The organism is Avibacterium gallinarum (genome assembly GCF_002921135.1).
GTDB classification, from domain to species: Bacteria; Pseudomonadota; Gammaproteobacteria; order Enterobacterales; family Pasteurellaceae; genus Avibacterium; species Avibacterium gallinarum.
In genome coordinates, this window is the sequence record NZ_PQVJ01000006.1 from 1 (window position 1) to 57,671 (window position 57,671).

Below are 57,671 nucleotides of genomic sequence, written 5' to 3' on the forward strand. Positions count from 1 at the left end.
CTCTTCATAGCCGCTTGGATTTTCCCTGGAACGACTGACTTGACTAGCTTATCTCTTAAATTTAGATGGATATTATTAATGCATTAAAATCCATAGATATATAAGAGAATGTAGGCGAATTTGGCTATTTATGTATTAGCTGAAGTAAATTAAACAAGCTAGAAAATATATAGGAAAAATCTGGCGAAATTACCCCGCACTTTGGTTTTATTTTTTCAGTACAAGCTGATAACTGGCTTGAAATTAATTTTTGAAAAGTTAAAGTAAAAAGGCTAAAGTAAAATTTTTACTCTTTTTAGAATAACTGAAAAGACTTCATCAGAGCGATTTCGTTATCTTTGAGCAGTCGTGTCTTCATTTAGAGATTGATATAACGGTTAAATTTACTCCTTATACCCATTCAAAACCTCATTCCAATCCTGTTCTGTAAATTTTATTGTCAGCTTATTTATTTCTTTAATAAAAGAGCGGTGTAATCTGGCGAGATTTTGGGTTTTCCAGTGATCTCCTGATTTTTCGGCGCATTTGTCAAAATCAATCAGCCAGTATTTTTGTTCTGGCGTGGCGAAATGTTGGACTAAAATATTATGGGCGTTCAGGTCGGTGTGGCAGATTTGTCGGCTGTATAAGTGGGGAATTAATTTGCTATGCTAGGCATATATAATGCTTAAGCAGATTGTAAATGAATTTTTTAAAAATGCTCTGCTCCTGAAGTATCAAGAGCAGAGCAAAGTGCTGTGCTTTTTCTACAAATTTTTATTTTTGATAGAAATACAACCCTTGGAATGGCTCAAGGGTGAGTTGATTTGCCACTTGTGGCTGGCTGGCTTGAATATGACTGTTTTTGAGCAATGTCCATTGCTGATTTGCCAAATTCGCAGGCAGTTCAATTTGTTGTGGTTTATCCGTTAAATTGGCTAAAACTAACAATTTTTCCTCCGCACTTTCACGCAGATAAGTCCATACATCTGGTGAGGTTGGATTGAGATCTTGATAGCTTCCCTCAATGAAAATCGGATATTGCTTACGCAAGGCGATGAGGCGTTGATAAGTATAAAATACCGATTGTTCATCTGCCAGCGCGTGTTCCACGTTAATCTCTGCACGTCCAACGCCAATCCAAGGTTCAACTTGGCTAAAACCGCAATAGCTGCCATTGTTCCATTGCATTGGCGTGCGGCTGTTATCGCGCGATTTTTGTGCCAAAATTTTCATTAATAGATCTTCGTCCATTCCCTGTTCACGCAGTTCGGCGAACATATTTAGGCTTTCTACATCACGATATTGGCTGATTTCGGTGAAATTTGGATTGGTCATTCCGATTTCTTCGCCTTGATAAATATAAGGCGTGCCTTCCATTCCGTGCAGCACCATTGCGAGCATTTTAGCAGACTGCTGATGCCATTTGCCCTCATCACCAAAACGGGAAACAATACGTGGCTGATCGTGGTTGCACCAAAAGAGCGCATTCCACGCTTTGCCGTGCATTCCTTGCTGCCAATAATTAAAAATTTGCTTTAACTCCACAAAATCTGGCTTGGCGTGCGTCCATTTTTCGCCATTTGGATAATCCACTTTTAGATGATGGAAATTAAAGGTCATTGATAATTCCGAACCTTGATTGTTGGCATATTGCTGACAATGTTCAAGGCTCGTGGAGGACATTTCGCCCACTGTCATCAGGTTGCGCGGTTGGAACACTTCACGGCTTAATTCTTGCATAAATTCGTGAATGTGCGGGCCATCAGTATAGAAACGGCGGCCATCACCTTGATTATCATTAGGAAAATCTTGGTTTTTGGAAACCAGATTGATTACGTCTAAACGCAAGCCGTCCACGCCTTTGTCCGCCCAGAAATGACAAATTTTTTGTAATTCTGACCGCACTTGTGGATTTTCCCAATTCAGATCCGCCTGTTCCGTGGCGAAAAGGTGCAAATAATGTTTGCCAACACGCTCATTCCATTTCCACGCATTGCCGCCAAATTTAGAACGCCAATTATTCGGTGGCGTAGCGGCATCATCACCACGCCAAATATAAAATTGATGATAAGGGCTTTGTGGATCTTGCGCCGCTTTGAACCATTGATGCTCCGTTGAAGTGTGGTTAAACACCATATCCATAATGATACGGATATTGCGCTGATGCGCTTGCTCAACCAGCTGTTCAAAATCTTGCATTGTGCCGTAAGTGGGATCAATAGCGCAATAATCGGCCACATCATAACCATTATCCACCTGTGGCGACACATAAATTGGTGTGATCCAAATGGCATCTACGCCCAATTTTTGCAGATAATCTAAATGCTGAATAATGCCTTGCAAATCGCCAATGCCGTTGCCTGTGGTGTCTTGGAAACTTTTCGGATAAATCTGATAAATTACCCCATTTTTCCACCATTGTGGACGAGATTGACCAGACGAAAGTGCGGTGTTTTTTTCTGTCATTTTTTCACCCTTATTCTGGAAGCGTACCATTTGCCACACGGCGTTTATACACGATCATTGTTAAAATCAATGGCACAACTACGGCTACCACCATCGCTAAAGCAAACACGCCCCAGAATGGTAATTGAATGGAAAGAATACCCGGTAAACCACCCACACCGATACTGTTCGCTAACACGCCATTTAAGCCACAGATTAATCCAGCGAAGGCAGAACCAATCATTGCACAAAGCATTGGGAAGCGGTATTTCAAGTTGATCCCATACATCGCAGGCTCGGTTACACCAAGATAAGCGGAAATGGTTGCAGGCACGGAAATTTCACGTTCATTGGCTTTTTTGCTCACAATCACAATGGCTAACACAGCAGAAGCTTGCGCGATGTTAGAAAGCGCGATCATCGGCCAAACAGGCGTACCGCCAATGTTTTGGATCATTTGCATATCAATCGCAAGGGTGGTTTGATGCACACCGGTGATCACCAATGGGGCATAAAGGAAGCCAAATAATGTCGCGCCAATCGGGGCGAAGCTGCCGGTTAATCCTGCACGCACCACATAAGCCACGCCATTACCAATTTCACGACCAATCGGCCCGATAATAGAATGAGCAAGGAACACCGCGATGATTAATGAGGTGACAGGCACGATCACTAAATTTAATGACGCAGGCACAATTCGACGTAAGCGGGTTTCGATCCAACCTAAAGCAAGACCAGCCAAAATAGATGGAATCACCTGTGCTTGATAACCCACTTTATCAATGCTAAACCAACCGAAATCCCACATTTCAGGAATTTTAGAACCGAGATCATAAGAATTCATTAATTGTGGTGAAACGAGCGTTACCCCAAGGACAATCCCCAAAATTGGCGAACCGCCCATTTTTTTCACTGTGGACCAACAAATTCCCACTGGCAAATAGAAGAAAATCGCCTCACCAATTAACCATAGGAAAGAATGGATTGTCGCCCACATCGGGTGGGTTTGCACCAAGGTTTTGCCATCGATCATCGGAATATCGCCAATCACATTGCGGAAACCTAAAATTAAACCGCCACTAATTAGAGCGGGCAACAGGGGAATAAAAATTTCCGCGAAATGAGAAATGAGTTGCTCATACCATTTCATATTTTGGCGTGCTGCCACTTTCGCTTGTTCTTTATTCGCTTCAGAAATTTGCGTTTGTTTCACTAATTCTTGGTAATAAAGATCCACTTCAGGCCCAATTACCACCTGAAACTGCCCCGCATTGGTAAAACAACCTTTCACCATTGGCAAGGCTTCAATGCCTTTCACATCGGCAATTTCAGGCTGATTTAACACAAAACGCAAACGCGTAATACAATGCGTTGCTGTCGCAATATTCTCTTTCCCACCAATTAACTGGATTAATTGCGTGATATATTGAGGATTAATTTTCTTTGCCATAATTTTTCCTTTCGTCTAAAAAATGTTCGTGCGTATCTTACGCCTTTTTATTTTTCTCTCAATGGGAACGTTCCCAATCTGTGATCCAAATCACATATTTAGATGAAAAATAGGGCAGTGATAAGATAAAAGGAAAATCAAGCAAAAGTGCGGTGGGAAATTTGGGGATTTTTGGAGGAATGTGGAGAAAAAGAAGCTGATAAGGTAATAAAGCAACCTTTTTCTTTAAGCGAAAAGCCACAGACAGAAACAACTACAAGTGAGATTAAGCAACCTTTTTCTTTAAGTAGTGAGCCTCAGACACAATCTAAATAAATCATGATTATAAGGGCGATAATATGAATAATGGCATTTTTACTTTGGTAAATACGTTTGTTAATAGTTAAGTCGAAAGACATTGCCTTGTTCCAAAGGGATTAAAACTAAGCGGGCAGACACATAGGTCTGCCCCTACCAAATAGATAGATGAGTTTGCTTGAGTAATTTTTTAAGGTGAAAGATAGGTTTTATACGAAAAAGATTAATTAAGTCCATTTTCTAACATATATTCCAATTTTTCGATCACGTCATCGTGGGGAATAAGTTTGATTTTTCCTGTTAGCACGTCTTGCAAAAAACGTTGTTCTTCAGTCAGAGAATGTTCAAATGTAGATAGTATTTGCTTTTGGAAAGCAGTTTGCGATTGTTTTTCAACTTCCTGCATAATGTTTCCTTTTGAATAAATTTTTCTTTAGCCAATCTTAATCGTCTTTTTGCACGGTTGCAGTAAAAAGCTTATAGGAATAGTTTTCTTGTGAAACCCTAAACCAACCCACAATCAATACAACTTGCCTTAATTTCTCTGTTTTCTAACAAATCAAATAATTGTTTGACGGCTTGTTTGCCGGCGGTGGTGAAGCCGAGATCGACGCTTAGGGTTTGTGGGAAAAGGAATCGCAATAGTGGGTTGTTGCCGATGCCGGCAACGCTGATATGAGTGATTTGATGTTCTTGCAGCCATTTTACCACGCCGATTGCCAAGGTGTCGGTGGCGCAGACAATGGCGGAAATTTGCGAAAAATCCACCGCACTTGCTAATTGATAAGCGCTGTCGTAGCTCAGCTTACCCAGCACAGCATTGGGCGTAAGCTGATGATCTTGGCAAAAGCGAAGATAGGCTTGATGACGCAAATAACCTGTGGTCATATCGCTTTCTTGCACACCCAAATAAGCGATTTTTTGATGACCTTGTTGCAGCAGTTTTTCTAGCAGCAGGGTTACGGTGCGTTGTTCATCATAATAGACGCAAGAAAATTGCGGATAATGGCGTGCGATGACCACTAATTTTTTTTCCCAACCTTGCAAATCTTGTTCTTCTAAGCCTGAAAAGGCGAATAAAATCACACCATCAACACGGCGCTGTTGGAAGAACTTGAGATGTTCCTGCAAGCGGTGCATTTCCATTTGGCTTTCCACAATAATCGGCTCGCAATTTGCTGTGTAGAGTAGGGGGAGCATTGCAGAAAGGGCTTGGTTTTCCGCATTGGAACTTAAGCGCGTAACGATAATGCCAATCATTGGGTTGCCTTGCCCACGCATTGCTCGTGCAGATTGAGAAGGGGTGAAGTTATGGGCTTGAATAATGGCTTGAATTTTCTCGCGCGTTTCGGCACTCACCTTGCTATCTTGATTTAACACGCGGGAAACCGTGGATTTCCCCACGCCAGCCAAGGCAGCAATATCTTTAATCGTGAGTTTTTTTGCCATTATTCAATCCTGTGAATGGGTTAATATCCTAACTATTCAAGTGCGGTGCTTTTTTGCAAAATTTTCATTTCGTGATGGTGAAACTGCTGCACTAAATCCGCCACGTTTTTGCCATTTGGCAAGGTTAAATTGGGGGCTATGTCGTACAACGGCACGATCACAAATTCGCGATGTTGCATATCATAATGGGGAACGGTTAAGCGTTCAGACTGAATAATTTCATCGCCGTAAAGCAGAATATCCAAATCCAACGTGCGTTCGCCCCAACGGCGCAGCCGCACGCGCCCTTGTTCTTGCTCAATGCGTTGTAATTGATCGAGCAAATCCAATGGCGCTAATGCCGTGGTTAAGCAAGCGACCGCATTTACATAATCAGGTTGATCCTGCGGCCCGAGTGGCTTGCTTTGATAAAAATGGCTAACTGCCACCAGTTGCGAATGGGGCAGTTGTTGTAACGCTTGCAGCGCGTTTTCTAGCTGTTGCACTGGGGTGGCTAAATTGCTGCCTAAAGCGATATAAACCTGTTTCATTGTGCGGTTGGCTCTTTTTGCGTTTTACGTTTTCTTGGACGATAACGTTTTTTCTTTGGCGTAGGGTGAAGTTTTTGATGGGCTTCCACCAAGGCGTTACGCTGTTCTTCATTACTAAATTGGTATTCGTGCCACCAAGTTGCTAACTCAATGGATTCGCCGCCTTCCACTTGTGCGCGCATTGCTAGCAAATCAAAGGCAGCGCGGAATTTCGGGTGTGCCATTACACGCATTGGTGCGTTGCCATTGCGTTTTAGCAGCTGTAATTGCAAGAACCAAATATCACGAATTACCCCCGTATGGCGGCGTGGTGCGGCAAGGCTCGTGGCAAGCTGATCGAGAATTTCATTGCTAGCTAAGGCATAAGCATCGTGATTATTTAAGCCACCTTCATTTTTCAGCACTTCCACTTTTTCTCTTAATGGATACCAAAAGAAACAGGCAAACAAAAAGGCAGGATTAATGCGCAGTTTGTCCGCGATGCGTTCATCTGTTGAAGTGAGCGCAGTTAAAATCATTCGCTCGGCAAAGCTATCTTGTTTTTCTGTGAAATAAGGCATTAGCGTCGGGAAAAGCTGATCAAACAAGCCATATTGACGCAATAAATGGTAGGTTTTCACACCATTGCCTGTTTGCAATAATTTTTGTGCTTCATCATATAAGCGAGCAGGCGGAATATTGCGTAATAGATGCGCCATTTGCTTGATTGGCGCTTCCGTTGGCTTTTCCAAAAACATATCCAATTTTGCCATAAAACGAATGGCGCGCAGCATACGCACGGGATCTTCTTGATAACGAATAACAGGATCGCCAATTAAACGCAATTTACCGGCTTTGATGTCTTCAATGCCGTGGTAGAAATCACGCAAAGTGTTATCTTGTGGATTGTAATAAAGGGCATTAACGCTGAAATCACGGCGTTCTGCATCTTGTTCTAGCGTGCCGTACACATTATCGCGCAGCAACATTCCTTCATCACTTTGCTTGGATTGGCGTTCATTATTGTGTTCAGAATGGTTGGCACGGAAGGTGGCCACTTCAATAATATCACGTCCAAACATCACGTGTGCCAAGCGGAAACGGCGGCCGATCAAACGGCACTGACGTTGAAAAATAGCTTGAATTTGTTCAGGACGCGCATTGGTGGCAACATCAAAATCTTTCGGTTTTTTATCGAGTAACAAATCACGCAAACAGCCGCCCACTACATAGGCTTCGTAACCGTTACGTTGTAATTTTTGCACCACAGTTAAGGCATTTTTGCTGATCATTCTTGGTTGAATGCCATATTGTGAAGCTTGAATAAGGTGTTTTTGATAGCGATGAGAAGATTTGCCTTGCGCTTTATTTTCTTTCGGCTCGACATATTCTACGAAAGGCGCAGCGGGTCTAGCCTTGCTACGGCTGGATTTGGTATTTTTTTTATTTGCTCGTTTAGGCGAAACCTTTTGGGTGTTGGTTTCTTGTGTTGCATTATCTGCTTTTTTCTTAAACAGATTTTTTATTAAGGTTAAAATAGCGAACCCCTTGCTTGAAAAGCGTAAATAAAATTAATGAAAAGTGCGGTCAAAAATCACCGCACTTTTTAATTTAAGCCTGTATTTTAACAGCAAGCTAATTAGCCTACCATTTGTTTTTCACGAATTTCAGATAAGGTTTTGCAATCAATGCAAAGATCAGCTGTTGGACGTGCTTCTAAGCGGCGAATACCAATTTCAATACCGCAAGAATCGCAATAGCCGAAATCACCTGTATCGATTTTTTTCAGTGTATGCTCGATTTTTTTCATTAACTTACGTTCACGATCACGGTTGCGTAACTCTAAGCTAAATTCTTCTTCCTGTGTCGCACGATCGGCAGGATCAGGGAAGTTTGACGCTTCATCTTGCATATATGCCACGGTGCGAGAGGTTTCTTCTTGAATTTGCGCACGCCACGCTTCAAGAATTTTTCTAAAGTGAAGAATTTGCTCATCATTCATATATTCTTCACCTTCTTTTGGTTGATAAGGCTCAACGCCAGCTAAGGCTAATAAACTTAAAGATGATGTTGTCATTGTCGGTATCTCCTAATAGTAATTCATCCATTTTAACTTAGTATAACTGACCTTATTATCACCATAGGAATAGCAAAATTCAGCTATATTTTTGACCGCACTTTTGCGTTAAGTTAAGACTTTTCGAGGCAAGCCTAATTCCATTTCAAAATTAGGCTCTTTTTAAAGAGCGGTATAAATATCAGAAGTTTGAGAAATTAGCAAATAAATTTACGCAAGATAAAAAATTTTTACACAATAAATCTCAATTTTGCGATCCAGCTAACAAAATCTGCCTCTGTAAAATGGCGTATTATGAGCAAAAATATAAAAAAGACTAGACAACCTTTGAGTTAGGCGAGTATCTTTTAAACATCATTTTTTTAATAAAAAGAGGGGGCAAAAATGCAAAATTTTTCATTAATAAAAACAAAAGGTTATATTAATGGTGAATATGTAGAAAATGCAGATGGGAAAACTTTTGCGGTGTTGAATCCAGCAACGCAACAAGAAATTTGCCAAGTGGCAGATTTAGGCGTGGCAGAAACGGAACAAGCCATTTTAGCGGCGGAACAAGCGCAGAAAAAATGGAAACAGGTGTTACCGAAAGAGCGAGCCAATATTTTAACCCGTTGGTATGAACTGGTGTTACAACATCAAGAAGAGCTTGCGCAAATTATTAGCTTAGAACAAGGCAAACCCATTGCTGAAAGCCGTGGCGAAGTGCTTTATGGCGCGAGTTTTATTCAATGGTTTGCGGAGGAAGCGAAGCGAATTCAAGGGGATATGCTACCTTCTGATAAAAGCAATCACCGCTTAATGGCAATGAAACAGCCTGTTGGTGTTGTGGCCGCTATTACGCCTTGGAATTTCCCGAATGCGATGATTACGCGAAAATCTGCACCAGCCTTAGCAGCAGGCTGTGCGGTGGTGTTAAAACCTGCGCCAGAAACGCCATTATCCGCCTTAGCCTTGGCAGAATTGGCAAGTCAAGCAGGATTACCAAAAGGCTTGTTGAATGTGATTCCTACCACACAAGCGGTGGAAGTGGGCAAAGTGCTGACAGAAAGCCCAATTATTCGCAAATTGACCTTTACTGGCTCAACCAAGGTGGGCAAATTATTAATGGCACAATCGGCGAGTACGGTGAAAAAATTATCCTTAGAACTAGGGGGAAATGCGCCTGCTTTGGTGTTTGATGATGCAGATTTAGACAGTGCTGTGGAAGGGGTATTTGCCTCTAAATTCCGTAACGCAGGGCAGACCTGCATTTGCACCAATCGTATTTATGTGCAGGCAGGAATTTATGAAGCCTTTGTGCAAAAATTCTGTGAAAAAGTACAACAAATTAAACTGGGCGAACCCAATCAGCCAGATGTAACAATGGGGCCTTTAATCCGCCAAAGTGCTGTAGAGAAAGTACAACGTCACATTGATGACGCCCTACAAAAAGGTGCTAAACTGGTGCTTGGTGGTAAACCTGCTGATCTTGGCGGAACATTTTTCCAACCTACCGTTTTAACAGATGTTAATCAGACAATGCTAGTCGCCAAAGAAGAAACCTTTGCGCCTTTAGCACCGATTTTCAAATTTGAAACGGAAGAACAAGCGATTGCAATGGCAAATGACACGGAATTCGGCTTGGCGGCTTATTTCTTCACGCAAAATATTAACCGCATTTGGCGCGTGTCAGAAGCCTTAGAATATGGCATTGTAGGCATTAACGAAGGCTTGGTGACCAATGAATTTGCCCCATTTGGCGGTGTGAAAGAATCAGGCATTGGGCGCGAAGGCTCACATTACGGCATTGATGAATTTTTAGAGCTGAAATACCTTTGTTTAGGCATAAAATAAAAAATAAGGGGCAGTGTTGCCCCTTTGTTATTTTAATTATGCCGTTAGATCTTTAATCAAAATCTTAGATCGGCGCTGGTAATTATATTTTTCTCTTTTTTCTACGGGCAGATCTTCCACCTGAGCTAAATAAAATCCACGCTCTTGGAACCAATGTACCGTGCGTGTGGTGAGTACGAATAACCGTTCAATGTGCTGTTCTTTGGCGCGTTTTTGAATAGCTTCCAATAAAATATCGCCACGGGAAGAGTTGCGATAATCTGGGTGAACGGCAACGCACGCCATTTCTGCCATTTTTTCTTGTGGATAAATATTGAGCGCGGCACAAGCAATGACCACGCCATCACGATCAATAATGGTGTAGTTGGAAATTTCCATTTCTAACTGCTCGCGAGAACGTTTGACCAAAATCCCTTGCTGTTCCAATGGGTGAATGAGTTCCAACAAGGCAGGAATGTCAGCTACATTTGCAAGACGAATGCTTTCTGAGCTTTCCATTGAGAGCTGCGTTCCCACGCCATCTCGGGTAAAGAGTTCTTGCAACAGCGATCCGTCTTCTTCATAACTTAATAAGTGCGAACGCTTCACGCCTGCGCGGCATACTTCAATTGCTGCCTGCAAGAAACGCGCTTGCGAGCTGTGATATTGATCTTGCGAAATCAAACGGCTTAAATATTGCTCGGCATCTTGCGGCAGTAAATCGGCAATGGTTTCTTGCTGATCGTTTAAAATCCCTTGCGTATCAGAAAAGGCGATGAGTTTTTCTGCCTTAAGTTTGATCGCCACTTGCGTTGCCACTTCTTCAAAAGGTAAATTAAAGGTTTCCCCCGTTACAGAAGGGGCGATGGGGCCGAGTAGCACTATCGATCCCTGATCTAATTGTTGCTGAATTTTCTCGCTATCAATACGGCGAATTTTGCCACTGAGTTGATAATCTACGCCGTCATCGACACCAATGGGTTGCGCCAAAATAAAATTGCTACTCACCACATTGATTACCGCAGAATGGGGCAGACGCAAAGAAAGGCGCGCAGCAATATCATAATTTAATTTGCCCACCGCTTGTTTCACCACATCAAGGCTGTGAGGATCGGTAATGCGAATATTTTTATGATAAGTTGGCACGATGCCTTGCTGTTCAAGGAGCTGATTAATTTGCAATCTTGCGCCAAACACAATGGCTAATTTAATGCCAAGGCTGTGGAGCAGGCTAATGTCATTGATAATATTGATAAAATTTGGGCTGGCAATGGTGTCGCCATCAAGCATAATCACAAAGGTTTTGCCTCTGTGCATATTCACATAGGGGGTGGATTGTCTAAACCACTGTACAAGTTCGGTGCTGCGCATAACTTCCTTTTCTTATAATTATTCACTTAAAGTGAATTTATATTCATTTTAAAAAATATGCAAGGAAAATTTTGCAGAGATAAAAAATGCGGTGAAATTTCACCGCACTTTATGTTTATGGAGATTAGTTTACTACGTTGAACTGTTCTTTCATTAACGCAGCGAAGTCGGTGTAACCGCCTACTGGTTTTTCATCAATGAAAATTTGTGGCACAGTTTCAACCGGTTTACCCACTGAAGCAGATAAATCTGCTTTGCTGATGCCTTCTGCGATAATATCTACATAGCGGTAGTCAAAATCGCTTAAGGTTTCTTTTAATTTGTCAGCAAGCTCTTTTGCGCGCACGCAATAAGGGCAACCAGGGCGACCAAAAATAACAACGAACATAATCATTTCCTTCTGTTAGGGCCAAGCACATTGGCTAGATAAAAATGCAAATAGACAAAATACTTAGCAAGATAAAAAATTGTGCAAATTGTACTGATTATGACAAAAAGAATAAAGGAGTTTTTTAGCATTGTTGTAATTGGTGTAATATATCAAAATAACAGTTTGAGAGCCTTGTAGCCGAAGTAGGAAAAAATGAAATTATTAATGTTATGCCGTGAGCCGCGTCTTTATAGCTGCCAGCGATTGAAAGAAGCTGCGGAAAGTTGCGGACATCAAATGGATATTCTCGATCCCAATCGTTTTGTGCTAAAACTCAGCGAAAAAGCACCGCACTTTGATTTATATTATCAGCCAAATCGCGAAGCTGAGCCTTATTTATTACCTGATTATGATGCCGTATTGCCGCGCTTTGGTTCGGCGAGTACACAAATGGGCTGTGCTGTATTGCAACATTTTCAGGCAAAAGGTGTGGCTTGTTTAAATGACGTTGAGCCTTTTCTTAAAGCGCGTGATAAATGGTGGAGCTTGCAGATTTTAGTTCAGCACGGCATTGCCGTTCCCCCTTCTTTACTGGCTGGCAGTGAAACGCGGGCGAAAGAAAGTCTTGAATTGATTGGCTCGCCAACCATTTTGAAAACTTTAAGTGGATCGCAAGGCATTGGCGTGATCTTAGCGGAAAGCCAAAGTAGCGCCAGTAGCATTGTGGAAACCTTAAATCATTCTGGCGTGCCTGTGCTAATGCAGCAGTTTATTAGCGAAGCGCAAGGGGGCGATGTGCGCTGTTTTGTGGTGGGCGGAAAAGTGATCGCCACAATGGAACGCAAAGGGCAAGCGGGCGAGTTTCGCGCTAATATTCACCGTGGAGGAACAGGCGAGCAAGTGTGGCTCAGTGAGCAGGAAAAACAAATTGCCCTTACCGCCACGCAAGCCTTAGGCTTAGATGTGGCTGGGGTAGATCTAATTCGTTCGCATCAAGGCTTGTTGGTGTTAGAAGTCAATGCCAGCCCCGGTTTAGAGATGATCGAAAAAACCAGCGGTTTGGATATTGCGTTGCAAATGATCTTGTATTTGGAACGAAAAAGCCAAGCCAGATCAAAAAATAACGAATAAATAGCAAGTGCGGTAGAAAATTTGTGTATTTTTTGTTTTAATAAAGCCGTTTTCTCGCAAATCTTGCGGTTTCTAACGGCATTGCCCAATTCAAATAGGTGAGGTTTCCTATGATTATTTATTTGCACGGTTTCGATTCCAACAGCCCCGGTAATCACGAAAAAATAATGCAGTTAAAATTTATTGATGACGATGTGCGATTCATCAATTACAGCACCTTGCACCCACGTTATGATATGCAATTTTTGCTCAATGAAGTGCATAAATTAGTGTCAGAAAGCAATGATAAAACGCCTCTTATTTGTGGTGTTGGACTTGGTGGCTATTGGGCGGAGCGCATTGGCTTTTTGTGCGGTATCAAGCAGGCAATTTTTAACCCGAATTTGTTCCCTTATGAAAATATGCAAGGCAGAATAGATCGCCCTGAAGAATATCAAGATATTGCCACCAAATGTGTTGAAAATTTCCGTTTAAAAAATAAGGGAAATTGCTTAGTTTTTCTTTCTACTCAAGATGAAGTGCTAGATGCTCAGCGTAGCGTAGAAACCCTTTCCCCTTTTTATGAGGTGATTTGGGACGAAAACGAAGGTCATAAATTCAAAAAAATTTCACAACATTTACAACAAATTAAAGCCTTTAAAACGGCATAAAAATAGGGCGGATTGAAATTATCCGCCCTTTTATTTGTTGTCTAAACCTCTTCCTGTGTTTGGCGATCAAGCTCAAATTGTGGTGGAAGTTGTGGTTTTAGTTCATCTTCATCAATTTTTTCGACATCTGGCGTATCCAGTAAGCGTTCTGCTTTACTGTGGGCACTTTTTTCTTTGCCTAAGAGCTGTGGCAAAATTTTACCGTAACTGCCTTTTGGCGATAAGGTACTGTTGATAAACGCACGGTTAAAATCATCGCCAAATTCCTTGTCTAGTACCGTGTCATTTAAAATAAAATAGCCTTTGTTTGGCAAGGCAATGTAGCTCAACACATCTTTAGGCGAGAAATCGGGAAAGATTTTTTGTAGTTCATCTAACCAATTATCCGTATCGCCTTCCACCTTAAGAGATTTCATTTCTTTGATTAAACTAATGGCGAAACTTTTGCCTTCCACGGGTTTGTCAAAGTTGAATGAAAGCATTAAAGGGCGTTGATTTTCTTGATAATTTCCCGTTTCTGAATAGAGACTTAGGGTGTAAATTTGAAATGGCCCCCAGTTGTAATCCGCATTGCCCACCATTTCCCAATCCGCCCAAAGTGCGGTGGAAAATAAGGCTGAAATTAAAAATGCGACAAGTTTTTTTTTCATTATTCTTCCTGATAAATTGCTTGTGGCGATTATAGCAAGTTTTTTATTTTCGACAGATTTAATTTGTACAAGTTGCTAAATTTCGCACAATTTGCTCAATTTGTTTTAAGCCATTTAAGCGCGTGCTGCTTAATCGTTGAGCAATGCCAAGTTCATCAAAATAAGCGGTTAAGTCAAAGGTTTGTAATTGTTCTGCAGTTTTGCCGTTAATTTCTTGCAAAATCAGCCAAAGCAAGCCGTTAATAATGCGCGCTTCGCTAAAGGCATTAAACATAAAAGTGCGGTCGTTTTTTTCTTCAAATTTAAACCAAACCTTGGCTTCACAACCTGAAATAGGCTGCATCTGAGCGAGCGTTTGTTCATCAGGGCGAGAGAGATTTTTTCCGCTTTGAATGATGAAACGGTAGCGATCTTCCCAATTTTTGGCGTTTTTAATTTCTGTTCTCATTGCGTTAATCTAGCAAGGCTAAGGCGTTATCCAACGCGTTAAAAAAGTGTTCAATATCTTGCTCATTATTGTAAGGGGCAAGGGAAAGGCGTAATGTACCACGTTGTCCGAGCCTTGCCAAATAAGGTTGAGCGCAATGTTCACCAGCGCGCAGGGCAATATTTTGTTCGCTCAGCAGGGTTGCGAGATCAGAAAGATCAATATGCTTAAATAAAAAGCTAATAATTGGGCTGTGATTGCCATAAACGAAAAGCTGGCAAGCAGGATATTGTTGCAGGCGAGAGGTGATTTTTTTGCTTAATTGCGCGACATACTGATGTGCGGCATTGTTATCCCATTTTTCCAGCCATTCTAGCACCGCATTAAAACCGATTACGCCAGCAATATTCGGCGTGCCGGCTTCAAGTTTATAAGGTAATTCGGCAAATTCTGTTTGCTGTGCGCTGACTTTCTGCACCATTTTGCCACCAAATAATAAGGGCTGAAGTTGATTAAGTGCGGTTAATTTTCCTGCCAAAATGCCAAGCCCTGTTGGACCATAGATTTTGTGGGCGGAAAAGGTGAGAAAATCCACATCAAGTTGTTGTAAATCAAGGGAAAAATGATTAATGGCTTGTGCTGCATCGGCTAAGATGAATGCATTACTTTGGCGGCGAATAATCGGGATTAAATCAGCCAACGGCTGCACCACACCCGTTACATTGGACATCATCGTCAAGGCAACAATTTTGCAATTTTTTTGCACCGCACTTTTTAATGCACGATCATCAATAACGCCGTTAGTCTGCAATGGCAGGACGATCAATTTTGCCCCTGTTTTTTGGCTTAGCTGCTGCCAGCTGACAAAATTGGCGTGGTGTTCCGCTTCACTGATGATGATTTCATCTTGTGGGCTAAGCTGTGGTAGCAGGCCGTTCGCCACTAAATTAATGGCGTGCGTGGTGCCTGATGTCCAAATAATACTTTGTTCGCTTTCTGCGTTGATCAGCTTTTTTACTCTTGTGCGCGCTTGTTCATAGCTTGTGGTTTGTTGTTCGTCATATTGACTGCGATGTACCGATCCTGCGGATTGATAGAACGCAACGGTGGCATCAATTAAGGCTTGCGGTTTTAAGCTGGTGGCTGCGCTGTCTAAATAAACGGCAGCGTTAGGTTGTTGAAAATAAGGGAAATTTTTCCGAAATTCTGTGGGGTTAAAAGCCATAGAATAATCCTTTTTCTTTTTGTTGGCGTTTTTGTTTACGTTGTTCGCTTTGCATTTTTCGCCATTGTTCGGGGTAAATGGGGTACGGATCTTGCCATAAACCGACACGTTGTGCGCGTGCCTGTTGTTGTGCGTGAAAATAGCTTTGATCGCGCGCATAACGCTCATACACCCACGCCATTCCTAGTTTTACCATTGCAAGATTGATATTCTGCCCTTGTTGGTTATACACCGTGGCAAGCGTGCGTTGATAGCGATCATAGCCCACAATTTGTAGCTGAACCGCTTGCTTATGAATCAGGTTGGCTAAGGTTTGACGCGATTTATTACCAAAAGGCTGTTTCTTTTCTGGCGCATCAATGCTGTCTAAACGAACTTTGATTTGCTTGTTATTCTCAAGTAAACAGCGGAAGGTATCGCCATCAGAAATTGCCACAACACGGCAAGGAATGATACGCACTGCTTCTGCAGTTTGAGGAAGCCAAAATATTGTTGTAATAAAGAACAAGAAACGCTTTCGTAACATTCTGATCACATTGATTCTAAAAAAGTTTGAAATTTTCCTTATTGTAACGAAAAGCCATAACAAAACGAATAAAATAAGAGTAGAATTGTTGCGGTTTTAGTAAATTAACAAATTTATAGCGGTATGACACAGAAGATTTTTCAGTTATTACGTTCTTTTGCCATTCTTTTTTTAATGCTTTTTCTCGGTGAGCAAATCGCTCGTTTTATTCCTATTGGCATACCTGGTAGCATTTGGGGATTGCTTTTATTATTCACCTGCCTAATGTTACAAGTGATTAAAGTGCATTGGATTTTTGCAGGTGCAAGCCTATTAATGCGTTATATGGCAGTGCTGTTTGTGCCAGTAAGTGTGGGGATTATTCAATATTCTGACCTTTTGCTCAACCAAGCCAAAGTGCTATTAATCCCTAATGTGGTGGCGACAATTTTGACATTGGTACTCAGTGGCATTTTGGCGGATTATCTTTTTTCCCAACAGTCTTTTGCTGGATTACGCAAAAAAGTCTTGAAAAAACGGGCTAAGGAGAGCAAATGATTTACGCTTATACTTTGCTTACCCTCGCGGTTTTTATGGTTGCCTTGCAGATTAGTAAGCGGTTGAAATCAATCATTTTTAATAGCTTTATCCTTACCGTAGCAATGTTGATTGCCATTGTCGTGATGTTTAATGTGCCTTATCCTGATTATATGGCAGGGAATGCACCGTTAAATCATTTATTGGGGGTGAGTGTGGTTGCCCTCGCATTGCCGTTATACGAACAGTTTCGCCAAATTAAAGAATATTGGAAAACGATTTTATTTATCACCGCACTTTCTTCTTTATTCTCAATGGTAGTGGGGGCAGTGCTCGCCTTGTTGCTTGGGGCAGAGCCTGAACTGGTTGCAACGATTTTACCAAAATCCGTTACCACGCCAATTGCGATGGAAATTGCTCAAAACATTGGCGGCATTCCCTCCGTTGCGGCAGCGGCGGTGTTGATTGCAGGGTTGCAAGGCTCAATGTTTGGCTATTTGATTCTGAAAGCCATAAAAATAAAATATGCCGAATCCATTGGGCTTTCAGTGGGGGCAGTTTCGCACGTTTTAGGTACGGTGAGTTGTATGGAAGTTGATCCTAAAGCGGGGAATTATAGCTCAATCGCCTTGGTGCTTTGTGGTATTTTAAGTTCCATTTTTGCCCCTTTTGTATTCAAATTAATTTATTTCTGGGTGGTGTAGAATGAAAAATGCAGTAAATAGCCTTTGGCACGAACGTTATATCCCTGATAGTCCGCGAGAAAAAGATCACCGCCCGCCATTTCGCCGTGATCGTGGACGTATTTTGCACAGTGCGGCATTTCGCTGCCTGCAAGCTAAAACGCAAATTCACGCCGTGGGTGAAAATGATTTTTACCGCACGCGCTTAACCCATTCTTTGGAAGTGGCACAGATTGGTAGCAGCTTGGTGGCACAACTCAAATTCACCGAAGCATTTGCCCATTTAGCCGTACAATTAAAGACGGATAAAAGCCTTTTACAAAAACAGCTAAAGCCCTTATTGCCTTCCAATGATCTGATTGAAAGCCTGTGCTTTGCCCACGATATTGGACACCCGCCTTTTGGACACGGTGGGGAAGTGGCATTAAATTATATGATGCGCGATCACGGTGGTTTTGAAGGCAATGCGCAAACCTTTCGATTATTAACTAAGTTAGAGCCTTATACCGCCAGTGCAGGAATGAATTTAACCCGCCGTACTTTGCTTGGCGTGGTGAAATATCCTGCTATTTTAGATTGTTCTTCACCGCAATATGGTGAAATTTTGCCACAAGGGAGTGAAAATCCCTTGTATGCCAAAATTGCAGATTGGAAACCGGGAAAAGGCATCTTTCGTGATGATCTGGAAATGTTTCACTGGCTATTGTCGCCATTAAGCGAAAAAGATCGTCTGCTTTTTCAGCAATTTAGCGAAGCCAGAGTAACGCCACAGCAAACGTTAAAAACTCGCTATAAATCCTTAGATTGTAGCATTATGGAACTGGCGGACGATATTGCTTACGGCGTTCACGATTTAGAAGATGCTATTGTGGTTGGCGTTATTCATTTACATCAATGGCAAGAGGCGTTGCAGCAGCTTAAAAATAGCCCTTCTCAATGGATCAAGCAGAATATTGAAAGCCTGAGCAAAAAATTGTTTTCAGCACATCATTATGAACGTAAAAATGCCATTGGTGCATTGGTAAATTATTTTATTACCAATGTGCGGTGGAAAATTAATCCTGAATTTGATGATCCTTTGCTCCGCTATAATGCTGAATTGCCAGAAGATGTGATTAGCGTGCTAAACGTGTTTACCGATTTTGTGTGGCAATATGTCATTCGTGATGTTAATACGCAACGCATTGAATATAAAGGACAACGAATGCTGACAGAAATGTTTCAAATTTTTGAGAGCGATCCTGAACGCCTGTTACCGCGTAACACAGCGGTGCGTTGGAAAAATGCAGAGCCGAATCAGAAAAAACGGATTATCTGTGACTACATTGCGGGAATGTCAGATGCTTACGCAATGAAAGTGTATCAACAGCTTTGATCCAAGAATGGGGGCTAAATACAGCCTCCACAGCTTCCGCAACGCCAATCGTCTTTATTTACGGCTTGGTAAAACCAATGCATATAATTTTCTTCTAATGGAATATCGGCAGCAATAAATACATCACTTAGCCACTCAATGTTAGCGAGAATCCAATCATCTTCATCAAGCCCTTCTAAATAAAGCTCATCGGTAGGATCGATGAAATTATAAATTCCCTTTGTTCCCATATCGTGTTCACGTTTGTGTTCTGGAATATCAAGCAGATTGCCTTGATAAAAAATTTCCCAATGTCCTAAACACAGCGTGTTGCCTTGTGTACTCCAGCGAGCAGTGAATGGATTTTCCATAATGCGTATGAATTGTTATTAGTCATTGGTTGAATTATCGATCTAATTAAAATGAAGTCGAATACCCAATTCACCTTATTTTTTATAAGGGCATTATTTTAAAGTGCGGTGTAATTTTGAACGATTTTTAATTTTTAAAGTCTGAAGTTTTCCCTATAAAATTTTATAGAATAGTGTAAAATTAGTCGTTATTTCTATTTTAAGCGGTATTTTACCGTCATTTACGGTGGAAAATTTTATGGAAAAAAAATTACCTAAAGCCCTTGATGCCATTGATATAAAAATTCTGAATGAATTACAGCGTAATGGCAAAATTTCTAATATTGACCTTTCAAAGAAAGTCGGATTATCGCCAACCCCTTGTTTGGAGCGTGTAAAACGCTTGGAAAAACAAGGAGTGATTATGGGTTACCGTGCCTTGCTTAACCCTGAATTGCTAGATTCGCCGTTGCTCGTGATCGTAGAAATCACCCTTGTGCGCGGAAAACCTGATGTATTTGAAGAATTTAACGAAGCAGTGCAACAGCTTGATGAAATTCAAGAATGTCATTTGGTGTCGGGGGATTTTGACTATTTACTCAAAACCCGTGTGGCGGATATGGCGGCATACCGCAAATTGCTTGGCACAACCTTGTTGCGTTTGCCCGGCGTGAACGATACCCGTACCTATGTGGTAATGGAAGAAGTGAAACAGACCAATTTTTTACAATTAAAATAAGATGATTAAACGAATTACAGCAAAACTAACACCAAAACAATATATGGCGGAATTGTGTTTAGGCACAATTTCCCTGTTTGGTTTGTATTTGATTATTGCTTGGTCAAGTTACAGCCCTTTTGATAACACTTGGGCGGTTTCGTCCTCGCAGCCTGAAACCATCAACAAAGCGGGAGCACTGGGCGCTTGGCTTATAGGCTTATTTTTTACTTTCTTTGGGCATATCGGCAATTTAATTCCTTTTATTTTATGTTTTGTGCCGATTTATTTATTCAAAACTAAAAAATTCACCCAGATCACTTGGATTAAAGCGGCTATTCGCACACTAGGGGGAATTTTATTATTTGGCGGTTTAACCGCATTAGCGACTTTATTGCTTTCTAACACTAGCTCTTATCTTGCTGGTGGAGTGTTAGGTGGGAGCTTAGTGGTTTCCCTTTATCCTGTTTTGGGCAAAGCAGGAGTGATTTTGTGCGCATTATTATCAGCTATTGCAGGCTTTATTTTGTGTTCAGGTAAGGCTTTAGTGCAGCTTTTTGTGAGATTTTATTACTGGCTCACAATGAATGAAGACAAAACTCCAGCAATGGCAATGCCCGCCGAGCCACAAGCAGACAGCGAGCCTGAGCCTTTAGAGGAAATTATTATCCAAAAGCCTGCGCCAATTTCGTCATTACAAAATGAAAATGCAGCGCAAAACGAAGCAAGCGAAGAGCAAAATAAAGATAACCAAACCTTTATTCAAATTAGTGGCTTACAAGAATTTGTTCAGCCAGAAACGCCACTTACACATAATGAAAGCCAAGCGGTTTCCAATAGCCCAGATCTTTTTGATCCACGCCAAATGGAATCCCTTTCTAATTATGGTGTAGGGCAAGAAGAACCATTGCCAAATGTGCGTATTCCTCAAACCAGCACAGTAACGAGCTCAGCCACACAAATTGGCGTAAGCACAGAACAGACAATGGTTAAACCTGTTCAAGCCGTTGTTGAACAGAAGAATTTAACTGATTTACCAAATGGGGCAGATTTACCAAGTGCGGTGGATTTTTCTACAGAATTTTCTGCAATGGAACAAGCACCGGAATTAAGGGTATCCATTCCTGATTATTCATTAGAAAATCATTCTGAAACAGAAAATTTGTCCGAGCAAGATAATGAAATGGACGAATTGGCGCGTCAGTTCGCTGCGCAAGAAGTGCAACGCTTGGCTGAAATGCAGCAGCGCGCAAAAGAAATCAATGCGGAAGATGCTTTAGCGGATATTCTGGCTGAGCAAAACCCAACGCAATCAACGCTAAATCAGCCGACTGAACCTCAGCCTGCGGTAAGCCAGCCAACTTACAAACCTTATGGAGATTCCTTAATCCACCCTGCTTTGCAAAAGCAGGTAACAAAAGCGGAAAAACCCACCACGCCGTTGCCAAGTTTAGATTTATTGGATAAGCGTGAAGTGGAAGAACAAAATATCACGCGCGAAGAAATCTTAGAAACCTCGCAACGCATTGAACAGCAATTACGCAATTTCAATGTAAAAGCGAGCGTAAAAGATGTGTTGGTTGGGCCTGTGGTAACGCGTTATGAATTGGAATTGCAACCTGGGGTAAAAGCCTCAAAGGTAAGCAATATTGATACGGATTTGGCGCGCGCCTTGATGTTCCGCTCTATTCGTGTGGCAGAAGTGATCCCCGGCAAGCCTTACATTGGCATCGAAACGCCAAATTTACAGCGCCAAATGGTGCCGCTGCGTGATGTGCTAGACAGCCGAGAATTTCGTGAGTCAAAATCCTTGCTTTCAATGGCGCTAGGAAAAGACATTAGCGGCAATCCTGTGATCGTAGATCTAGCCAAAATGCCTCATTTGTTGGTGGCAGGCTCAACAGGTTCGGGGAAATCCGTTGGGGTGAATACGATGATTTTAAGTTTACTTTTCAGAGTAAAACCTGAAGAAGTGAAATTTATTATGATCGACCCGAAAGTGGTGGAGCTTTCCATTTATAACGATATTCCGCATTTGCTCACGGAAGTGGTTACGGATATGAAAAAAGCCGCCAATGCGCTGCGTTGGTGCGTGGACGAAATGGAGCGCCGCTACCAATTATTATCCGCCTTGCGTGTGCGTAATATTGAAGGCTATAACGAAAAAATTGATGAATATAACGCAATGGGAATGCCAATTCCAAACCCAATTTGGCGACCGGGCGATACCATGGACGCAATGCCACCTGCGCTGGAAAAACTCAGCTATATTGTGGTGATCGTTGATGAGTTTGCCGATTTGATGATGGTGGCAGGCAAGCAAATTGAAGAACTTATTGCGCGCCTTGCACAAAAAGCCCGAGCCATCGGTATTCACTTGATTTTGGCCACCCAACGCCCTTCTGTGGACGTGATTACTGGCTTGATCAAGGCTAATATTCCAAGCCGTATTGCCTTTACCGTGGCGAGTAAAATTGACTCGCGCACCATTCTTGATCAAGGCGGTGCAGAAACCTTGTTAGGCCGTGGGGATATGCTTTATTCAGGGCAAGGCTCTTCCGATTTAATCCGTGTTCACGGTGCATTTATGAGCGATGACGAAGTGGCTCGTGTGGCTGATGACTGGCGTGCAAGAGGCAAACCAGATTATATTGATGGCATTTTAGACAGTGCCGATGATGAAGAGGGTGAAGTAGCACGAAGTGGTGATGATGGTGATCTTGATGATCTGTTTGATGAAGTGATGAATTTCGTGATCGAAACTGGCACAACCTCAGCCTCATCAATCCAACGCCGTTTCCGTGTCGGCTTTAACCGTGCCGCACGCATTATGGATCAGCTGGAAGAACAAGGCATTGTTTCGCCCCTACAAAATGGTAAGCGTGAAATTTTAGCCCGCCGTTCGGATTATTAGTTTAATCTTTCAGCGAATTACAAAGCTAAGCATAAAGAAAATGCAACAAATGGGAAATTTTATTGTCTGATTAACACAATGGTTTCCCATTATTTTAGGATTAAAGGAAGATTTATGAAAAAAATGGCAGTAAAAATCACCGCACTTTTATTTTTAGGCTTAAGCCAAATGGCTTGGGCTGATGCGGTGAGTGAATTACAAACGCGCCTTAACAAAGTGGACGTGTTAAGCGCAGATTATGTGCAAAAAGTGAGTGATGCCAAAGGCAAAGAAATTCAACAAGGCAAAGGCAAACTTCGCATTAAACGCCCAAATTTATTCAGAATGGATAATCAATCTCCGCAAGAAAGCCAAATTGTGTCAGACGGCAAAACCCTGTGGTTTTACGATCCTTTCGTGCAACAGGTTACGGCAAATTGGGTGTCTGAAGCGGTGAATAATACGCCATTTGTGTTGCTTACCAGCAACGATCAAGCGCAATGGAAAAAATATACCGTGGCACAATCAGCGGATACCTTTACGCTTAAACCAAAATTCGCGAAAAGCAATATTAAGCAGTTCAATATTCGCATTGATGCTGATGGCGTGCTAAAAAACTTTAGCACCACAGAAAAAGACGGACAAACCAATTTATACTTATTGCGTAATATCACCAACCAACCGTTGGCAGATAATTTGTTTAAATTCAGCGTGCCGAAAGGTGCGGAGCTGGATGATCAGCGCAAGAAAAAGTAACAAAAAAATCACCGCACTTTTTCTGGGCGGTTGTGATAGCTCAAATGTAAAATGAATTCTAAGGCTAAATGGTTTACAATTTAGCCTTATTTTTTCCTGAAATTATCCACTGACGAGAGAAAAAAATGTCCAATCTTGCTTTTGATTTTGCTGAAAATGATTTCCTCCCTTTAGCGGCGAGAATGCGCCCAACCCATTTAGATGAATATTACGGGCAGAGCCATTTAATTGGCGTGGGCAAACCATTACGCAAAGCCATAGAAGCAGGGCATATTCACTCAATGATTTTGTGGGGGCCGCCCGGCACAGGTAAAACCACCTTGGCAGAAATTATTGCGCAACGTATTAATGCGGAAGTGGAACGGATTTCAGCGGTAACAGGTGGGGTAAAGGAAATTCGAGAAGCCATTGAGCGCGCCAAACAAAATCGGCTTGCAGGGCAGCGTACCATTTTATTTGTGGACGAAGTCCATCGTTTCAACAAAAGTCAGCAAGATGCCTTTTTGCCTTATATTGAAGATGGTACGGTGATTTTTATTGGCGCAACCACTGAAAATCCTTCTTTTGAACTGAATAACGCCTTGCTTTCGCGCGCACGCGTGTATGTGCTGAAATCCTTAACTGCACAAGAAATCGAACAAGTGTTACAGCGCGCCATTAATGACAAAGAAAAAGGGCTAGGCAACCTTGATTTAATCTTAGAAGACAATTTGCTTTCAATGCTGGCGGAATATGTCAATGGCGATGCGCGCCTTGCATTAAATAGCCTTGAATTAATGGCAGATATGGCGGAAGAGGGCAAAAATGGCAAATTTTTGCACCGCACTTTATTAACGGAAGTGTTGGGCGAACGGCAAGCCCGTTTTGATAAACAAGGCGATCGTTTTTATGATCTCATCTCAGCCTTGCATAAATCCGTGCGTGGTTCAGCGCCTGATGCCGCTTTGTATTGGTATGCACGCATTTTAACCGCAGGGGGCGATCCCCTGTATGTGGCGCGCCGTTTATTGGCCATTGCCTCAGAAGATGTGGGCAATGCCGATCCGCGCGCAATGCAAGTGGCCATTGCCGCTTGGGATTGCTTCACGCGCGTGGGGGCAGCCGAAGGGGAGCGTGCCATTGCGCAAGCCATTGTTTATTTAGCCGTTGCACCGAAAAGCAATGCCGTGTATCAAGCTTTCAAAGCTGCGAAAAAGCACGCCTTAGAAAGCCCTGATTATGATGTGCCAGAGCATTTACGCAACGCGCCAACCCATTTGATGAAAGAACTCGGCTATGGTGCAGAATATCGTTATGCACACAACGAAGAAAATGCTTATGCCGCAGGGGAAAATTATTTCCCAGAAGCGCTGAAAGATACCCAATATTATTTCCCTGTTGCTCGGGGAATGGAAATTCAAATTTGCGAAAAATTAGAAAAACTTCGCCAACTTGACGAGCAAAGTACAACTATCCGTTATAAATCTGGTAAGTAGTTTAGGCGCTGTTGAACACTCAAATGCAAAATGAATGATCAACAGACCCTAGTTTATTTTTTTATCCGATCTAAAATAGAACGGTTTTTTGAGCATATTTATTTTCTAAAGGTAACAAAATGATTGATGCAAATTTATTACGCAATAATCTTGCGGAAGTGGCAGAAAAATTAAAAGTAAGACGTGGCTTTGAGCTAGATGTAGCGCGTATCACAGAATTAGAAGAACAGCGCAAAGTTCTACAAGTTAAAACCGAAACCTTACAAGCAGAGCGTAATGCACGCTCAAAAGCCATTGGTGCGGCAAAAGCACGCGGCGAAGACATTGAGCCATTATTGGTGGAAGTGGATAATATGGGCATTGAATTAAGTATGGCAAAAAGCCAACTTGATGACGTGCAAGCGGATCTGCAAGAAATTGCCCTTAGTATTCCAAATATCCCCGCCGATGAAGTGCCACTAGGCAACGATGAAAACGACAATGTGGAGATTTCTCGTTGGGGCGAGCCAAGAACCTTTGATTTTGAAGTGAAAGATCACGTTACCTTAGGCGAGCATTTGCAAGGGCTAGATTTTGCTGCGGGCGTGAAATTAAGCGGCGCACGTTTTGTGGTAATGAAAGGGCAAATTGCCAAAATGCACCGTGCGCTAGCGCAATTTATGCTGGATTTGCATACCGAACAACACGGTTATAGCGAAACCTATGTGCCTTATTTAGTTAATCACGCCACCCTTTATGGCACAGGGCAGCTACCAAAATTTGGCGAAGATTTATTCCACACCAAACCGCTAGAAGGGGAGCAACCTTACGCCTTAATTCCAACGGCGGAAGTGCCAGTAACCAACCTTGTGCGTGATGAAATTTTAGACCAAGCAGAACTGCCAATTAAAATGACCGCGCATACCCCTTGTTTCCGTTCAGAAGCAGGATCTTACGGCCGTGATACGCGTGGTTTGATCCGTATGCACCAATTCGACAAAGTAGAAATGGTACAAATCGTAGAGCCAGAAAAATCAATGGAAGCCTTGGAAGAACTCACTGGCCACGCGGAAAAAGTGTTGCAGTTGTTAAATCTGCCTTATCGTAAAGTGTTGCTATGTACCGGTGATATGGGCTTTGGCTCAACCAAAACTTACGATTTAGAAGTTTGGGTGCCAGCACAAAACACCTACCGCGAAATTTCTTCTTGCTCAAATATGTGGGATTTCCAAGCGCGCCGTATGCAAGCTCGTTATCGTGTAAAAGGCGAGAAAAAACCACGCCTTGTTCACACCCTAAACGGCTCAGGCTTAGCCGTTGGCCGCACCCTTGTTGCTGTGCTTGAAAACTACCAAAACGCAGACGGCAGCATCACCGTGCCAGAGGTGTTACGTCCATATATGGGCGGATTGGAAGTGATTGGGAAATAATCCACCCTAAAAGACGGCTTTACTAATCTGTATCTCAAATGCTGAGTTAAGCTCAAGAACTTGAGGTACAGATTTTTTTATATTTAACCAAAGCCAACGCCAACGCTTAACTATTCAAATTATTAAGTGCGGTGCAAAATGAGCGAATTTTTCTTTGTACATAAATACGCTGAACTTTGCTTACTGCTATAAATTTTTACCGAAATCGTGCTAGAATAAGCGCCGTTTTTTGTCAGTGGATTTTATAGGTCAACAAATGAAACCCTCTATTATCAGTAAATTAGATAGTTTAAATGAACGCCACGAAGAGCTAGAAGCCTTGCTTGGCGATGCCTCAGTCATTAGCGATCAAGAAAAATTTCGTGCCTATTCAAAAGAATATGCTCAACTTGAAGACGTTGTGAAATGCTTTGCACGCTGGAAACAGTTAAATAGCAATATGGAAGAAGCCCAATTATTGCTTGATGATCCAAGTATGCGTGAAATGGCACAAGAAGAAATTGAAGAATGCAAAACCGAAATTGAGCAAGTAGAAGCGCAATTACAAATTTTATTACTGCCGAAAGATCCTAACGATGAATATAACTGCTATTTAGAAATTCGCGCAGGAACCGGCGGCGATGAAGCAGGGATCTTCGCGGGTGATTTATTCCGTATGTACAGCCGCTATGCGGAAAGTAAGCGTTGGCGTGTGGAAATGCTCAGCGCCAATGAAAGCGAGCAGGGCGGTTATAAAGAAGTGATCGTCAAAATCAGCGGCGAAAATGTATATGGTCAGTTAAAATTTGAATCGGGCGGACACCGAGTTCAACGCGTGCCAAAAACGGAATCGCAAGGCCGAATTCATACTTCTGCTTGTACCGTAGCGGTAATGCCAGAATTACCAGAAAGCGAATTGCCAGAAATTAACCCAGCGGATTTGCGCATTGATACTTATCGTTCATCGGGCGCAGGCGGTCAGCACGTTAATACTACCGATTCAGCGGTGCGAATCACCCACATTCCAACAGGCATTGTGGTGGAATGCCAAGAAGAGCGTTCACAACATAAAAACAAAGCCAAAGCAATGTCGGTGCTAGCTTCTCGCATTGTGCAAGCAGAGCAAGAACGCCAAGCAGCGGAGCAAGCAGATACACGCCGTAACTTGCTTGGTTCGGGCGATCGTTCGGATAAAATCCGTACCTATAACTACCCACAAGGCCGTGTTACTGATCACCGCATCAACTTAACGATCTATCGCTTAGATGAAGTGATGAACGGCAAAATGGACGAGCTAATCCAACCAATCATCACCGAATACCAAGCTGATCAGCTTGCGGCGTTATCGGATCAAGGATAGTTTTAATTCAAAGAAACGGTGGAAAAATTTCTATTTTTCCACCGCACTTATTTTGGGAATAATCAAGAACGATTTAATTCAACCAGTTGTTTTTTGGTTAACGCAAAAACACCTAATCCCCCGTTTTTCAGTTCCAGCCACTGGAATGGGGTGTTAGGGAATTGTTTTATTAGGTTGATCATACTGTTCCCTACTTCACAGACTAATACTCCGTCATCGGCTAAATAATCCGGTGCAGCTTTTAAGATTCGTTTGGTTATTTCGAGTCCATCAATGCCAGAGCCTAACGCCATTTCTGGCTCGTGGTGGTATTCTTCTGGCATCTCGTCAAGGTCTTCTTTGTCCACATAAGGAGGATTGGTCACGATAAGATCGTATTTATCTTGGGGAAGATTGTTAAATAGATCCGATTGAATTGGGAATACTCGATCACTTAGGTTGTGGTGCATAATATTGATTTCTGCCACATCTAAAGCATCGGTAGAGAGATCAATGGCATCAACCTCGGCATTTGGGAATTGAGTCGCACAGGCAATTGCAATACAGCCACTGCCTGTACACATATCTAAAATTCGTTGTGGTGCTTTGGTGAGCAGTCCCGAAAAGCGGTCTTCAATTAAGGCACCAATAGGGGAGCGAGGCACGATCACTCGTTCATCGACATAAAACTCCAATCCACAAAACCACGCACGATTAGTTAAATATGCCACAGGAATGCGTTGTTCAATGCGTGCCAAAATGAGTTCCAATAAACTTGCTTTTTCGCTTCGTGTTAAATGGCTATCATAAAGCTCAGTGGGCAAATCGGGGGGGAGTTGTAATGCGGTTAATACGAGTTGTTGCGCTTCGTCCCAAGCGTTGTCATAACCGTGTCCATAATATAAATCAGAGCGATTAAAAGTGCTGTATGCCCAACGCAAAACATCTTTTAGGGAGTGAAGCGAATCAGGAACGTTGTCCGCGAGAATTTGCTGAATGAGTTCTTGGTTAAATGTAGCCATTAATTGTTTTCCAATTTGAAAAGAGTAAATTGATGATTGTCAAATGATACATCAATCAGTTAGGTAAGTCAGCTGATAACGAAAGAACAAATAAAATAGACTGAATTGCAACAATAAAGTGCGGTGTAATTTTATTGATTTTTCGGTATTATGTAGCAGTTGCACAAAACCCAAAAGTGAATAATTAACCGCTAAAAATAAAGCCTTTAGCTTAATGATAAGTTAAAGGCTTTCTGATTTAAAGGGTATTGAAGATGTAACTTACTTAAAAAGAAACATCGTTATCAAAATCCCAAACAGGATTTTCCATTTCAGTAGAAGATGTCTTTTTAGATGATTTTTTACTGACAGAATCTTTTTCCCATAACAAATCTTCCATTACTGGTGGATAGGCAACATTTGCCCTTGCTACAAAATCCGATTGGGGGAGATATTTTCTGATTCGAACCGAGCATCGTAGATTACGTTCATCTTCTGCAAAACTCACTTCAATATCTGAGATATTTGGACTTTCATCGCTCTCTGATTCAGAGAGGTTAATTCTAAACACAGCAAGTACAACTTGATTACCTGCAATTTCATACGCTCCATAAAAAGTAAAGAAATCCGAAGGTAGTCGTTCAACATGTTTCGCCATTGAGCTTAAGTCACTGAATAAGGACATGTAGTTACGCTCAAAGCTCACGTTAGAATAAAGCAAAGCAATCCCTTGCATAAATGCTTGAAAATGCTCGTAAGACATTTTTGTTAGGTCTGTATTGATTCTTTTTTCAGTCATTTTGTACCCTCTTTGTTGCAATGTTACGCTGCATTTAGGTAGTGTGAATCGTTTGAAACAGTCAGGCTTGCTAAACCAAACAATGCTTCGGCTTTTTTATTACCTTTCCAGTACCCTATAAAATCTCGTGATGGCAAGGTGTTTAAGCAACATCTTAGTAATTGCTCAAATTTCTCTTTGACACTTTTTCGACGATTATCTTCTCGCCATGCTATTTCATTGGCATAGAACATCAGATATTTATTGTTCATCTTGTGATAGATGCCTGTAATTGCTCGCCGTAGCCGTGAGAAAAAGGATTCGGCAAGATTATTCGTTATACCGTCAATTGAACAGTATTCTTTCGAATGGCTTACTCGCCATAAATCATAATGAAAGGCTAAACTGTCATAAGAAGAATGTTCATCAGTATGAATCCTGCTGTTTGGTTTGACTAAGCGTTGCGTTAAATCCAGTATGTCTTTCGTATTTTCTTCTTTAACTAAGGCTACAATACTTCTATCAGCCCCTTTCATCACGGCTTGATTCGCCGCACGTTGGCGGAATACCAATACACAAGACTTATCCACACGCTGATAGCGTTTCTTCCGTCTATCAATACGTTTATGACGGAAATTTTTAGGGCGAATGTAGTTATTCGTGTAAGCTCCATCAATATGAACTTCGCCACTTAATTGTGTTAAATCTTTGGCTTTATCAAGCGATTCACGGAATTTATGCAGCAGTACCCACGCTGTTTTATATTGCACGTTGAGCTTATGTGATAACGTAATGGCGGATAATCCCTTGCTTTCAGTCGCAAAATAGAAAATTGCCAATACAATTTTACGCAAAGAAAGTTTTGCACCTTGAAAAATTGTGCCTGCTGTAATAGAAAAACGATGTTGGCAATGTTTGCACTGCCATTGTTTACGAGTAGAAATGAAATAGGCGTGGTGGCGAGTATGGCAATGCGGACAAATAACATCGTTTATTTCATCTACATTACCCCATCGAGCTTGTTTTAATAGCTGAAAAATCTCGGCATCAGACAAACTCACCAAGCTATCTAAAGATAGCTGGCGTGCTGCCGCTGATAACCGAAAATGTTGTGCCATAGAAACAAAAATCCCTTCATTAAAACTCTGAAATTTCCAAGCCTTTTTAGGCTTAAAAAAACAAAGTCATAATGAAGGGACTATTCTCTGTGGACAAAAAGGTATTATTTTATAGGGTGCTTGTCAAGCGTTTTCTTTTGTCAAGTGCTTTTTGAAATTTTCTGCATTTTTGAATATAGCGAGTGCCAAAAAGGTCTTAGTTCTGTCAAGAGAAATTTTTTGACAAGTTTAATTGATGATATTTTAAACACCTTGAGTGATTGTCTTAAGTGGCTTATTCTATAATTTAGACGTACTACTTTGGAGGATTTTATCAGGATTTTCCCAACGGTTGGCTTTTAAAAGTTGGAAGGCTTCCTCTTCATTTAAGCGAAAGATTTGTTTGAGATTTAAATTTTTAGATTTGCTTGAAAGCAGATAATGCTGCGCCATAAGTATTCCTTGTGTGTATAAGGTGCTCAAAGCATTTCTCTAAACGCTAGACATCAAAAATCGCCAACCTATCAAAATAGGTCAGCTTAAAGCATTTAATTCTCTGAATACGGAATACGCACCGCATACTTACGATGCCAAACAAAGATATTAACGCTAACTAAATACACGTTGTTTAAGGCAAAAGCCAAGAATTTCCATTAAGGGAAATTCACAGGTTCAAAGCAAGTTTGATTATAATAAGTTATAATTCTCTGTTAGTTTATCATTTCTCCCATAATTGCATTTTCTACTGTCAATTTTGCTTGCTCTAATAAATTCTTACTTTCCTTTCTAAGTTGGTTAGATTGCTGGATAAGTTGAGCAATTTCAGTTTGAATTTCCTTGTCAATCAACGGTAGAGGAATATTTAAAAATTCCTCTTTATTGATAGCCGTTAAAATGGTTCCTGAACAGCCTTGCTTTAAAAGCTGTTGCAATGGTTCTGATTTAAACAATACCAATAACGTTTCAGAATTGATTTTATCTGATGAAATTACATAAAACCCTGTTGAACAAATCGCTTGGTCATATTCTTCTGACACAATCGCACAACTTGCCAAAGAACCCTCAACACTTGAAATGATAACATCATTTTTCGTGACTTTTCGTCTTGCTCGGCTAGGTAAATCAATGCCTAAATCTACGGTTGAGCCTGTAATTTCGCCTGAATTGCCGATATTAGAAAGTTCAATATAGTGATAACTGTTATCTTCTTTCGGATTGAAATTGCCGTCTTTTAGTTTACAAGCATTTTTTACTGTTTCAAAACCATTTGAATACGCTTCAATTTTAGTTTTATAACTTTCATACTTCTCCTGATAAAACTCCGCATCTAATCGCCCTGAAAGTCCGAAGGTCTCAGAAAAAGATTTAATATTCACCGCCTGTTCTTTGGCTTGGAAATCTTGTAAGCCTAAGGTTTCTAATAATAGCGTTTCAGCTTGTTTATAGCTTAATTCAGATTGAATTAAATTATCACGAGCTTGTTCAAATTTAGCTTTTAATTTCAATTGAAAAGCCATTGGCAAAATAGGAATAAAACTTTCTTTCACCTCCTCTGGATTTATATTTGTTTGGTTAATAGATTGTCTTGCCCTCCGCTTTAAATCCCAAACACCATATTTTGAATTTAAATAAGCTGTTAAGTATTCAGGCAAAATTATATTTTCATCGGGTACAAAGCGCACCAAATAAGATGCAAACACAAAATCTTTATTCATCTGTTTATAATAGATACCTGTTCTACCAACCCATTCAAAAGAATTTGTACGATTAAATAAGACATCTCTATCTTTTAATTCAAATATTTTAAATTCACTATTTGTAATGCCTGCATATTTAGATACAGAAAAATCACACATCATATTGTGAATTTCATTCATTCGATAAATAGGCACTCCAATACCATTTTCATTCATTTCAATAGAAATACCATATTGAGAAGTTTTTAAACATTCCCCAATTTTTCTATAATCTAATTTTGGATTTAAAATAGGTTCTTTTGTCCAAAAATCTGTATCAAAACGGAAATCTTTATTTGTTAATGTTTTACTAAAAGAAACCTCTTTTACCTCCAACCCCTCCAATAACTTTTGATACTTAACGTTATCAAAGGGGCTTAATCCTTTCCCACAAAAGAGAGTTTTTCTTTTTGGGCAAATTCCAAAAAGGCTTCAGCAATACCGTCTTGGGTTAAGCCTTCGTGGTTAAAAAGGTCGTGTTTAACGATTAGATGTCCGTGACTATCTAATACTGGATTTCCGTCAGCATTGCGAACAAAAATTTTATCGCCACTATTGTCTTTGCTTGGTTCTTGCATCGTAGCAAAGAAAATTGGGTAATCGTCCACTTTCGGGCAAAGTTCATCGTCCCATTTTTGTACCAGTAATACACTGGTTTTCGTCCCTGTGTGTGGCTTAAATACATTGCCGTGCAATCCAATTACACCCAAAATGCGACAGCGTTCAGCAATAAATTCACGAATAGCTTTATCTGAACTATTATTGAAGCGACCTTGTGGCAATACGATTGCCATTCTGCCACCATCTTTTAAGAAATCTAAATTACGCTCAATGAAGAGAACATCACGCCCAACTTTTGTCTGAGCTTTCCCATTAGATTTTTTTCCTAATTCATATTTAGCTAAAATTCGAGTTTCTTTGATATCGCCTGCAAATGGTGGGTTCGCCATCAATACATCAAATTTAAAATCTCTATTACTATCTTTGTTTGCTCGAAGTTTTCTGATTTTTTTCCAACCTTCGCCATAGGTATCCAGCCATTCAGTATCGCCGACAATTTCTTTTTTTGTATTACCTGTTTTTTCGTCCCAACGCTCCCAATCTAAAGTATTTAAATGCAGAACATTAGTTTGCCCATCACCTGCAATAAGATTTAAGGTTCTTGCTACACGAACAGCTTTTTCATCAAAGTCTATCGCAAATACTTTGCTAGTTACATAGTCTGTACATTCGACAGGTTTTTCTTCGCTAGTAAATAAATGGCTTTTATGTAATCCTTTCTCTTTCAGAATTTGTTCCCACACATAAAAAATGGTATGCACAGGGAAACCACAACTACCTGATGCGGTATCAATTATGCTTTCATCTTTTGTAGGGTTAAGCATTTTTACACACATATCAATAACATAACGTGGGGTAAAATATTGCCCTTTCTCGCCCTTGCTTGATTTGCTTATTAGATACTCGAAAGCCTCATCAACTACATCTAAGTTAGAATTAAATAATTTCACATCTTGAAGAGATGACACACAAACAGATAAATGTGATGGCGTAAGTTGAATTTTTGCATCTTCAGAGAATACGCCTTCCCATTTTTCATTCGCTTTTTCAAATAAAGATTGAATTTTATTTTTTAATTCAATTTCTGTATTACCATTATTTCTGAACTCTAAATATCGATCTTTATTTCTTCCACTTTGCATTTCATCATAAAGTTTTGTGAAGATGAGTTTAAATACCTCTTCAAATACATCTATTCCAGCATTTGCTAGCACTTCATCTTCCATTTCTAAAATAAGATCTTTTAAAGATTTTCTTTCATTTACCAATTTATCATGTTTAATTAAATCATCAATGGTATATTTTTCATTCAATATATCGGATAGTTTTTCATTCACGTTAGGGATGTTAGATATATCTTCAAAATAGTTTGGATCCTTACGATGATAGAATGAAATAGATTCGCCATTAGTCCAAACCCCTATAGGTGAACCTGTCGCATTACAATAAGATTTTAGTTGTTCTTTACCATCTTTTAGTTTTGGTTTTTTAAGCTCAACAATAATATAAGCTGAATTAATATTATCTTTATCTCGAACAATAATATCTGCACGTTTTTCTTCTCGACCAAAATTTACCGTACTTTCTACATTAATTCTATCTATTGGGTATTGGTATTTATTGATAAGTGTAGATAAGTAGAGTTGTCTAATGATTTCTTCAGGTGTGAGCTTAATTTCTTTTTTTCGAATAAGACAAGGAACGAAATAGGTTATTTTACCTTTTTGTTCTTTAGAGATGATTCTAGTTTCTAATTCTTCAATTTGCTCTTGTGTAAATTGACTTAATTTATATTGACTATCTTTAAGAATAGTTTCTAATTTAATTGAATTAGTCATTAGCAACCTCCCAAAATAAATTTGCAAGGTTGATATTTAGGGAATAAACTATTTGTAGGCTTGTAGGCTTGTAGGCTTGTAGGCTTGTAGGCTTGTAGGCTTGTAGGGACATTTTTTGTTCCTTATTTAATTTATGTCAAGTGATAATTATTGTTTTTCTGAGATTTCTTTAAAAGAAATTGCAAAGGCTTCTTTGAGATTTTCAGGCATTAAACGGTAATCAGCGATCAATTTTTCTTCTTGATTAGACATATCACTTTCTTTCGTAGCTGATTGGAACATAGCCCCTTTACCTGTTAATAGCCAAGTGATACTAATTCCTAATGCTTTATGAATTTTTACCAATCCCTCCACATTCGGATCACGCCCTTCATTGAGATAATTCATGGCTGAACGATAAGAGATTCCAGTCAGTTTTGAGAATTCTCTAATACTCATGCCTTTTACTTCTAAAATCTGTTTTAATCTATCTGATATGCACATTGTTTCACATTTCTCTTGTTAAAAGTGAATGATTGTGATATTTTATGCACAATCAATATGAATTATGTTTCATATTTTAATTTAATCAAGGTATAACCGCAATATGGCATCTCATTTTCTTCTCACAAGCAAAGCTCGAACGCTTTCGCCTATCAAGATAGCTCGTCTATCTGATGCGGAAGCGTTTTCAATGCTTTGTACGTTACGTTGGGGAAGCCAAGAAAATGTAGTGTGTCCGAAATGTGGTGTACGACACCAAGCCTACTTTATTTCTACTCGTAAACAATGGCGGTGCAAACATTGTAAACACACGTTTAGCATTACGTCAGGGACGATTTTTGCGAATCACAAGTTACCGATTCAAACCTACTTATTCGCTATTGCATTATTTGTGAATGCGGTAAAAGGGATTTCCGCTTGCCAGCTCTCTCGAGATTTGAATGTGCAATACAAAACGGCTTTTACCCTTGCGCATAAGATTCGTGAAAGCCTGATTATCCAACGTGAGTTATTCCCCCTAGTAGGCGAAATACATATAGATGGAACTTATGTACATTCTGCGCCACGCCCAAAGAATAAAAAGGCGGAACGTGTAGATAGACGATTAAAAGAAAATACTAATCCTAACAAACGTGCAGTATTAGTGATGCGTGAGCGTTATTCAGAACAAGAAAGGGCTTCTAATCCGCAATTAGTGGGTGCAAAGAAAACCATCACTTTCCCTATTCTCTCAGAGAACACAGAAACGGTGAAGAAATTAGCCACGGCGTACATTGAGCCAAACAGCCGTATTCATGCGGACGAAAACTCAGCCTATGATGAATTGATGGTAAATTACGACCTACAACGAGTAAATCATCAACGTGAATATCGTAGTGATGAAGGCATTACCAACAACCTTGCCGAAAGTTACTTCGCTCGCTTTAAACGAATGTATTACGGACAAGTCCATAAGATGAGTAACATTTATCTTGATAACTATGCCAACGAAGTCGCCTATCGTGAAGATACTCGTAAACTGGATAATTTAACCATTTTCAATGATATCACCAGTAAATGCCTCAGCACGTCATCAGATAATGCTTGGAAAGGCTACTGGCAAGGCAACCATAGACAAGTAGAACGATTGGCGATGTAATGGCAAAGAAAATCTATTTAAGTCAAATTCAGGCAAAAATTGACCGCTTGCAACGTGAACGTAAACAAGTGCTAGAACACCTTGCTTTGGTGGAAAGTAAACTTGATAAACTACAAGCAGCCATTGAGGTTATGCAAGAAGAAGCGCTAACTGATGAATACAATACGGAGCTTTATACCTACCGCACTTATCAGCATCGTTTCAAGGGAAAACTACGCCAAATGGTGCTTGCTGAAATGAAAGTAAAACCAAATCATTACTTTACTGTTAATGAATTAACGGAACTTGTCCTTATTCGAGATAAACAAGACCCCATCATTCAACCGCAACATACTGTTTCAGTTCGTGGTGCATTGAAGCATTGGCTTAATAAAGGCGTAGTAGAACGAGTAGCATTAAAAGCAAATGATGTGCGGTGGAGATTGAAAATATAACTACATTGCCTTCAAACGCCAATAACACGTTTTCCCTTCTACCTTTTTCTCAACCAATGAATGTTTAACAAGATGGTTTAGTGTGCTATGCATTGTTTGTAAATGTAAGCGTGGCACACCGTTATCAATAGGCTGGTTATCTAATTTCAATGCTTGAAGGGTAATTTCATTCGTATGAAACCATTTTTCAGGTTGCTTTTTAAGGATATGCGCCACTAATTGACGTGGTGATGACTGAAAACGAACATTGCGAGATTTCTTACTTAATGAAAAATCTGAATCTCTTGCGTGATTTAGCGCAGTTCGATAGTCTAAGATTTTCTGATTTAACCCCTTTATCTTAGCTTCAAATTCAGCCCTTTCTTGTTCTGCAAGGGAAATTTCTTCAATCAATAACTTTTCTAACGCATTCATTTTTTCTTACCTTTAAATTACAATGAGATAAGAAAAATGTAGCAGAAACACTGAGTTAAATCTTTGTGCAACTGCTACATAATACCGTGATTTTTCAAAAAACTCATAAAATTTTGACCGCACTTTGGCGTGTATTAATCACGCGGATCAGGATTATCTAACACGGTTTGGGTTTGATTTTGGCGGAATTGTTGTAAACGTGCCGCAAGCTCAGGATTGAAACGAGCTAAGATTTGTGCGGCTAATAATCCCGCATTTGCCGCGCCCGCCGCGCCAATAGCTAAAGTACCAACGGGAATGCCTTTTGGCATTTGCACGATAGAATAAAGGCTATCCACGCCACTTAGGGTTGAACTTTTTACTGGCACACCCAGCACAGGAACAAGGGTTTTTGCGGCAATCATTCCTGGTAAATGCGCTGCACCACCTGCGCCTGCGATAATCACTTTATAGCCATTTTTTTCGGCATTTTCAGCAAATTGGAATAATTTATCTGGTGTGCGGTGCGCAGAAACAATTTCAATATGATGGGGAACATTGAGATCAGCGAGAATTTGCGCGGCTTCCTGCATTGTCGCCCAATCACTTTTTGACCCCATTACAATGGCAATTTCAGCATTTTGACTTGGTTTTTGGTCTGGCATAGTTTTTCCTATTCACAACAAAAATTAACAAAAAACAACCGCACTAGAATAGCATATCTTAAGTCCTGTAAGCAAACGATTGCCTAAGGTGGTAGCAAGAGGACTGATTGGTGAAAAATGAGTGAGATAAGCGAATTAAGTAATCGCAGAACAGTTTGTTTTTCTTGCAACTTTGGACTAAAAATCTTATCCTAACAACAATTTTTCTACCTTAATCTTAAAAGATTTCATATTGGATAACCTTCTTAAAACAACAAGCATACTAGGTGTCATATATGCAGACAAAAGCTAAATATAGAAAAGATTATCGCTTGCCAGATTTTACCGTAACGGATATTTTCTTGGATTTTCAATTAGATCCAGAAAAAACCGTGGTAACCGCCAAAAGCCAGTATCAACGTTTAAACCCAGAAGCAACCAGTTTGCGTTTAGACGGCCATAGCTTTCAATTTGCGGCGATTCGTTTAAATGGGGAAGATTTCAAACATTATCAACAAGATAGCGAAAGTCTAACGTTAGATTTAAGCAGTTTGAAAGAAAGTGCGGAGCAATTTGAGTTAGAAATTGTAACCTATCTGAAACCTGCCGAGAACACCTCATTACAAGGCTTATATCAATCAGGCGATGCCCTTTGTACACAATGTGAAGCAGAAGGATTTCGTCAAATTACCTATATGCTTGATCGCCCCGATGTGCTAGCCCGTTACACCACCAAAATCACCGCAGAAAAAGCTAAATACCCTTATTTATTATCTAACGGCAACCGCATTGCCAGTGGGGAATTGGATAATGGTTTTCACTGGGTGGAATGGCAAGATCCTTTCCCAAAACCGAGCTATTTGTTTGCCTTAGTGGCAGGGGATTTTGATGTTTTACAAGACAGTTTTATCACTCAACGCGGCCGTGAAGTAAAACTTGAGCTTTATGTGGATCGCGGCAATTTAGATCGTGCCGATTGGGCGATGCACAGCCTGAAAAAATCAATGAAATGGGACGAAGAACGCTTCGGGCTAGAATATGATTTAGATATTTATATGATCGTTGCGGTCGATTTCTTCAATATGGGCGCAATGGAAAACAAAGGCTTGAATATTTTCAACGATAAATTCGTGCTGGCCAATCCACAAACTGCCACAGATGAAGATTATTTAGCCATTGAAAGCGTGATCGCACACGAATATTTCCATAACTGGACAGGCAATCGTGTTACTTGTCGCGATTGGTTTCAGCTGAGTTTGAAAGAAGGTTTAACCGTGTTCCGTGATCAAGAATTTTCTTCTGATACGGGATCGCGTGCGGTAAATCGCATTAATAATGTGAAATTCTTGCGTACCGTGCAATTTGCGGAAGATGCCAGCCCAATGTCGCACCCAATTCGCCCTGAAAAAGTGATTGAAATGAATAATTTCTACACCGTAACCGTGTATGAAAAAGGGGCAGAAGTAATTCGTATGCTACACACCTTGCTAGGTGAACAAGGTTTCCAAGCAGGAATGCGAGAGTATATTGCACAAAACGATGGTAAAGCCGCCACTTGTGAAGATTTTGTGCAAGCAATGGAAAAAGCCAATGACGTTGATCTTAGCCAGTTCCGCCGTTGGTATAGCCAATCCGGTACGCCAGAGCTCACCATTAGTGATAGTTATGATGAGCGCTCTCATATTTATCGCCTGCAAGTTTCACAGCATACGCCGGCAACAGCTGATCAAATGGATAAAGTGAATTTACACATTCCATTAAAAATCGCCCTTTATGATGAACAAGGCATTATGCAATCTTTGCAATATCATGGCGAATTAGTGAGTGATGTGCTAGATGTAACGGAACAAACGCAAACCTTTGAATTTCATAATATTTATTCACGTCCAGTACCAGCCTTGTTATGTGATTTTTCTGCGCCAGTGCGATTAGATTATGATTACAGCACTAAGCAGCTTATCACCTTATTGAAATTTGCGAAAAATGACTTCGTTCGTTGGGACGCTGCACAAATGCTATTTAGCAATGAGTTACGTCGTAACTTATCGCAATATCAACAAGGGCAACCCCTTGAATTTTCTCAAGAAATTTTGAGCGCACTTCATCAAGTGTTAGAAAATCATCAGAAAGATCCTGAATTAACTACCTTAATTCTGACCTTACCAAAAGAAACGGAATTTGCGGAATTATTCAAAACCATTGATCCTGAAGGCATCGCGGTGGTGCGTGATTTTATGTTGCGTACATTAGCGGACTATTTGAAATCAGATTTATTCCGAATTTATCAGCAAATTCATTTGGAAGATTATCGCGTGGTGCAACAAGATATTGCCTTGCGTGCTTTGCGTAATCTGTGCCTGAACTATTTGGCTTACACCCATTTAGGCAATAATTTAGTGTATAAGCACTATGTAAACGCAAATAATATGACCGATTGTTTGGCGGCGTTATCGGTGGCGACCAAAGCACAGTTACCTTGCCGTGATGAATTATTGGCGGATTTTGAACAAAAATGGCAGCACGATGGCTTGGTGATGGATAAATGGTTCACCTTGCAAGCTACGCGCCCTGATGCTGATGTGCTACAAATTGTGGTGCAGTTGATGGATCACCCAAGTTTTAACTTTAACAATCCAAACCGTGTACGCGCACTCGTGGGCAGTTTTGCTAGCCAAAACCCACGCGCATTCCACGCCGCGGACGGCTCTGGCTACCGTTTCTTAACGGATATTTTAATTCGTTTAAATGAAACCAATCCGCAAGTGGCATCAAGATTAATTGAGCCATTAATTCGCTTTAAACGTTATGATGCACAGCGTCAAACCTTGATGAAACGTGCCTTAGAACGCTTGAGCGAAGTAGAAAATCTGTCTAAGGATTTATTCGAAAAAATCGAAAAAGCCTTACAATAATCCCAACAAAAGTGCGGTAAAAAATACCGCACTTTTTTACAGTTTAACTATCCAGTGAGATAAACGAGTGAAAACAATGAATGCGTATCCTTTAATCCGAAAAACGCTTTTCAGCCTTGATGTTGAAAATGCTCACAATTTAACTATTCAGCTATTAAAACTGGCTGGCAAACCGCCTTTTGTTACCCTAATAAAAGCCTTATTAGCTTGTCCGCAAGGGCAGGAAAGAACGGTAATGGGCGTGAAGTTTAAAAATCCCATTGGCTTGGCCGCTGGGGCGGATAAAAATGCCGAAGCTATTGACGGCTTTGGCGCACTGGGGTTTGGCTTTATTGAAGTGGGAACGGTAACACCGCTCGGGCAAGAGGGTAACCCAAAGCCACGCCAGTTTCGTCTAATTGAAGCGGAAGGCATTATTAATCGCAACGGCTTTAATAATCAGGGCATTGATTATGTGATTGAAAATGTCAAGAAAGCACGCTTTGACGGCGTAATCGGCATAAACATTGGTAAAAACAAAATCACCCCTATTGAACGGGGCAAAGAAGATTACCTTTATTGTTTGAATAAAGCCTATAATTATGCGGATTACATTACGGTAAATATTTCCTCGCCCAACACGCCAGATTTACGCCAGTTGCAATATGGCGATGCGTTAGAAGATTTATTGCAAAGCATTAAGGCGCGCCAGCAAATTTTGGCAAGCCAATATAATAAATATGTGCCGATTGCCGTGAAAATTGCACCAGATTTAACCGAAGCCGAATTGGTACAAATTGCCGATACGTTACGACGTAACAAGATTGATGGTGTGATCGCCACCAATACCACCATTGCACGCGACAATGTACAAGGCTTGAAAAATGCGACAGAAATTGGTGGACTAAGCGGTAAGCCGTTGCAACAAAAAAGCACGCAAATCATCGCACGGTTACATCAAGAATTAAACGGCGAAATCCCGATTATCGGCAGTGGCGGCATAGACAGTGTTGCCAGCGCGCAAGAAAAAATCGCAGCAGGTGCACAATTATTGCAAGTGTATTCAGGCTTAATTTACCAAGGGCCGGCGTTAATTAAAGAATTGATTAAGCATTGTTAATTGATACGACAGGCGATAGATTTATACAGTACTTGAAATGGCAATAAACAAGCCTATATTAAGGAATAAGGCGATTAACAGGGCGGGCGAATGTCCGCCTTTATTTTTTATCTTTTTAAGGCGGAAAATCACAAAAAAATGACAGCACTTTTTCATTTTATTTAGGAACAAAAATGCAAAAAATTTATGATTTACATTGCCATAGCAGTGCATCAGATGGGGTGTTAAGCCCTAAAGAGGTGGTGCAGCGCGCTTATGATAATCAAGTTTCCGTGCTGGCTTTAACCGATCACGACAGCGTGGCTGGTTTAGATGAAGCACAAGCGCAGGCAGATTTATTAGGGATCACACTGATTAATGGCGTAGAAATTTCTACCCAATGGGAAAATCGTGCCATTCATATTGTGGGATTAGATTTTGATAAAACTCACCCCAAAATGACCGCACTTTTGCAGCAGCAAGCGGAAAAACGCTTAGAAAGAGCGGTGAAAATTGGTGAGAAATTAGCGAAGTTAGGCGTTGAAAATGCCTTTGATGGGGCGAAAAAATTTACCCAAGGGGAAGTGACCCGAGCGCATTATGCGCGCTATTTGGTGGAAATCGGCAAGGTTTCTAATATTAATCAGGCTTTCAAACGTTATCTAGGGCAAGGGAAGTCGGCTTATGTAAAAGCGGAATGGGTGGATATTCCTAGCGCAATTGACATTATTCACCAAGCAGGCGGTGTGGCGGTGTTAGCACACCCATTGCGTTACACCTTAACCACCAAATGGCTGAAAAAACTGATTGCGGATTTCGCCCAAAGTGGTGGCGATGCCATTGAAGTTTCTGGCTGCGGACAAACCAAAGATCAACGCTTATTGCTCGCACGCTGGGCACTTGAACAAGGTTTGCTTGGCTCTGTCGGGTCGGATTTCCATTTCCCTTGTGGTTGGATTGAATTAGGGCACTCTCTTGAATTGCCAGAAAATGTGCCGCCTGTTTGGCAGAAATTTCGCACTATTTGGTAAATTCCTTGTAAAACAAGTTGAATTTGCTTTGGTTTAAGTGTAATTTATGCGTTACATATATTGTATATAAAAATTTACACTTTAAGTTTGAGTAGGAAAGAAAAATGAACAATGTAAATCACAAAGACAGCATTCATAATGTAAATATTGTTAATGAAAAAGTGTTAATCACACCAAGTGAACTAAAAGAGAAATTGCCTTTACCGCAACATTTGCGTCATCAAATTGAGCAATCACGCGCGGATATTGCCAATATCATTCATAAAAAAGATAACCGTTTATTAGTGGTGATCGGCCCTTGTTCGATTCACGATCCTCTTTCTGCGTTGGATTATGCAAAACGTTTGAAAGCCTTATCTGATGAGCTAAAAGATGAGCTGTATATTGTTATGCGCGTGTATTTTGAGAAACCGCGTACCACCGTGGGCTGGAAAGGCTTAATTAACGATCCGAAAATTGATGGCAGCTTTGATGTGGAACACGGTTTGCACATTGCGCGTGAGCTTTTATTAGAGCTGGCTGAAATGGGCTTGCCACTTGCCACCGAAGCGCTTGATCCGATCACGCCACAATATATGGCAGATTTATTCAGTTGGTCAGCCATTGGCGCAAGAACCACGGAATCGCAAACTCACCGTGAATTGGCGTCAGGCTTATCAATGGCAGTGGGATTTAAAAATGGTACTGACGGCAGCATTGCCACTGCGATTAATGCAATGAAAGCGTCTGCAATGGGACATAGCTTTATTGGTATCAACCAGCAAGGGCAGGTGAATTTGCTCAACACCGCAGGCAATCCAAACGGACATATTATTTTGCGTGGTGGAAAAGCGCCAAATTACCAAGCGGAATTTATTCAACAAGCTGAACAAGAATTACAAAAAGCAGGCTTGGAAGCCGCCATTATGGTGGATTGCAGCCACGGCAACTCGAATAAAGATTACCGCCGCCAGCCGATTGTGGCAGAAGATGTTACACAGCAAATTGCCAATGGCAACCAATCCATTATTGGCGTGATGCTAGAAAGCCATATTAACGCAGGCAACCAAAGTGCTGAACAGCCAGTCAGCGAAATGCAATATGGTGTGTCAATTACAGATGCTTGTATTGATTGGGAAACCAGCGAGCAATTATTACGTCAAATGGCACAAGCATTGAGCAAAAAATAACTGGCAAAATCATCAGACTGTAAAGAAATAAGGACAATAACGTGGACGCCCTAAAAGAACTGCGTACAGAAATTGATACATTAGATCAAGAATTATTGCAATTATTCGCAAAACGCTTGGCATTGGTAAAAAAAGTGGGAGAAATCAAACATCAATACGGCTTACCCATTTATGTGCCAAATCGTGAAGCAGAAATGTTGCAAGCAAGACGGCAAGAAGCGGAAAAACTTGGCGTACCGCCTGATTTAATCGAAGATGTACTACGCCGTTTAATGCGCGAATCTTACACCAGAGAAAATCAATTCGGCTTTAAAACCGTTAATCCTAACATCAAAAAAATTGTGATTGTGGGTGGAAAAGGCAAGCTAGGCGGATTATTCGCACGTTATCTGCAGCTTTCTGGTTATCAAGTAGAAAGTTTAGGGCGAAACGATTGGGACAACGCCGCACAGATTTTATCGGGTGCAGATGTGGTCATTGTGTCCGTACCCATCGTAAACACGGTGGAAACCATTGAGCGTCTTGCACCTTATTTAACAGAAAATATGTTGCTCACCGATCTCACCTCGGTGAAAAAAGCGCCGCTGGCTAAAATGCTGGAAGTGCATAAAGGGGCAGTAGTGGGCTTGCACCCAATGTTCGGGCCAGATATTGCAAGTATGGCGAAACAAGTGGTGGTGCGTTGTGATGGGCGTTATCCCGAACGCTATCAATGGCTATTAGATCAAATCAGCATTTGGGGTGCGAAAATTTATCAAGTGGATGCTGCCGAACACGATCAAAGTATGACTTACATTCAAGCCTTACGTCACTTTGCCACCTTTGCCAACGGTCTGCATTTATCCAAACAACCTGTGGAGTTGGCGAAACTGTTAGCCTTATCTTCACCAATTTACCGCTTAGAACTGGCAATGATCGGACGCCTATTCGCCCAAGATGGCGCATTATACGCGGACATTATTATGGATAAACCAGAAAACCTTGAAGTGATCGAAAGCTTAAAACAAAGTTATGAAGAAAGCCTGAAATTCTTTGAACAAGGCGATAAACAAGGTTTTATCCAAGCCTTCAAACAAGTCCGCGATTGGTTCGGCGATTATTCTGAACAATTCTTAAAAGAAAGTCGCCAATTATTGCAGCAGGCGAATGATTATCGCGAACATTAGCGAAGAACAAGTGAAAGGCTTGTTTTTATCAGTGCGGTGGAAAATTTGAAAATTTTTTACCGCACTTTAAATCTGAATAAATATTTGATTAAGCTCACAAAATTAACTTTTCTTTAAGATTTTTCCTCTATTCTGCACTATGATAGCGAGAGTTTTAGCTTGAAAGGAGAAAGCAGTGTGAAAAATCATCTTCAGCAACACATTTCAGATCGCATTCAGCAATCATTGGGATTATTAGAAAATCAACAACTCGCCCAAGATTTATGGCATATTCTCGCTGAACAGCATTTCCAAGGCTTTTTACCGCAGTTTGTGGTGAATCATCTTTGCGAAAAATATCAATTAAGCACTAAAGACTTCGCCCTACTTTTATTGCCGATTAGTGCAAGTTATGCCAATCCTACGATTTCTCATTTTAGCGTAGGGTCGGTGGTTACAGGGGAAAGCGGCAGCCTTTATTTCGGGGCAAACCAAGAGTTTTGTGCTACCAATATTCAGCAAACTATTCACGCGGAACAAAGTGCGATTTCTCACGCGTGGATGCGTGGCGAACGGAAATTGACTGACGTAACGGTAAACTATACCCCGTGTGGACATTGCCGTCAGTTTATGAATGAATTAAATAGTGCGGAAACCCTGCATATTCATTTGCCGCATAGCCAGAATAATTTGCTGCACAAATATTTGCCAGATTCTTTTGGTCCAAAAGACTTGGATATTACCTGCCGATTATTTGATGAACATCATAATGGTTTAAATTATCGCACAGAAGATCCCATTATTTTGGCAGCGCTAAATGCGGCTAATCAAGCTCACGCGCCCTATTCAAAAAGCTATTCAGGCGTTGCAATTCAGCTTCAAGATCAACAAATTTTTTCTGGTCGCTATGCTGAAAATGCGGCATTCAACCCAACCTTGCCTGCCTTACAAGTGGCATTAAATTATTTATTATTAAGTGGCAATGAGGTGGAAAATATTCAGCGTGTAGTGATGGTTGAACAGCCTTTAAACCTTTCTTATCAAAAAATGGCAGAAGAATTATTGGCTTATTTAGGGGAAGTAAAATTGGAATATATTTTGCTGCCTTAGCGATAGAAAAACGGTCTAATTCCGACCGTTTTTTGTTTTATTGTGCCATATTTTCTACGGTTTTAAGAAAACCTTGTGCGGTGGCAAAGGCATCACTTTTGCCTTGCGCGCGCATAATCATATCGGACATTTCACGAAATGCGCCTTGTCCGCCGTGGCGTTGTAGCACATGGTCGGCACAATCTTGTACATAATCCATCGCATCGCCTACGGCAAAGGATAATCCGCACACCGCAAAAGCAGGCAGATCCACACTATCATCGCCGATAAATGCGGTTTCTTCAGGGCTTACGCCAGCTTGTTTCATTAATTCAAAACAGGCGCTTTCTTTTTCTAATTTGCCTAAAAAGAACAGCTTAATCCCAAGATCGGCAATGCGTTTGCGTAAAATCGGGGAATCTCGCCCCGAAAGCACGGCAACTTGCACGCCATTTTCCATTAACATACGAATGCCCAATCCATCACGAACGTGGAAACTTTTGAATGCTTCACCGTTGGCGTCATAGTGGAGTAAACCGTCTGTGAGTACACCGTCCACATCGGTGATCACGAGTTTGATATTTTGTAATTGTTCGTTTGAAATCATAGTATTAGCTCGAAAATTCAATTAAACCCACCACATTTTTAGCGTCATCTAACACGATTAATGAATGAATTTTGTTTTCTTTCATAAAGTTTTCCGCTTCCGCTAAATAGCAATTTGCGTTGATGGTTTTAGGTTGAGAAGTCATTAATTCTTGCGCAGTTTTGCTGAGCGCGTCAGCACCATTGCGAGTGAGTGTTCGGCGAATATCGCCATCGGTGATAATGCCTTTTAGTTCATTGTCTTGCATAACAATCGCTACCCCCATACGCCCCTCATTCATAATGGTTAAGCAATCGGTAAATGAGGTGGTGAGCTGTGCGATTGGCAATTTGGTTTGCATTTGATCTTTCACGCGGGATAACAAGCGTTTGCCTAAACTTCCGCCTGGGTGATATTTGGCAAAATCTTCAGGTTGGAAATTTCTTGCGGTGATGAGTGCAACGGCAAGGGCATCGCTCAATGCGAGGGTAACCAGTGCAGAGGTGGTGGGCGCAAGGTTATTCGGGCAAACTTCCCGTTCCACCGTAATATCCAGCACATAGTCGGCGTGTTTTGCAAGGGTAGATTGCTTATTACTGGTTAAGGCAATGATTTTATTGCCAAAATTCTTTAAACTCGGGATAAGTTTATTCACATCATCGGTTTCACCGCTGTATGAAATCAACATCACAATATCAATGGGCTTGAGCATTCCCAAATCGCCGTGAAAGGCTTCTGTCGGGTGCAGGAAAAAACTTGGCGTGCCTGTGGAAGCAAAGGTCGCCACCATCTTCTTACCGATCAGACCTGATTTACCAATTCCGCCAACCACAAGGCGACCTTCACAGTTCAAAATGAGATCCACCACTTGGTTGAATTGCTCATCTAAACGATGGCTTAGTTGTAGCAAGGCTTTTTGTTCCACCTCAAGGGTGTCTTGTGCGATTTTGAGATAATCCATTGTTGCCCCTTTTATATTCAGCAAAAGTGCGGTTATTTTAGCGTAAGTTTTTTGCGAACTCTAGCAGTCATTTTATCTGAGTTTTCTTGCATTTGTTTGATATTCCGCTATACTCTCGCCCTGAGTTAGCCAAACAATCGCTGGTTTATTGAAGCCCTAAACCGTTTGTATAAACGACCTAGTGGGACAAATAGACGAGAGGAAAGTCCGGGCTACATAGGGCAGAGTGCCAGATAACGTCTGGGAGGCGAAAGCCTACGACAAGTGCAGCAGAGAGCAGACCGCCGATGGCTCGTTTGAGATCAGGTAAGGGTGAAAGGGTGCGGTAAGAGCGCACCGTGTGAGTGGTAACATTTCACAGCAGGGTAAACTCCACTCGTAGCAAGACCAAATAGGAACTCAATGGGTGGCCCGCTCAGAGTTCGGGTAGGTTGCTTGAGCGTTTGTGCGAACAAACGCCTAGATGAATGATTGTTCAACGACAGAACCCGGCTTATCGACTAACTCAAGGAATAAAATAGCCTCCAGATTTGGAGGCTTTATTTTTATCACAAAGGTCATCGCAAAAGTGCGGTCTATTTTTTCAATAAATCTTTTAACCCTTCTTTCATTGCTGACATTTGATGTTCATAAGCGGCTTTGCTTTCTCGCTCATCAATCATATAGGTGATGGTTTCAGACAGAGTCATTTTCATTTTCTTAGCATATCTTGATAAGCGCAACCAAACAGAATATTCCAAATCAATTGATTTTTTCTTGGTGGTTTGATTTTCCGCATTGAAAAAACGCTTACGCCGCGCACGAATTGCTTGGTCTAATTTCACCACTAAATTAGGCGAAAGATGAGTTTTCACCCATTCTTCTGTTTCCGCCGCATTATTCTGTGCGGCAATTAAACGGCGCACCATTTCTTGCTGTAAACTGCGTTCTTCATAACGCGTAATTTGCTCCCCTTCACGGGCTTTTTTGGTTAAATAGAGCCATTTCCAGTGTGCTTCTTGATTTTCTAGCTTTTGGTATTTCATCGTATTTCCTCAAACTCCGTTACGGGGTAACTCTGTATAAGTTTACGCTGTTCCGATTTTTTTCGCTAGTAAATTTTGTTTTGGGTGATAAATTCGTCTAACCGCAATATTTTTTAGCCATATTTATGAAGTGCGGTGAAATTTCACCACACTTTTTCAAGCAAATTGATAAGGGATAATATGGCTTAAATCTTCGTTAATGATTGAACGAGTTTGTTCTGTGTCATAATGTGATTGCATATTAAGCCAGCTTTGTGCATCTGTGCCAAAGAATGTTGCCAAGCGCAATGCGGTATCGGGGGTAATGGAACGTTTGCCTTTGACAATTTCATTAATTCTGCGAGGTGGGACAGAAATCGCTTTTGCCAGTGCGTATTGGCTAATACCAAGTGGTTTTAGCCAATCTTCTAATAAAATCTCACCGGGGTGGGAGAGGGGAATTTCTCTAATCATAATCAGTTATCCTTAATTAGTGGTAATCCACAATTTCAACATCAGCAGCGTGTCCATTTAACCAAGTAAAACAAATCCGCCACTGATCGTTAATTCGAATGCTGTATTGGCCTTTTCGATCACCATAAAGCTGTTCTAAATGATTTCCAGGAGGAATTTTTAAAAAGTTAAGCTCTGTTGCCGCATTAAGTTGTTGAAGTTTTCTCATTGCGACTTTTTCAAATGGGATAAAACGCCGTATTCGTTTACCTTCAAAAAATGCTTGGGTTTCTTTACAGGAAAAATGGGTAATCATAAATAATAACGCCTTTCGTTAATACTACATAATGATAACGGATCACGTTATTAAATGCAAGGCATAAATATACAAAATAATCCCATTATGCGATAATCCACCTTTTCAACCATTACTCAAAGAGAGCCACACACTTTGCCTGCGTTATTTAATCAAGTTTTATCTTGGCAGAATTTGCGTCCTGAGTTAGCAGGGCAAGCAGATTTTTCGCAATCTATTGATTTTTTTGACCTACAATCGCGCGCCCGTGGGAGCGTTTCGCAATTTTTGCAAAATTCTGACCGCACTTTATTAGTATTAAAAGCCGATCAGCAAGGGGAATATGCAGTGCTGCTGGAAAAATTTATCAGCCAGTTCCAGCCACAAGATTTGCCCTTGCAAGGTGTGCATTATCATATTGAGCAAGGTTCTGAGCAGACATTGCCTAAAATTACCCTGCAAAATGCGACTAGCGTGGAAGATGATTTTGCCGCAAAAAAACAAGTGGCGAGTGCGATCTATTATGATCAACAACGATTATTCGGTAATGTCCGCTCAAACGGGCAACAGATTGCGTTACAAAGTGGCTTGGTGCATCAGTTAAACGGTGGCGTACTGATTTTAAGTGTTGAGCCTTTATTAACGCAGGTGGGCTTGTGGGAACGCTTAAAGCAGCTTTTGAGTGAACAGCATTTCCATTGGCAATCGTTACATCCTTATAAACCGCTGCCTTGCGATATTCCCAGTTACGATCTGGCATTAAAAGTGATTTTATTGGGCGATCGCACGCAATTGGCGCTATTAGAAGAATTAGATGAAAGCCTTTATCAGCTGGCGGATTATGGCGAAATTGAAAGCTACTTTTCCCTTGATAACGAGCAAGCGCAGCAACAATGGCAAGGTTATGTGCAATCTTATGCGAAACAGCTGGGTATTCAGCTCACGGCGGACGGAATAAATCGACTCTATCAGCTTTTGGTGCGAGAAAGCGAAGATCGTCATTGCATCAATATTTCGCCGTTAAAGCTAAAAGAGATATTGAGCAACACGTGCACATTGGCGCAATGCAATGAATTAAGTGCGGTGCAATTTGAGCAATATTTTCAAGCCAAACAGCAACAGCAGGGCTTTTTGCAACAGCAAACCTATGCAGATATTCTGCACGAACAAATTTATGTGGCAACCGAAGGCGAAGTGGTGGGGCAAATTAATGGGCTTTCTGTGATTGAATACCCAGGCAGCCCCGTTTCCTTTGGTGAGCCTTCACGGATAAGCTGTATTGTTCAGCTTGGCGAAGGGGAAGTGATTGATGTCGAGCGCAAAAATGAGCTGGCAGGTAATATTCATAGCAAAGGCACAATGATTGCTGAAGTGTGTTTAGCGAATATTTTAGATTTGCCCACTCAACTGCCGTTTTCTGCGTCTATTGTTTTCGAGCAATCTTATAGTGAAATTGACGGCGATAGCGCTTCGCTGGCGTGTTTCTGCGTGCTGGCCAGTGCCTTGGCATTGCAGCCGTTGCCGCAATCCATCGCCATTACCGGGGCAATTGACCAATTTGGGCTGGTACATTCCGTAGGTGGCGTGAATCAAAAAATTGAAGGCTTTTTTGCTATTTGTGAAAAACGGGGTTTAACGGGCAAGCAAGGGGTGATTGTGCCTTCTGCGGTGTTAAATCAGCTGAGCTTATCGGAAGCTGTGATAAGCGCGGTGAAAAATCAGCAATTTTCCATTTGGGCAGTAGATGATGTTTTCCAAGCCTGTGAAATTCTGTTTAAACGCCATTTGTTAGTTGAGGAAGATAGCACTTACAACGAACAAAATCAGCCATTGAGCGAGCTGATCAGCCAACGTTTAAACGCCCATTCGGAACAACAAAAAAGCGGTTTCTGGCATTGGTTATTGGGGCGAAAAAGTTAAATTTTTGCACTGCACTTCGTGTCAGACTTTGATCATCTTAAAAGAGCGGTGAAATTTTCTAAATTTTATTTTAGGCGAGCAGCGATGTTCGCCTTTTTATTTCTCAAAATTAAATAATTTACTCACTGATCGGACAAGTTGAGCGAACAAGTGTTAGCTATATCTATTTTCTTCTAATCCTGATATTATGCGGAATAAATTGATACGTTGCGTATTTTATACATAGAAGGAAACAAAAATGATGGACAGTTGTACACCAAATAAAAAAAGTAGCTACAGCTATGAGGATTTATTGGCATCAGGACGTGGTGAATTATTTGGCGAACAAGGCCCACAGCTCCCCGCACCAACAATGTTGATGATGGATCGCATTGTGGAAATGAATGAAACAGGTGGCGATTTTGAGAAAGGTTACATTGAAGCGGAATTAGATATTCGCCCAGATCTCCCTTTCTTTGGTTGCCATTTTATTGGCGATCCTGTTATGCCGGGTTGTTTAGGGCTAGATGCGATGTGGCAACTTGTCGGTTTCTATCTTGGCTGGATCGGCGGCAAAGGAAAGGGCAGAGCCTTAGGCGTTGGCGAAGTGAAATTCACTGGGCAAATTTTGCCAACAGCAAAAAAAGTAATTTACCGCATTAATATGAAACGTGTGGTAAACCGCAAATTAGTCATGGGCTTAGCAGACGGTGAAGTTGAAGTGGACGGGCGCGTAATTTATACCGCCAACGATCTTAAAGTCGGCTTATTCCAAGATACTTCAGCGTTTTAATGATGATATTTTTGTGCAATTAATTGGAACCAATTCCCTTATTGGCTCAGGCGTTACCCTTTTGCGCTTGAGCCTTTTTTATTTTGATTGCTTATTCAGTATCGTCCACAATATCCGCGAAACTGGCTTGTAATACATCTGCTAAATCTTGCGGTGCGAGTTTCACGCTCAAACCGCGTTTACCACCAGAAACATAAATTTGTGAAAAATTTAAGGCTGATTGAGCAATCACCGTTTTCACTTTTCTTTTTTGCCCTAAAGGGCTAATTCCCCCCACTAAATAACCGGAGCTTTTTTGTGCGGCATCTTTTTCCGCCATTTCCACTTTCTTCACGCCAATGGCTTTTGCCGCTTTCTTTAAATTCAGCATATTTGCCGTAGGGAGCACAAAGCAAGCAAGTTTTTTCTGATCTCCATTTTCCGCCACAAGCAAGGTTTTGAACGATTGCTTAGGTGGAATACCTAATTTTTCTGCGGCTTCATCACCAAAATGGGTATTGTTTGGATCGTGATCATAATTATGCAAAACAAAAGGGATTTCATGCTTTTTTAATAAATCAATGGCTGGTGTCATTTTCTTTTCCTGTCAGAATTCGGTAAAATATAACGCTTATTTTACGCTGATTATGACAATCAAGGGAGAAAAAATGTTAAAGATCGCCATTGCCGCAGAATTTGAATTAGCCGAAAAACTGGCTGAATGCTTAGAACAAAGCCAGCTAGAAATTGATCAGCTATCCGTGGCGGAAATTTTTCCATTTAATGAAGAACAAGGCATTCGTTTTAATAATAAAGCAGTCGCACAAATTGTGCCAGATGAAGTGGATTGGGCAACTTTCAATTATGTGTTTTTCGCAGGCGAAGTGTCCGCTGCTAGCCATTTAGCGAAAGCCGCAGAAGCAGGCTGCGTGGTGATTGATTTATTCGGGCTTTGTGCTAGCTTGCCTGATGTGCCATTGGTGATCCCAACGGTTAATGACGCACAATTAGTAGAGTTGCGACAACGTAACATTGTTTCTTTACCGAACCCGCAAGTAACCCAAAGTATTCTGCCATTGAGCGAAATTTTGCAAAATTACCCATTAAAACAAGTGGTTGTCAGCTCGCTTCTGCCAGCTTCTTATATGGGCGATGAAAAAGTGGCGCAACTTGCAGGGCAAACAGCACAGCTATTAAATGGTATCCCTTTAGATGAAAATGTTCAGCGCCTAGCCTTTGATGTTTTCCCTGTAAAAAGTGCGAATTTGAGCGCGCAAGTGCAGAAAATTTTCCCACAGCTTGATAATGTGGTGTTCCACCAAATTCAAGTTCCTGTATTTTACGGCCTTGCTCAGCAAGTCAGCGCCTTTTTTGATTATGATGTGGCAAGTGAAGCCGTAGCAGAAATATGGCAACAAAACAGCTTTATTGAATATCACCCAGAAAACCAAATTACCCCTGTAATTAATGGCGAAAATGAAAACGGCGAAAGCGAAGTCAAACTGCATATCAGCAACCTTAATCAGCAAGAAAGTGCGGTAGAAAATGGCATCGAATTTTGGTCAGTGGCAGACGAACAACGCTTTAACCTCGCCTTAATGGCAGTGAAATTAGCCGAATTGGTGTATCAATCGGGTTATTGATTTGTTTTTAAAGAGTTCAAAAAGAAATAGTTCAAAAAGAGAGTGCGGTGGAAAAATTTGCGTTTTTTCTACCGCACTTTATTCATACTAATTTTATATAAATTACAGACATTTCTTTTAAAAAACCTATCGCGAAATCGTTTGCTTTCTGCTAGAATTGGCAGGAAAAACACCCTTCTTTAAGTTGCGTTTTTCATCTTTTTTATCAACTAATCTGGATTAAAAAATGGAAAATCAGTCTTTTCTACAAAAACTTTTTAAATTAAATCAAAAAAATACCACGGCAAAAACAGAAATCATCGCAGGGATTACCACCTTTTTTACGATGGTTTATATTGTTTTTGTTAATCCTTCAGTGCTTGGTGATGCGGGAATGGATAAGCAAGTGGTGTTTGTAACCACCTGTTTGATCGCAGCATTTGGTACGATCGCGATGGGCTTGTTCAGTAATTTGCCTATTGCCCTTGCCCCAGCGATGGGATTAAACGCCTTTTTCGCCTATGTGGTGGTGGGAAAATTGGGCTATTCTTGGGAAGTGGGAATGGGGACAATTTTCTGGGGTTCAGTGGGCTTATTCGTGCTAACGTTATTCCAAATTCGCTATTGGTTAATGGCGTCCATTCCTTTGAGTTTGCGCGTTGGCATTGGGGCGGGAATTGGCTTTTTTATCTCGCTTATTGGCTTTAAAAATATGGGCTTAGTGGTGGCAAATCCTGCAACCTTAGTGGCATTGGGTGAGCTGCATAATCCGCAAGTGTTAATGGGGATTTTAGGCTTTTTCATTATCGTGGTGCTTGCCGCGCGTAAAATTTATTCTGGCGTACTGATTTCAATCGCAGTGGTTACCACGCTTGCGTTGTTATTTGATGACAGCGTAGTGTTTCACGGGGTGATTTCTATGCCACCAAGCCTTGCGCCAGTGGTGGGCAAAGTGGATATTATGGGCGCGTTAGATACCGCCTTGCTCGGCATTATTTTCTCTTTCTTATTGGTGAATTTATTCGATTCTTCAGGCACTTTGTTGGGCGTAACAGACAAAGCAGGGATCAGCGATGAGAAAGGGCGTTTCCCGAAAATGAAACAAGCGCTTTATGTGGATAGCGTGAGCGCCGTGGCGGGATCGTACATCGGCACCTCTGCAATCAGTACTTACATTGAAAGTGGCGCTGGTGTTTCCGTGGGCGGGCGCACAGGAATGACGGCAGTTGTAGTTGGCGTGTTGTTCTTATTAACTATTTTCTTCTCGCCATTAGCGAGCGTTGTGCCACCTTATGCCACCGCAGGCGCGTTGGTTTATGTGGGAATTTTAATGGCTTCAAGCTTAATTCGTGTTCAATGGGAAGATTTGACCGAAGCCACACCAGCCTTTATCACCGCAGCAATGATGCCGTTCACTTATTCCATTACGGAAGGCATTGCCTTTGGTTTTATTAGCTACTGTGTGATGAAAGTTTGCACAGGACGCTGGAAAGAAGTTAATGCACCAGTTTGGGTGGTTGCCTTACTCTTTATTGCCAAATTCGTTTGGGTTGGCTAACTCTTTTTAATTAGGGCGAAAAAATTCGCCCTAATTTTTTACCGCACTTTTGTTATTTTCGATTTGCCTTAAAAACAGGTAAAATATCACCAATTTTCCACCGTACTTTATTTTTCTCTCATACTGCTTATGCGAAAAATCATTCATATTGATATGGATTGCTTTTATGCTTCTATTGAGTTGCGCGATAAACCGCATCTCAAAGGCAAACCTGTGGCGGTGGGCGGTTCATCTGAGCAACGTGGCGTGTTAAGCACTTGCAATTATGAAGCCAGAAAATTTGGTTTACATAGCGCAATGCCAACGGCGCAAGCCTTGAAACGTTGCCCAAATTTGATTTTATTGCCGGTGAATATGCCGTTGTATAAACAGGTATCGCAACAAATTCAGCAAATATTTCATCGCTATACCCATTTAGTTGAACCCTTATCTTTAGATGAAGCCTATTTAGATGTTACAGATTGTCAGCAATGCTCGGGTTCAGCCACTTGGATCGCACAAGAAATCCGTCAAACCATTTTTGCTGAAACTCAGCTTACTGCGTCTGCTGGCGTTGCACCGTTAAAATTTCTGGCCAAAATCGCTTCTGATAAAAATAAGCCGAATGGGCAATTTGTGATCGAGCCAGATGATGTGGACGAATTCGTACGCAACCTGCCACTTAGTGCCATTCCCGGCGTGGGAAAAGTAACCACCCAGCGCTTATTGGAAATGGGCTTAAAAACCTGTGCCGATGTGCAACAATTTGAACAGCATTTATTGCTCAATCAACTCGGCAAGAGCGGACAGCGTATTTGGAATTTTAGCCACGCCATTGATGAAAGGGAAGTGCAGCCCGAGCGGTTGCGTAAATCCGTAGGGGTGGAAACCACGTTATTGAAAAATATCACCGCACTTGAACAAGGTGAGGCCGTGCTAAATCAGCTTTATGATCAATTAGTGCGCCGTGTGCAGCGAGCTTGCCCTGGTTTGCCTTTGCAAAAATTACGCAAAATTGGCGTGAAGTTAAAATTTGATGATTTCCAAATCACCACCTTAGAAAAAAGTGCGGTGGATTTTTCGCAAGAAAATTTCCGTGCCTTATTGGCGCAAATTTGGCAGCGCCGTCAAGATAAATCCATTCGACTAATCGGCTTACAGGTTAATTTACCCGAGCAACAAGAAGAAAAACAGATGAGTTTATGGGAAAACTGATCCGTTAAATCTTGAAATTACAAAATTTATAATTATATTGGTTATTCCTTTAATTATTTATTGGATAATCAACCACATACTCACAGCGAGGAACGTTTTATGATGCGAATTTTATTATTTTTAGCCACGAATATGGCGGTGCTAATTGTCTTTAATATTATTTTGAGCCTAACAGGAATCCGCGCACAAGATGCTAGTGGATTGCTCATTATGGCGGCACTGTTCGGTTTTAGTGGCTCGTTGATTTCCTTATTTTTATCCAAAACAATGGCGTTAAAATCGGTCAATGGGCAAGTGATCGAACAGCCGCGCACAGAGCAAGAGCGCTGGTTATTAAACACTGTGGCTACGCAAGCGCGTGAAGCTAATATTCCAATGCCAACGGTGGCGATTTATCATTCTGCGGACGTCAATGCCTTCGCCACTGGCGCAAGTAAAAGCAATTCTTTGGTTGCCGTGAGTACAGGGTTGCTCAACGCAATGACAAAAGATGAAGCCGAAGCGGTGCTAGCGCACGAAATTAGCCATATCCAAAATGGCGATATGGTTACAATGACGTTGCTACAAGGCGTGTTAAATACTTTCGTGATTTTTATTTCTCGTCTTATCGCCAACGTGGTGGCGAGCAATCGCAACGACAACGGCGAAAGCAGCAGCGGAATTTATTTCTTAGTTTCAATGGTGCTAGAAGTGGTGTTCGGTTTCTTGGCGAGTATGATCGCAATGTGGTTCTCACGTTATCGTGAATATCGTGCGGACGCAGGTTCAGCCCATTTAGTCGGCAAACAAAAAATGATCGCCGCATTACGCCGCTTACAACAACTTCACGAACCACAACAAATGGAAGGGCAATTTGCGGCTTTCGGTATTAACGGCAGAACAGGCGGTTTAGCCTCTTTATTTTTAAGCCACCCGCCGTTGGAAAAGCGTATTGAAGCGTTGCAACAAAGTGATAGC

The 57,671-nt window shown here is 41.1% G+C and carries 55 protein-coding genes, 1 other RNA gene and 2 pseudogenes (1 of these 58 running past the window's edge); 28 read left to right on the plus strand and 30 right to left on the minus strand.

Features of this window, described 5'->3' with window-relative positions; translation table 11 throughout:
- Positions 1–383: 383 nt before the first annotated feature.
- The 3 genes and pseudogenes from C3007_RS01630 to treB all read right to left on the minus strand — a co-directional run.
- Positions 384–644, minus strand: a pseudogene (locus C3007_RS01630) (lipopolysaccharide kinase InaA family protein); the annotation flags it as partial.
- 112 nt (positions 645–756) lie between these two features.
- Positions 757–2,448: an alpha,alpha-phosphotrehalase gene (treC, locus tag C3007_RS01635; RefSeq protein ID WP_103852775.1), complete on the minus strand. Its 1,692-nt coding sequence runs from the start codon at positions 2,446–2,448 to the stop codon at positions 757–759.
- 10 nt (positions 2,449–2,458) lie between these two features.
- Positions 2,459–3,877, minus strand: coding sequence for a PTS trehalose transporter subunit IIBC (gene treB / locus C3007_RS01640; protein WP_103852776.1), 1,419 nt, complete (start codon positions 3,875–3,877; stop codon positions 2,459–2,461).
- 147 nt (positions 3,878–4,024) lie between these two features.
- On the opposite strand from treB, the gene C3007_RS11510 reads away from it, so the two are divergent.
- Complete coding sequence (locus C3007_RS11510) at positions 4,025–4,192, plus strand: hypothetical protein (RefSeq protein ID WP_165779939.1); 168 nt, start codon at positions 4,025–4,027, stop codon at positions 4,190–4,192.
- Positions 4,193–4,397: 205 nt separating this feature from the next.
- Here the strand turns inward: C3007_RS11510 and C3007_RS01645 are convergent, their stop codons facing one another.
- The 5 genes from C3007_RS01645 to dksA all read right to left on the minus strand — a co-directional run bounded on the left by C3007_RS01645 (position 4,398) and on the right by dksA (position 8,209).
- Positions 4,398–4,580 (minus strand): hypothetical protein, encoded by a 183-nt coding sequence (locus C3007_RS01645; protein WP_103852777.1) that lies wholly within the window; start codon positions 4,578–4,580, stop codon positions 4,398–4,400.
- 98 nt (positions 4,581–4,678) lie between these two features.
- Positions 4,679–5,623 carry a trehalose operon repressor TreR gene (treR, locus tag C3007_RS01650; RefSeq protein WP_103852778.1) on the minus strand — a complete coding sequence of 315 codons (945 nt, stop codon included), beginning with the start codon at positions 5,621–5,623 and terminating at the stop codon, positions 4,679–4,681.
- A gap of 32 nt (positions 5,624–5,655) precedes the next feature.
- Positions 5,656–6,153 (minus strand): 2-amino-4-hydroxy-6-hydroxymethyldihydropteridine diphosphokinase, encoded by a 498-nt coding sequence (gene folK / locus C3007_RS01655; protein WP_103852779.1) that lies wholly within the window; start codon positions 6,151–6,153, stop codon positions 5,656–5,658.
- Positions 6,150–7,457, minus strand: coding sequence for a polynucleotide adenylyltransferase PcnB (gene pcnB, locus C3007_RS01660; RefSeq protein ID WP_370445389.1), 1,308 nt, complete (start codon positions 7,455–7,457; stop codon positions 6,150–6,152). Before pcnB ends, folK begins: the two co-directional genes overlap by 4 nt.
- 314 nt (positions 7,458–7,771) lie before the next feature.
- Positions 7,772–8,209: an RNA polymerase-binding protein DksA gene (dksA, locus tag C3007_RS01665; RefSeq protein ID WP_103852781.1), complete on the minus strand. Its 438-nt coding sequence runs from the start codon at positions 8,207–8,209 to the stop codon at positions 7,772–7,774.
- Between the two features lie 384 nt (positions 8,210–8,593).
- On the opposite strand from dksA, the gene C3007_RS01670 reads away from it, so the two are divergent.
- Positions 8,594–10,042, plus strand: coding sequence for an NAD-dependent succinate-semialdehyde dehydrogenase (locus C3007_RS01670; protein ID WP_103852782.1), 1,449 nt, complete (start codon positions 8,594–8,596; stop codon positions 10,040–10,042).
- A gap of 36 nt (positions 10,043–10,078) precedes the next feature.
- Here C3007_RS01670 and argA read toward each other — a convergent pair whose 3' ends face one another.
- Complete coding sequence (argA, locus tag C3007_RS01675) at positions 10,079–11,392, minus strand: amino-acid N-acetyltransferase (RefSeq protein WP_103852783.1); 1,314 nt, start codon at positions 11,390–11,392, stop codon at positions 10,079–10,081.
- 124 nt (positions 11,393–11,516) lie between these two features.
- On the minus strand, positions 11,517–11,780 hold the full coding sequence (locus C3007_RS01680) for a GrxA family glutaredoxin (RefSeq protein WP_103852784.1): 264 nt from the start codon (positions 11,778–11,780) through the stop codon (positions 11,517–11,519).
- A gap of 195 nt (positions 11,781–11,975) precedes the next feature.
- On the opposite strand from C3007_RS01680, the gene C3007_RS01685 reads away from it, so the two are divergent.
- Together C3007_RS01685 and ycfP are read left to right on the plus strand one after the other, a co-directional pair.
- Positions 11,976–12,893 carry an ATP-grasp domain-containing protein gene (locus tag C3007_RS01685; protein ID WP_103852785.1) on the plus strand — a complete coding sequence of 306 codons (918 nt, stop codon included), beginning with the start codon at positions 11,976–11,978 and terminating at the stop codon, positions 12,891–12,893.
- 110 nt (positions 12,894–13,003) lie between these two features.
- On the plus strand, positions 13,004–13,543 hold the full coding sequence (gene ycfP / locus C3007_RS01690; RefSeq protein WP_103852786.1) for an alpha/beta hydrolase YcfP: 540 nt from the start codon (positions 13,004–13,006) through the stop codon (positions 13,541–13,543).
- A gap of 41 nt (positions 13,544–13,584) precedes the next feature.
- On the opposite strand, the gene C3007_RS01695 is transcribed toward ycfP, so the two are convergent.
- From C3007_RS01695 to C3007_RS01710, 4 genes are read right to left on the minus strand one after another with little or no spacing between them, the layout of a single operon-like run.
- Positions 13,585–14,193 (minus strand): hypothetical protein, encoded by a 609-nt coding sequence (locus C3007_RS01695; RefSeq protein WP_103852787.1) that lies wholly within the window; start codon positions 14,191–14,193, stop codon positions 13,585–13,587.
- 58 nt (positions 14,194–14,251) lie between these two features.
- Positions 14,252–14,641, minus strand: coding sequence for a SufE family protein (locus C3007_RS01700; RefSeq protein ID WP_103852788.1), 390 nt, complete (start codon positions 14,639–14,641; stop codon positions 14,252–14,254).
- Between the two features lie 4 nt (positions 14,642–14,645).
- On the minus strand, positions 14,646–15,845 hold the full coding sequence (locus C3007_RS01705) for an aminotransferase class V-fold PLP-dependent enzyme (RefSeq protein ID WP_103852789.1): 1,200 nt from the start codon (positions 15,843–15,845) through the stop codon (positions 14,646–14,648).
- Positions 15,835–16,371, minus strand: coding sequence for a thermonuclease family protein (locus C3007_RS01710; RefSeq protein WP_103852790.1), 537 nt, complete (start codon positions 16,369–16,371; stop codon positions 15,835–15,837). The genes C3007_RS01705 and C3007_RS01710 overlap by 11 nt, the downstream gene beginning before the upstream one ends.
- A gap of 123 nt (positions 16,372–16,494) precedes the next feature.
- On the opposite strand from C3007_RS01710, the gene C3007_RS01715 reads away from it, so the two are divergent.
- Genes C3007_RS01715 through C3007_RS01725 form a run of 3 tightly spaced genes read left to right on the plus strand, consistent with a single transcriptional unit; the run spans position 16,495 to position 18,945 of the window.
- Positions 16,495–16,908 carry a CidA/LrgA family protein gene (locus tag C3007_RS01715; RefSeq protein WP_103852791.1) on the plus strand — a complete coding sequence of 138 codons (414 nt, stop codon included), beginning with the start codon at positions 16,495–16,497 and terminating at the stop codon, positions 16,906–16,908.
- The gene (locus tag C3007_RS01720; protein WP_103852792.1) at positions 16,905–17,591 is read left to right on the plus strand and encodes a CidB/LrgB family autolysis modulator; all 687 of its coding nucleotides are present in this window, start codon (positions 16,905–16,907) and stop codon (positions 17,589–17,591) included. Before C3007_RS01715 ends, C3007_RS01720 begins: the two co-directional genes overlap by 4 nt.
- A 1-nt stretch (position 17,592) precedes the next feature.
- Positions 17,593–18,945: an anti-phage deoxyguanosine triphosphatase gene (locus C3007_RS01725; RefSeq protein WP_103852793.1), complete on the plus strand. Its 1,353-nt coding sequence runs from the start codon at positions 17,593–17,595 to the stop codon at positions 18,943–18,945.
- Positions 18,946–18,959: 14 nt separating this feature from the next.
- Here the strand turns inward: C3007_RS01725 and C3007_RS01730 are convergent, their stop codons facing one another.
- The gene (locus tag C3007_RS01730; RefSeq protein WP_103852794.1) at positions 18,960–19,295 is read right to left on the minus strand and encodes a hypothetical protein; all 336 of its coding nucleotides are present in this window, start codon (positions 19,293–19,295) and stop codon (positions 18,960–18,962) included.
- A 238-nt stretch (positions 19,296–19,533) separates the two neighbouring features.
- On the opposite strand from C3007_RS01730, the gene lrp reads away from it, so the two are divergent.
- The 6 genes from lrp (at position 19,534) to prfA (ending at position 27,864) form a co-directional block, all read left to right on the plus strand.
- A complete protein-coding gene (lrp, locus tag C3007_RS01735) occupies positions 19,534–20,013 on the plus strand; it encodes a leucine-responsive transcriptional regulator Lrp (protein WP_103852795.1) in 480 nt (159 codons plus the stop codon).
- A 1-nt stretch (position 20,014) separates the two neighbouring features.
- Positions 20,015–22,906, plus strand: a complete 2,892-nt coding sequence (locus C3007_RS01740; RefSeq protein WP_103852796.1) for an FtsK/SpoIIIE family DNA translocase — start codon at positions 20,015–20,017, stop codon at positions 22,904–22,906.
- Between the two features lie 114 nt (positions 22,907–23,020).
- Entirely contained in the window at positions 23,021–23,641 is a 621-nt protein-coding gene (gene lolA, locus C3007_RS01745; RefSeq protein WP_103852797.1) for an outer membrane lipoprotein periplasmic chaperone LolA, read from the plus strand.
- 125 nt (positions 23,642–23,766) lie between these two features.
- Positions 23,767–25,116 (plus strand): replication-associated recombination protein A, encoded by a 1,350-nt coding sequence (locus C3007_RS01750; protein WP_103852798.1) that lies wholly within the window; start codon positions 23,767–23,769, stop codon positions 25,114–25,116.
- A 119-nt stretch (positions 25,117–25,235) separates the two neighbouring features.
- Positions 25,236–26,525 (plus strand): serine--tRNA ligase, encoded by a 1,290-nt coding sequence (gene serS, locus C3007_RS01755; RefSeq protein WP_103852799.1) that lies wholly within the window; start codon positions 25,236–25,238, stop codon positions 26,523–26,525.
- Between the two features lie 256 nt (positions 26,526–26,781).
- Positions 26,782–27,864, plus strand: a complete 1,083-nt coding sequence (prfA, locus tag C3007_RS01760) for a peptide chain release factor 1 (RefSeq protein WP_103852800.1) — start codon at positions 26,782–26,784, stop codon at positions 27,862–27,864.
- A gap of 62 nt (positions 27,865–27,926) precedes the next feature.
- Here the strand turns inward: prfA and prmB are convergent, their stop codons facing one another.
- The 7 genes and pseudogenes from prmB to C3007_RS01795 form a co-directional block, all read right to left on the minus strand.
- Complete coding sequence (gene prmB, locus C3007_RS01765) at positions 27,927–28,865, minus strand: 50S ribosomal protein L3 N(5)-glutamine methyltransferase (RefSeq protein WP_103852801.1); 939 nt, start codon at positions 28,863–28,865, stop codon at positions 27,927–27,929.
- Between the two features lie 265 nt (positions 28,866–29,130).
- Positions 29,131–29,643, minus strand: coding sequence for a hypothetical protein (locus C3007_RS01770; RefSeq protein ID WP_103852802.1), 513 nt, complete (start codon positions 29,641–29,643; stop codon positions 29,131–29,133).
- Positions 29,644–29,666: 23 nt separating this feature from the next.
- Positions 29,667–30,740 (minus strand): IS1595 family transposase, encoded by a 1,074-nt coding sequence (locus tag C3007_RS01775; protein ID WP_103852803.1) that lies wholly within the window; start codon positions 30,738–30,740, stop codon positions 29,667–29,669.
- A 306-nt stretch (positions 30,741–31,046) separates the two neighbouring features.
- Positions 31,047–31,172, minus strand: a pseudogene (locus C3007_RS01780) (IS1595 family transposase); the annotation flags it as partial.
- Between the two features lie 257 nt (positions 31,173–31,429).
- On the minus strand, positions 31,430–32,791 hold the full coding sequence (locus C3007_RS01785; protein ID WP_103852804.1) for a restriction endonuclease subunit S: 1,362 nt from the start codon (positions 32,789–32,791) through the stop codon (positions 31,430–31,432).
- A 41-nt stretch (positions 32,792–32,832) separates the two neighbouring features.
- The gene (locus C3007_RS01790) at positions 32,833–34,854 is read right to left on the minus strand and encodes a type I restriction-modification system subunit M (protein ID WP_103852805.1); all 2,022 of its coding nucleotides are present in this window, start codon (positions 34,852–34,854) and stop codon (positions 32,833–32,835) included.
- A 147-nt stretch (positions 34,855–35,001) separates the two neighbouring features.
- Positions 35,002–35,337, minus strand: coding sequence for a helix-turn-helix domain-containing protein (locus tag C3007_RS01795; RefSeq protein WP_065231046.1), 336 nt, complete (start codon positions 35,335–35,337; stop codon positions 35,002–35,004).
- Between the two features lie 103 nt (positions 35,338–35,440).
- On the opposite strand from C3007_RS01795, the gene C3007_RS01800 reads away from it, so the two are divergent.
- Together C3007_RS01800 and C3007_RS01805 are read left to right on the plus strand one after the other, a co-directional pair.
- The gene (locus C3007_RS01800; RefSeq protein WP_103852806.1) at positions 35,441–36,475 is read left to right on the plus strand and encodes an IS1595 family transposase; all 1,035 of its coding nucleotides are present in this window, start codon (positions 35,441–35,443) and stop codon (positions 36,473–36,475) included.
- On the plus strand, positions 36,475–36,909 hold the full coding sequence (locus C3007_RS01805; protein ID WP_100296700.1) for a DNA repair protein: 435 nt from the start codon (positions 36,475–36,477) through the stop codon (positions 36,907–36,909). The genes C3007_RS01800 and C3007_RS01805 overlap by 1 nt, the downstream gene beginning before the upstream one ends.
- Here C3007_RS01805 and C3007_RS01810 read toward each other — a convergent pair whose 3' ends face one another.
- Together C3007_RS01810 and purE are read right to left on the minus strand one after the other, a co-directional pair.
- The gene (locus tag C3007_RS01810; RefSeq protein ID WP_103852807.1) at positions 36,910–37,323 is read right to left on the minus strand and encodes a transcriptional regulator; all 414 of its coding nucleotides are present in this window, start codon (positions 37,321–37,323) and stop codon (positions 36,910–36,912) included.
- A 134-nt stretch (positions 37,324–37,457) separates the two neighbouring features.
- Positions 37,458–37,967: a 5-(carboxyamino)imidazole ribonucleotide mutase gene (gene purE / locus C3007_RS01815; protein WP_103852808.1), complete on the minus strand. Its 510-nt coding sequence runs from the start codon at positions 37,965–37,967 to the stop codon at positions 37,458–37,460.
- 275 nt (positions 37,968–38,242) lie between these two features.
- Here purE and pepN point away from each other — a divergent pair, with 275 nt between their 5' ends.
- The 6 genes from pepN (at position 38,243) to cdd (ending at position 46,391) form a co-directional block, all read left to right on the plus strand.
- On the plus strand, positions 38,243–40,858 hold the full coding sequence (pepN, locus tag C3007_RS01820; protein WP_103852809.1) for an aminopeptidase N: 2,616 nt from the start codon (positions 38,243–38,245) through the stop codon (positions 40,856–40,858).
- Between the two features lie 76 nt (positions 40,859–40,934).
- Positions 40,935–41,957, plus strand: a complete 1,023-nt coding sequence (gene pyrD, locus C3007_RS01825) for a quinone-dependent dihydroorotate dehydrogenase (RefSeq protein WP_103852810.1) — start codon at positions 40,935–40,937, stop codon at positions 41,955–41,957.
- Positions 41,958–42,130: 173 nt separating this feature from the next.
- Positions 42,131–42,967, plus strand: coding sequence for an RNase RNM (rnm, locus tag C3007_RS01830; RefSeq protein ID WP_103852811.1), 837 nt, complete (start codon positions 42,131–42,133; stop codon positions 42,965–42,967).
- 104 nt (positions 42,968–43,071) lie between these two features.
- Positions 43,072–44,136, plus strand: a complete 1,065-nt coding sequence (locus tag C3007_RS01835; RefSeq protein ID WP_103852812.1) for a 3-deoxy-7-phosphoheptulonate synthase — start codon at positions 43,072–43,074, stop codon at positions 44,134–44,136.
- Between the two features lie 41 nt (positions 44,137–44,177).
- A complete protein-coding gene (gene tyrA / locus C3007_RS01840) occupies positions 44,178–45,302 on the plus strand; it encodes a bifunctional chorismate mutase/prephenate dehydrogenase (protein ID WP_103852813.1) in 1,125 nt (374 codons plus the stop codon).
- A 177-nt stretch (positions 45,303–45,479) separates the two neighbouring features.
- On the plus strand, positions 45,480–46,391 hold the full coding sequence (gene cdd, locus C3007_RS01845; RefSeq protein ID WP_103852814.1) for a cytidine deaminase: 912 nt from the start codon (positions 45,480–45,482) through the stop codon (positions 46,389–46,391).
- A 37-nt stretch (positions 46,392–46,428) separates the two neighbouring features.
- Here cdd and C3007_RS01850 read toward each other — a convergent pair whose 3' ends face one another.
- Together C3007_RS01850 and C3007_RS01855 are read right to left on the minus strand one after the other, a co-directional pair.
- Complete coding sequence (locus C3007_RS01850; RefSeq protein WP_103852815.1) at positions 46,429–46,977, minus strand: KdsC family phosphatase; 549 nt, start codon at positions 46,975–46,977, stop codon at positions 46,429–46,431.
- Between the two features lie 4 nt (positions 46,978–46,981).
- Positions 46,982–47,917, minus strand: a complete 936-nt coding sequence (locus C3007_RS01855) for a KpsF/GutQ family sugar isomerase (protein ID WP_103852816.1) — start codon at positions 47,915–47,917, stop codon at positions 46,982–46,984.
- Between the two features lie 121 nt (positions 47,918–48,038).
- Here C3007_RS01855 and rnpB point away from each other — a divergent pair.
- An RNA gene (rnpB, locus tag C3007_RS01860) (RNase P RNA component class A) lies at positions 48,039–48,429 on the plus strand.
- A 63-nt stretch (positions 48,430–48,492) separates the two neighbouring features.
- Here rnpB and matP read toward each other — a convergent pair.
- From matP to C3007_RS01875, 3 genes are all read right to left on the minus strand, one after another.
- Positions 48,493–48,942: a macrodomain Ter protein MatP gene (matP, locus tag C3007_RS01865; protein ID WP_103852817.1), complete on the minus strand. Its 450-nt coding sequence runs from the start codon at positions 48,940–48,942 to the stop codon at positions 48,493–48,495.
- Positions 48,943–49,098: 156 nt separating this feature from the next.
- On the minus strand, positions 49,099–49,395 hold the full coding sequence (locus tag C3007_RS01870; RefSeq protein ID WP_103852818.1) for a HigA family addiction module antitoxin: 297 nt from the start codon (positions 49,393–49,395) through the stop codon (positions 49,099–49,101).
- A 16-nt stretch (positions 49,396–49,411) separates the two neighbouring features.
- Positions 49,412–49,690: a type II toxin-antitoxin system RelE/ParE family toxin gene (locus C3007_RS01875; RefSeq protein WP_103852819.1), complete on the minus strand. Its 279-nt coding sequence runs from the start codon at positions 49,688–49,690 to the stop codon at positions 49,412–49,414.
- A gap of 135 nt (positions 49,691–49,825) precedes the next feature.
- On the opposite strand from C3007_RS01875, the gene C3007_RS01880 reads away from it, so the two are divergent.
- Positions 49,826–51,589, plus strand: coding sequence for an AAA family ATPase (locus C3007_RS01880; RefSeq protein ID WP_103852820.1), 1,764 nt, complete (start codon positions 49,826–49,828; stop codon positions 51,587–51,589).
- A 238-nt stretch (positions 51,590–51,827) separates the two neighbouring features.
- A complete protein-coding gene (fabA, locus tag C3007_RS01885) occupies positions 51,828–52,361 on the plus strand; it encodes a bifunctional 3-hydroxydecanoyl-ACP dehydratase/trans-2-decenoyl-ACP isomerase (RefSeq protein WP_103852821.1) in 534 nt (177 codons plus the stop codon).
- 91 nt (positions 52,362–52,452) lie between these two features.
- On the opposite strand, the gene ybaK is transcribed toward fabA, so the two are convergent.
- Entirely contained in the window at positions 52,453–52,935 is a 483-nt protein-coding gene (ybaK, locus tag C3007_RS01890) for a Cys-tRNA(Pro) deacylase (protein ID WP_103852822.1), read from the minus strand.
- A 73-nt stretch (positions 52,936–53,008) separates the two neighbouring features.
- Here ybaK and C3007_RS01895 point away from each other — a divergent pair, with 73 nt between their 5' ends.
- The 4 genes from C3007_RS01895 to htpX all read left to right on the plus strand — a co-directional run.
- Positions 53,009–53,983, plus strand: coding sequence for an oxidoreductase (locus tag C3007_RS01895; protein ID WP_103852823.1), 975 nt, complete (start codon positions 53,009–53,011; stop codon positions 53,981–53,983).
- Positions 53,984–54,209: 226 nt separating this feature from the next.
- Entirely contained in the window at positions 54,210–55,520 is a 1,311-nt protein-coding gene (locus tag C3007_RS01900; RefSeq protein ID WP_103852824.1) for an NCS2 family permease, read from the plus strand.
- Positions 55,521–55,649: 129 nt separating this feature from the next.
- A complete protein-coding gene (dinB, locus tag C3007_RS01905; protein ID WP_103852825.1) occupies positions 55,650–56,714 on the plus strand; it encodes a DNA polymerase IV in 1,065 nt (354 codons plus the stop codon).
- A gap of 99 nt (positions 56,715–56,813) precedes the next feature.
- Positions 56,814–57,671, plus strand: partial view of a protease HtpX gene (htpX, locus tag C3007_RS01910; protein WP_103852826.1) — the 5' portion only. 9 nt of this gene lie beyond the right edge of the window; the window shows 858 of its 867 coding nt (coding positions 1–858); its start codon is at positions 56,814–56,816; its stop codon lies off the right edge, out of view.

Coding starts and splice junctions, on each gene's coding strand:
- treC (WP_103852775.1), bottom strand. CDS start 2,448: ATGACAGAAAAAAACACCGCACTTTCGTCTGGTCAATCTCGTCCACAA.
- treB (WP_103852776.1), bottom strand. CDS start 3,877: ATGGCAAAGAAAATTAATCCTCAATATATCACGCAATTAATCCAGTTA.
- C3007_RS01645 (WP_103852777.1), bottom strand. CDS start 4,580: ATGCAGGAAGTTGAAAAACAATCGCAAACTGCTTTCCAAAAGCAAATA.
- treR (WP_103852778.1), bottom strand. CDS start 5,623: ATGGCAAAAAAACTCACGATTAAAGATATTGCTGCCTTGGCTGGCGTG.
- folK (WP_103852779.1), bottom strand. CDS start 6,153: ATGAAACAGGTTTATATCGCTTTAGGCAGCAATTTAGCCACCCCAGTG.
- dksA (WP_103852781.1), bottom strand. CDS start 8,209: ATGACAACATCATCTTTAAGTTTATTAGCCTTAGCTGGCGTTGAGCCT.
- C3007_RS01670 (WP_103852782.1), top strand. CDS start 8,594: ATGCAAAATTTTTCATTAATAAAAACAAAAGGTTATATTAATGGTGAA.
- argA (WP_103852783.1), bottom strand. CDS start 11,392: ATGCGCAGCACCGAACTTGTACAGTGGTTTAGACAATCCACCCCCTAT.
- C3007_RS01680 (WP_103852784.1), bottom strand. CDS start 11,780: ATGTTCGTTGTTATTTTTGGTCGCCCTGGTTGCCCTTATTGCGTGCGC.
- C3007_RS01685 (WP_103852785.1), top strand. CDS start 11,976: ATGAAATTATTAATGTTATGCCGTGAGCCGCGTCTTTATAGCTGCCAG.
- ycfP (WP_103852786.1), top strand. CDS start 13,004: ATGATTATTTATTTGCACGGTTTCGATTCCAACAGCCCCGGTAATCAC.
- C3007_RS01695 (WP_103852787.1), bottom strand. CDS start 14,193: ATGAAAAAAAAACTTGTCGCATTTTTAATTTCAGCCTTATTTTCCACC.
- C3007_RS01700 (WP_103852788.1), bottom strand. CDS start 14,641: ATGAGAACAGAAATTAAAAACGCCAAAAATTGGGAAGATCGCTACCGT.
- C3007_RS01705 (WP_103852789.1), bottom strand. CDS start 15,845: ATGGCTTTTAACCCCACAGAATTTCGGAAAAATTTCCCTTATTTTCAA.
- C3007_RS01710 (WP_103852790.1), bottom strand. CDS start 16,371: ATGTTACGAAAGCGTTTCTTGTTCTTTATTACAACAATATTTTGGCTT.
- C3007_RS01715 (WP_103852791.1), top strand. CDS start 16,495: ATGACACAGAAGATTTTTCAGTTATTACGTTCTTTTGCCATTCTTTTT.
- C3007_RS01720 (WP_103852792.1), top strand. CDS start 16,905: ATGATTTACGCTTATACTTTGCTTACCCTCGCGGTTTTTATGGTTGCC.
- C3007_RS01725 (WP_103852793.1), top strand. CDS start 17,593: ATGAAAAATGCAGTAAATAGCCTTTGGCACGAACGTTATATCCCTGAT.
- C3007_RS01730 (WP_103852794.1), bottom strand. CDS start 19,295: ATGGAAAATCCATTCACTGCTCGCTGGAGTACACAAGGCAACACGCTG.
- lrp (WP_103852795.1), top strand. CDS start 19,534: ATGGAAAAAAAATTACCTAAAGCCCTTGATGCCATTGATATAAAAATT.
- C3007_RS01740 (WP_103852796.1), top strand. CDS start 20,015: ATGATTAAACGAATTACAGCAAAACTAACACCAAAACAATATATGGCG.
- lolA (WP_103852797.1), top strand. CDS start 23,021: ATGAAAAAAATGGCAGTAAAAATCACCGCACTTTTATTTTTAGGCTTA.
- C3007_RS01750 (WP_103852798.1), top strand. CDS start 23,767: ATGTCCAATCTTGCTTTTGATTTTGCTGAAAATGATTTCCTCCCTTTA.
- serS (WP_103852799.1), top strand. CDS start 25,236: ATGATTGATGCAAATTTATTACGCAATAATCTTGCGGAAGTGGCAGAA.
- prfA (WP_103852800.1), top strand. CDS start 26,782: ATGAAACCCTCTATTATCAGTAAATTAGATAGTTTAAATGAACGCCAC.
- prmB (WP_103852801.1), bottom strand. CDS start 28,865: ATGGCTACATTTAACCAAGAACTCATTCAGCAAATTCTCGCGGACAAC.
- C3007_RS01770 (WP_103852802.1), bottom strand. CDS start 29,643: ATGACTGAAAAAAGAATCAATACAGACCTAACAAAAATGTCTTACGAG.
- C3007_RS01775 (WP_103852803.1), bottom strand. CDS start 30,740: ATGGCACAACATTTTCGGTTATCAGCGGCAGCACGCCAGCTATCTTTA.
- C3007_RS01790 (WP_103852805.1), bottom strand. CDS start 34,854: ATGACTAATTCAATTAAATTAGAAACTATTCTTAAAGATAGTCAATAT.
- C3007_RS01795 (WP_065231046.1), bottom strand. CDS start 35,337: ATGTGCATATCAGATAGATTAAAACAGATTTTAGAAGTAAAAGGCATG.
- C3007_RS01800 (WP_103852806.1), top strand. CDS start 35,441: ATGGCATCTCATTTTCTTCTCACAAGCAAAGCTCGAACGCTTTCGCCT.
- C3007_RS01805 (WP_100296700.1), top strand. CDS start 36,475: ATGGCAAAGAAAATCTATTTAAGTCAAATTCAGGCAAAAATTGACCGC.
- C3007_RS01810 (WP_103852807.1), bottom strand. CDS start 37,323: ATGAATGCGTTAGAAAAGTTATTGATTGAAGAAATTTCCCTTGCAGAA.
- purE (WP_103852808.1), bottom strand. CDS start 37,967: ATGCCAGACCAAAAACCAAGTCAAAATGCTGAAATTGCCATTGTAATG.
- pepN (WP_103852809.1), top strand. CDS start 38,243: ATGCAGACAAAAGCTAAATATAGAAAAGATTATCGCTTGCCAGATTTT.
- pyrD (WP_103852810.1), top strand. CDS start 40,935: ATGAATGCGTATCCTTTAATCCGAAAAACGCTTTTCAGCCTTGATGTT.
- rnm (WP_103852811.1), top strand. CDS start 42,131: ATGCAAAAAATTTATGATTTACATTGCCATAGCAGTGCATCAGATGGG.
- C3007_RS01835 (WP_103852812.1), top strand. CDS start 43,072: ATGAACAATGTAAATCACAAAGACAGCATTCATAATGTAAATATTGTT.
- C3007_RS01850 (WP_103852815.1), bottom strand. CDS start 46,977: ATGATTTCAAACGAACAATTACAAAATATCAAACTCGTGATCACCGAT.
- C3007_RS01855 (WP_103852816.1), bottom strand. CDS start 47,917: ATGGATTATCTCAAAATCGCACAAGACACCCTTGAGGTGGAACAAAAA.
- matP (WP_103852817.1), bottom strand. CDS start 48,942: ATGAAATACCAAAAGCTAGAAAATCAAGAAGCACACTGGAAATGGCTC.
- C3007_RS01870 (WP_103852818.1), bottom strand. CDS start 49,395: ATGATTAGAGAAATTCCCCTCTCCCACCCCGGTGAGATTTTATTAGAA.
- C3007_RS01875 (WP_103852819.1), bottom strand. CDS start 49,690: ATGATTACCCATTTTTCCTGTAAAGAAACCCAAGCATTTTTTGAAGGT.
- fabA (WP_103852821.1), top strand. CDS start 51,828: ATGATGGACAGTTGTACACCAAATAAAAAAAGTAGCTACAGCTATGAG.
- ybaK (WP_103852822.1), bottom strand. CDS start 52,935: ATGACACCAGCCATTGATTTATTAAAAAAGCATGAAATCCCTTTTGTT.
- C3007_RS01895 (WP_103852823.1), top strand. CDS start 53,009: ATGTTAAAGATCGCCATTGCCGCAGAATTTGAATTAGCCGAAAAACTG.
- C3007_RS01900 (WP_103852824.1), top strand. CDS start 54,210: ATGGAAAATCAGTCTTTTCTACAAAAACTTTTTAAATTAAATCAAAAA.
- dinB (WP_103852825.1), top strand. CDS start 55,650: ATGCGAAAAATCATTCATATTGATATGGATTGCTTTTATGCTTCTATT.